Genomic DNA, 56420 nt, shown 5'->3' with positions numbered 1-56420 from the left:
GCTGGAATGCCTGGATCCGAACGGCATGACGCTGCGCGTGCAGGTGACCCAGCAGACCGACGTGGAGCTTAACGTCGAGCCAATAAACCAGTGGGGCGACACCCGCCGTATCGACACGCCCAGCCCGGTTTACGATCGCGCCCAGCCGATCAACGTGGGGCATGTGGTGTTCTTCGTGGAAGAGCTGGCGGCAGTGGAGAAATTCTACCGCGAGGTGCTCGGCTTCCAGGTCTCGGATCGCTATATCAACCGCGCCGTGTTCCTGCGCTGCGGGGCGCGTGGCGGCCATCACAACCTGTTCCTGCTGCAACTGCCGAACCGCAAGCGCGGCCTTAACCACGTGGCCTTCACCGTGCGCGACATCCACGAGGTGATCGGCGGCGGTATCGCGATGAATAAACATGACTGGAGCACCTTTATCGGGCCGGGCCGTCATCCGGTGTCGTCGGCGTACTTCTGGTACGTCAACAGCCCGACCGGCGGCGCGTTTGAGTATTACACCAACGACGACTACCTGACCGAAAACTGGCAGCCGCGCGAGCTGGAGCACTCCCTGGTCTCCTTTACCGAATGGGCGGTGGAGGGCGGGATTGACCACGACACGCGCCGTCAGCAGAAAAAGCCGGAGGCGGTATGACATCGCGCATTGTCATTATCGGCGGCGGCCAGGCGGGCGGCTGGGCGGCGAAAACCCTGCGTGACGAGGGCTTCGACGGCGAGATTTGCGTGGTGGCGGAAGAGGAATGGGATTTCTACGAGCGGCCGCCGCTGTCAAAAGCGTCTCTGCTGGAGCCGGACTCCGCGCTTCCGCGGCTGTTTAGCGAAGAAGCGCAGCAGGCGCTGAACCTGATCTGGTACCGCCCGCTGCGTGCTGAATCAGTCGATCGTGAAGAGAAAATCGTGCGTTTAAGCAACGGCGAATGTCTTAGTTACAACATCCTTTTAATCGCTACCGGCGGGCGGGCGCGCCTGCCTTCGCAGGCGTGGGCCAGCCATCCGCAGGTCTACACCCTGCGCCACTGGCAGGACGCGCAGCGCCTGAAAAGTCGCCTGTCGGAAAGTCACAAACTGGCGATTATCGGCGGCGGCTGGATTGGCCTTGAGATTGCCGCTTCCGCGCGGAAAAGCGGCGTGGCGGTCACCCTGTTCGAGCAGCAGCCTGCGCTCTGCATGCGCTCGGTGAGCGGCGAGGTGTCCCAGCGCCTGGAGGCCATCCACCGCGAGCAGGGGGTGGAGATCCGTACCGGTTGCGGCGCGCTGGAGCTGGAGGACGACGGCGGACTGCCGGTCATCCACTGCGACGGCAACCGTGAAACCTTTGATGCGGTCGTGGTCGGGATCGGCGTCGATCTCAATCTGGAGCTGGCGCTTGATGCGGGGCTGAAAACCGGGCGCGGGATCGTGGTGGATGCCCAGGGACGCACCTCGGATCCATTCATCTTTGCCGCTGGCGATGTGGCCCAGCACCATCACTACGGCCTGTGCATCCAGTCCTGGGCCTTCGCCCAGAATCAGGCAGTGGCGACGGCGAAAGCGGTGCTCAACCCCGATGCGCCAGGTTACGACGACGCGCCGTGGCTGTGGTCGGATCAATATCAGCACAATATTCAGATCCTCGGTATTCCGCAGCCGGAGAGTAAAACGATAGTGCGTGAAGATGCGCTGTTCTTCTCGCTGGATGAAAACGGGCGGCTGACGCAGCTGGTGGCGTTCAACGATGCGCGCACCGTCAAGCTGGCGAAGCGCTGGATGGCGGCGGGGCGGGATCTGTCGAACGTACCGCTTGCCGACCCGACATTTTCACTGATGTCACTGCGATAGCTAACCCGCACCCGTAGGGGGAGAGATGACCACACTAGAGACGAACACCGCGCCGGTTGAGGCGAGCGGTGAGGGGACCCGCACGCCCGAAAAAGCGGTGCGCTGGGCCATCCCGCTGTCGCTGCTGGCCTGCGTGCTGCTGGCGTTTTTCGACAAAATCAGCATCGCGGCGCTCTTTTCGGATACCCATTTCCAGCAGGCGATGGGCATTGATTTCGACACCACGCGCCTCGGCATATTGATGAGCGCCTTCCTGCTGAGCTACGGCTTTTCGTCGGTATTTTTGAGCGGTTTAGGCGACAAAATTGCGCCGCTGCGCCTGCTCACCGGGATGATGGCTGTGTGGTGCGTGCTGATGGTGGCGATGGGCTTTACCCATAACTACACGCTGATGATCGTCCTGCGCATCCTGCTGGGCGTGGCGGAAGGGCCGCTGTTCCCGCTGGCTTTCGCCATCGTGCGCCACAACTTCCCGCAGCATTTACAGGCGCGCGCCACCATGCTGTGGCTGCTGGGCACATCGGTAGGGGCGGCAATTGGCTTCCCGCTCTCCCTCTGGCTGCTGAACACCTTCGGCTGGCAGAGCACCTTCTTTGTCATGGCCATGCTTACCGTGCCGGTGCTTATCTTTGTGCGCATCGGCCTGCGCGGGATCCGTCTGGAGGCTAAACCCGGCACTTCGCAGGCGTCTCAGGACGAGCGGCGCGCGGCGCGGCGCGAGCTGTTCGTCAGCCCGCACTTCTGGATCATCTGCATCTTTAACATCGCGTTCCTGACCTACCTGTGGGGCATCAACGGCTGGCTGCCGGGCTACCTGATCAAAGGCAAAGGCATCCACCTGGAGCATGCAGGCTGGCTGTCGTCGATGCCGTTCATCGCCATGCTGGCGGGCGAGGTGATTGGCGCGTGGCTCTCGGACAGGGTCGATAAGCGCGCGGCGGCCTGCTTTATCTCGATGGCGGGGGCGGCGGTGGGGCTGGCGGCGGTGATGCACCTCGATACCCCGCTCGCCGTCATCGCGGCGATGAGCTTCAGCACCTTTATGTGGGGCACCGGCGCGCCCAACATTTTCGCCCTGCTGGCGAAGGCCACCCATCCCCGGGTGAGCGCCACGGCGGGCGGCATTTTCAACGGGCTGGGAAACTTTGCAGGCGCGCTGTCGCCGGCGGTGATGGGCGCGCTTATCGCCTTCACCCACAGCATGGATTCCGGGCTGATTTTTCTGGCGGTGATGGCGGCGGTGGGCTGCGTCCTGTTACTGCCGCTGCTGAGACGTTACTGAGGAGAGTGTCATGACTGATTCAACCGTAACCCACAAAACGGGCATCAAACCTGACCATCTGACGATGGAGGAGTGGGTCGAGTCGCGCATCGCGCGCTTCGAAGGCCGTAAATACGACTGGAACGCGCTGAAGTTCCAGGCCGATTTTGACCCGAAATACCGCCGGGCGCAGATGCGCTACATCGGCACCGGCGCAACCGGCGTGGCGAACGACACCAATACCGTGCAGGCGGACCATTTTACCTTCTCCACCATGGTACTGCCGTCGAAGTGCGAAGGGCCGCTGCACCTGCACGACGACGTGGAAGAGGTGTTCTTCATGCTCAAGGGGCAGATCACGCTGATGATCCAGGACGGCGACAACTACACCGAAACCGTGCTGCGCGAGCGTGACCTGATCTCCGTCCCGCCGGGCATCTATCGCGGCCTGTTTAACCACGGGGAAGAAGAGGCGCTGATGTGCGTCATGCTGGGAACCAACAAGCCGGAAATCCCGACCTATCCGTCCGACCATCCGCTCTCGAAAGTGAAGCGGAACTAAGGGGGCGCCATGACGGGTTTTCGTGAACAGGGAAGCGGCATTCCGCTGATGCTGCTACACGGGATCAGCTCTGGCGCTGCGTCCTGGCACAAGCAGATGGCGCTGAACGGTTTTCGCGTGCTGGCGTGGGACATGCCCGGTTATGGCGAAAGCCCGATGCTGGCCGTCGCGCGGGCAAACGCGGGGGATTACGCCGACGTGCTGGCGGCGATGCTGGATCGCGCCGGTGTCTGGCAGGCGGTGCTGGTGGGCCATTCCCTGGGGGCACTGGTCGCAAGTGCCTTTGCGGCGAAGTTCCCGGATCGCGTCATTCATCTTGTACTGGCCGACGCTGCGCAGGGCTACGGCAATGCCGCGCCGGAGCAGCGGGAGCAGGTCTGGCGCAACCGCGAGCAGCAGATGGCGTTGGGCGGCGAAATCCTCGCCCAGACCCGTGCCGCGAAGCTGCTGCGCCCCGGCGCGCGCGCGGAAGATATCGCCACCGTCGCGGCGGGCATGCGCACGCTGCGCCCGGAAGGCTACCTTGCCGCCGCGTGGTTGCTGGCGCATGACGACATTCACGGCTGGCTTAAACGATACTCCGGCACGTTTGAAGTCTGGTGCGGCGAGCAGGACGCGATAACGCAGCCCGAACTGGTGCAGGGGCTGGCGCTGCGCTACGGCATGCCGTTTACCACCATTCCGCAGGCCGGGCACGCCAGCTATCTCGATAACGACGTGTTTTTCAACCAACAGCTTTTACGCATTAACGAAGAGGTGCGCGATGAATGCACAAATTGACGGGCGCGTAGCGGTAGTCACCGGCGGTTCTTCTGGCATTGGCTTTGAAACGCTGCGCCTGCTGCTGGGTGAAGGGGCGAAAGTCGCCTTCTGCGGCCGTGACCCGGATCGGCTCGCCAGCGCCCATGCGACGCTGCAAAACGAATTCCCCCACGGGGAGATTTTTTCTTACCGCTGCGACGTGCTGAACGCCGACGAGGTTCAGGCCTTTGCGGATGCGGTGCAGGCGCGCTTTGGCGCGGCGGACCTGCTGATCAACAACGCCGGGCAGGGCTACGTGGCGCACTTCCATGACACCCCGCGCGAGGCGTGGCTGCACGAGGCAGAGCTGAAGCTGTTTGGCGTCATCAATCCGGTGCAGGGGTTTCAGCCGCTGCTGGAGCAGTCAGACATTGCCTCTATTACCTGCGTCAACTCCCTGCTGGCGCTACAGCCGGAGGAGCACATGATCGCCACCTCTGCCGCTCGTGCCGCGCTGCTGAACATGACGCTGACGCTCTCGAAAGAGCTGGTGGGTAAAGGCATTCGCGTCAATTCCATTTTGCTCGGCATGGTGGAGTCCGGGCAGTGGCTGCGCCGCTTTGAAAATCGGGCGGACAAAAGCCAGAGCTGGCCGGAGTGGACGGCGGATATCGCGCGCAAGCGCGGCATTCCAATGGCGCGCCTCGGCAGGCCGCAGGAGCCCGCGCAGGCGCTGCTGTTCCTCGCCTCGCCGCTGGCCTCGTTTACCACCGGCGCCGCGCTGGACGTTTCCGGCGGCTTCTGTCGCCATCTGTAAGGACGCATCATGAAAAAGGTAATGTTGATTGGTTTTGGTGCCATGGCGCAGGCGGTGATTGAGCGCCTGCCCGCCGGTGTGGCTATCGGCTGGATCGTGGCGCGCGCATCTCACCATGCCGCCATTCACGACCAGTTTGGCGATGCGGTCGAGGCGCTGACGTCGCCGATGGCGTGCGCGCAAACGCCGGATCTGGTGCTGGAATGCGCCAGCCAGCAGGCGGTGGCCCAGTACGGGGAAGAGATCCTGCGTCGCGGCTGGCATCTGGCCGTCATTTCCACCGGCGCGCTGGCGGACAGCGCGCTGGAGCAGCGTCTGCTCGCCGCGGGCGGAAAACTGACTCTGCTTTCCGGTGCAGTGGCCGGTATCGACGGGCTGGCGGCAGCGAAAGAGGGTGGGCTTGAGCGCGTCACCTATCAGTCGCGCAAAAGCCCGGCCAGCTGGCGCGGCAGCTATGCCGAGCAGCTTATCGATCTGAATGCGGTGTCAGAGGCAGAGGTCTTTTTTGAAGGCAGCGCCCGCGAGGCGGCGCGGCTGTTCCCGGCGAACGCCAACGTAGCGGCGACCGTGGCGCTCGGCGGCGTCGGGATGGATGACACCCGCGTGCAGCTGATGGTTGACCCGGCAACGAAACGTAACACCCACACGCTGCACGTCGAAGGGCTGTTTGGCGAATTCCATCTGGAGCTGAGCGGACTGCCGCTGGCGTCTAACCCTAAAACCTCCACCCTGGCGGCACTGAGCGCGGTGCGCGCCTGCCGCGAGCTGGCCCTGAGCTGAGGAGTGACGATGGACGATCTGAAGATTTTTATCGGCGGCCAGTGGCGACACGGCGGAGGTAACCCGATGCAGAGCCACTTCCCGGCAGACGGGTCGATCAATGCGACGCTGAACGCCGCCAGTCTGGATGACCTGGAGGAGGCGGTAGACGCCGGAGAGCGCGCCTGGCGCGATCCAGCCTGGCGTAACAGCCTTCCGCACGTGCGGGCGAAGATCCTGCACAAGGTGGCGGATCTTATTGAATCCCGTGTGGATGAACTGGCGCAGATGCAGAGCCGGGATAACGGCAAGCCGCTGGCGGAAGCGTGCGGGCTGGTGATGAGCGCGGCGGGAACGGCGCGCTACTTTGCCGCCGCCTGCGAGCTGCTGGAAGGGGAACTTCCGACACCGCGCCAGCCGGATCTGCTGACGCTGAGCCGCTACGAGCCCCTTGGCGTGGTAGCGGCCATCACGCCGTGGAACTCGCCGATTGCCAGCGAAATGCAGAAGGTCGCACCGGCGATTGCCGCCGGGAACGCGGTGATCCTCAAGCCCGCCGAAGCCACGCCGCTGATGGCGCTGGAGTTGGCGCGGATTTTTGAACAGGCCGGGCTGCCCGCCGGGCTGCTGAGCGTGCTGCCGGGCAAAGGCTCGGTGATTGGTGATGCGCTGGCGCGTCATCCTCGCGTGCGCAAAATTTCCTTTACCGGCGGAACCACTACGGGCCGTCATCTGGCGCACGTGGCGGCGGAAAAACTGATCCCGGCCTCGCTGGAGCTGGGCGGCAAATCGCCGACTATCGTGCTGGAGGATGCCGATATCGAACAGGCGGCGCGTGGGATCTGCTACGGCATTTTCAGCTCGGCGGGGCAGGCGTGCATCGCCGGATCGCGGCTGTTTATCCACGAGAGTATTTACGCCCCGCTGATGGCGAGGCTGCTGGAATTAACTCGCGGGCTGCGCGTCGGGCATCCGTTTACCGACGGCGTGCATGTAGGACCGCTGATCGGCGAGAAACATCGCCAGAGCGTGATCGAGTACGTCGAACTTGCGAAGCGGGAAGGGGGCCGCGTGCTGTGCGGCGGCGAGATCCCCGCCGATCCCGCTCTGGCAAACGGCAGCTTCTTCCAGCCAACCATTATCGAAGGGCTACACAACAGCGCCCGCGCATGTCAGGAAGAGATCTTCGGCCCGGTGCTGGTGGCGATGCCGTTTGGCGATGAAGCGGCGCTTATTCGCGAGGCGAACGACTCGGTTTACGGCCTGGCGGCGGGGATCTGGACGCGCGATACCGGGCGCGCCCTGCGTCTCAGCGAGCAGCTGGAGGCAGGCACGGTGTGGATCAACACCTACAAAGTTTTTGCGATTTCGACCCCGTTCGGGGGCTTTAAAGAGAGCGGTCTGGGCCGCGAGAAGGGTATCCAGGGGCTGAAAGCCTGGATGCAACAAAAGAGCATTTATCTGGCGACGGGTAACAGCGTCAACCACTGGTGCGACTGAGAAAGGGTGAGCAATGAGCGAAATGATAACCGTCGGCGACGCCATCGCCAGAACGCTGGAGCAGTATCAGGTTGAGGCCATCTACGGCGTCATCTCCATTCACAACCTGCCGATAGCGGATGCGGTTGGGCAGCGGGGTAATATCCGCTTTGTACCCGCGCGCGGTAAAGCCGGTTCCGTCACCATGGCCGATGCTCACGGGCGCTTTTCCGGCCTCGGCGTGGCGCTGACCAGCACCGGCGCGGGGGCCGGGAACGCGGTAGGCGCGCTGGTGGAAGCGATGAATGCCTGCACGCCGCTGCTGCATTTAACCGGGCAGGTAGAGAAAGCCTGGCTGGACGCCGACACCGGGTTTATCCATGAAACCCGCGATCAGCTGACCTTCCTGAAGGCCAGCTCAAAACGGGCGTACCGTATCAGCAATGCGAATCAGGCGATAGCCATTCTGCATAAAGCCATCCAGGACGCGCAGACCCCGCCGTGCGGACCGGTTTCGGTGGAAATCCCGATTGATATTCAGGGCGCCAAAATTCCGCTGTCGCTGGTAACCGCCCCGGTCAAACCGGCATCGGTTCCAGCCGTGGATACCGGGATGGTTGACGCGCTGTGGGCGCAACTCAAACAGGCGAAACAGCCGCTGCTGTGGCTGGGCGGCGGGGCGCTGGGAAGCGCTGAGGCGGTGAAAAAACTGGCGGATGCGGGCATCACCGTGATTTCCAGCACCCACGCGCGCGGCGTGCTGCCGGACGACCACCGCGCCAGCCTGCGGGCGTTCCACAACTCGCCGTCGGTGGAGGCGCTGATTGCGCAGTGTGATTTTACGCTGGTGGCCGGTTCACGTCTGCGCAGCAACGAAACCCGCTCCTGGACGCTTGAGCTGCCGTCCCCGCGCGTGCAGATTGATATCGACCCGGCGGCAGCCAGCCGTAACTACTTGATGGATAGCACGTTGATAGCCGATTGTTCAGCGCTGCTTGGCGCGCTGGCTAAAAAAGTGCAGGGCCGCGAGTGGGGCAACGCCCAGTGGGATATGCAGGTGCAGCAGGCGGTCGGGCAAGCTGAGCAGGGGCTGCGCGAGCAGTGCGGCGCCTATGCGAAGCTTAACGACGCCATAGAAAAAGCCTTGCCGAAAGACGGCCTGCTGGTGCGCGATATCACCGTGTCCGGCAGCCTGTGGGGTAGCCGCCTGTTCAGGGCTAACGGCCCGCTGCTGAACATTCACTCTCTCGCCGGGGCGATTGGTATGGGACTGCCGATGGCCATCGGCACCGCGATTGCCAACCCGCAGCGTAAGGTGGTGGGACTGGTGGGCGACGGCGGCCTGAGCCTCAATTTAGGCGAGCTGGCGACGCTGGCGCAGGAGAAAGCCAACGTGACGCTGCTCATCATGAACGACGGGGGCTACGGCGTAATGCGCGGTATTCAGGATAAATATTTTGGCGGGCGTCAGTATTATAACGCGCTGCATACACCGGACTTTACCCTGCTGGCGCAGGCGATTGGGCTACAGGCCTGGAGCGTTGAGCGGACTGAGGATTTTGATGCGGTGATGACGGAAGCGCTGGCGATGCCGGGGCCGTCGGTGGTAGAAGTGCGGATGGGGCAGATTGGCGCCCTGAAGTTTGCCGGGCCGCCACAGAAAACGCTGTACTGATTGAGCCTTGTTGCCCGGTAGCGCGGCGCGCACCGGGCCGAAGTTTTATTTAATTCCGTCTGCCGCCATGCGGTCACGGATATGCTGCGCGCGTTCAACGGAGGCCGGGTGATCGTCAAACATGGAGCTTTGACGGCCTTCCTCCAGTTTCGCCAGTTTTTCGAAGCTGGTGGCTAAACCCGATGGATTGATGCCGCGTTTGCGCAACAGATCGTAAGAGTAGTCATCCGCTTCCGACTCCTGACGCTGGGAGAACTGGGAGTTAACCAGTTTCTCACCCACGTCGCCTAGCTGCGACTGGGACAGGCTGCCGACAATGCCGCCCGCAGAGGCCGCCGCAGCACGCACGGCATTGGTGCCCAGCGCAACCTGCATCCCTTTCTTCACGTGACCGAGAGCAACGTGACCCATTTCATGGCCGATCACCGCTTCCACTTCGTTGTCGGTCATCATGTCCATCAGGCCGCTGTAAACGCGGATACAGCCGTTAGCCATCGCGAAGGCGTTGACGTCTTTCGCCATATACACCTTGTAGTTCACCGGCTGACCGTTAATGTTGTCGCCCAGCGCGGAAGCAATCTTGTTCAGACGCTGCGTGTAGGTGCTGTTTGCCGGGGCAAGCGTAGCTTTTCCATCCATATCCTTACAGGCCTCGTCGCTCAGCGCTTTCACCTGCGCATCGCTCAATGAGTAGGCCTGAAAAGCTTCTGCGCCTGAGGTCATCAGGCCGTTAGAATCCATATTCTGACAGCCGCTTAGCAGGAGCGTTGTTCCCACAGCCAGCCCAATTGCACGCATTTTCATGATGTTGCTTCCGTACTCGTTAATCTGAATTAATTCCGAAAAATGCACCGTCAACGAAGCCGGTGTCGGGCTAAGTATAAGGAATATCTACAGGGGCGGGCGAGTAGATTGCGCAACATGCGAGCATGATCCAGAGATTTCTTAAGCTGCAAAAGAATGGTCCATGTACATGCCCTGCGGCTTGGGTTACATTGTTGGCACTTTTTTCCGGCGTAGCCCAAAACGCGCTGTCGTCAAGGGCATGGCCTTTAACAGTCCGATCTGGAGTTAAAATGTCCTCACGTAAAGAGCTTGCTAATGCTATTCGTGCGCTGAGCATGGACGCAGTACAGAAAGCCAAATCCGGCCACCCGGGCGCCCCTATGGGCATGGCTGACATCGCCGAAGTCCTGTGGCGTGATTTCCTTAACCACAACCCGCAGAACCCGGCATGGGCAGACCGCGACCGTTTCGTGCTGTCTAACGGCCATGGCTCTATGCTGATCTACAGCCTGCTGCACCTCACTGGCTACGATCTGCCAATCGAAGAGCTGAAAAATTTCCGTCAGCTGCACTCCAAAACTCCAGGTCACCCGGAAGTGGGCTACACCGCTGGCGTTGAAACCACTACCGGTCCGCTGGGTCAGGGCATTGCGAATGCCGTGGGTATGGCGATTGCTGAGAAGACCCTGGCGGCACAGTTCAACCGTCCTGGCCACGACATCGTTGACCACTTCACCTATGCGTTCCTGGGCGACGGCTGCATGATGGAAGGCATTTCTCACGAAGTGTGCTCCCTGGCAGGCACCCTGAAGCTGGGTAAACTGGTTGCGTTCTACGACGACAACGGCATCTCCATCGACGGTCACGTTGAAGGCTGGTTCACTGACGACACCGCCGCACGTTTCGAAGCCTACGGCTGGCACGTTGTGCGCGGCGTTGATGGCCACGATGCTGACTCGATTAAACGTGCCGTAGAAGAAGCGCGCGCCGTGACCGACAAACCGTCCCTGCTGATGTGCAAAACCATCATCGGCTTCGGTTCTCCGAACAAAGCGGGCACTCACGACTCCCACGGCGCACCACTGGGCGACGCGGAAATCGCACTGACCCGTGAAGCGCTTGGCTGGAAACACCCTGCCTTCGAAATCCCATCTGAAATCTACGCGCAGTGGGATGCGAAAGAAGTGGGCCAGGCGAAAGAAGCAGCCTGGAACGAGAAGTTCGCGGCTTACGCGAAAGCCTTCCCACAGGAAGCGGCTGAATTCACCCGTCGTATGAAAGGCGACATGCCGTCTGACTTCGACGCGAAAGCGAACGAGTTCATTGCGAAGTTGCAGGCGAACCCGTCTAAAATCGCCAGCCGTAAAGCGTCTCAGAATGCGATCGAAGCGTTTGGTCCTCTGCTTCCAGAATTCCTCGGCGGCTCCGCTGACCTGGCGCCATCTAACCTGACCCTGTGGTCTGGCTCTAAGCCAATCAACGAAGACACTGCCGGTAACTACATCCATTATGGTGTACGTGAATTCGGTATGACCGCGATTGCCAACGGTATCGCTCTGCACGGTGGTTTCCTGCCGTACACCTCTACCTTCCTGATGTTCGTAGAATATGCACGTAACGCCGTGCGTATGGCTGCGCTGATGAAACAGCGTCAGGTGATGGTCTACACCCACGACTCCATCGGTCTGGGCGAAGATGGTCCAACTCACCAGCCGGTAGAGCAGGTGGCTTCCCTGCGCGTGACCCCGAACATGAGCACATGGCGTCCATGTGACCAGGTTGAATCTGCGGTGGCGTGGAAATACGGCGTTGAGCGTCAGGACGGCCCGACCGCGCTGATCCTCTCCCGTCAGAACCTGGCGCAGCAGGAGCGTACCCCAGAGCAGTTGGCAAACATCGCCCGCGGTGGTTACGTGCTGAAAGATTGCGCGGGCCAGCCTGAGCTGATCTTTATCGCGACCGGTTCTGAAGTTGAACTGGCCGTTGCCGCATGGGAAAAACTGACTGCTGAAGGCGTGAAAGCGCGTGTGGTTTCTATGCCATCTACCGATGCGTTCGACAAGCAGGATGCCGCGTACCGCGAATCCGTACTGCCTAAAGCGGTCTCCGCTCGCGTGGCAGTGGAAGCGGGTATCGCTGACTACTGGTTCAAATACGTTGGCCTGAACGGCGCTATCGTCGGTATGACCACGTTTGGTGAGTCTGCGCCGGCTGAACAGCTGTTTGAAGAGTTTGGCTTCACCGTTGAGAACGTTGTCGCTAAGGCGAAAGAACTGCTGTAATTGCCTTTTTGCCCGGTGGCGCTAACGCTTACCGGGCCTACAAATGGCATAAAATGTAGGCCGGGTAAGCGTTAGCGCCACCCGGCTTTTTTGTATGCACGATTCCTCAGACATGTAACTGCTCTGTAAATTATTCCACCGAAAATGTGATGCAAGTCATATAGCTCGCTTATTCATCTGGACAGAGATTCCTTTTATTCCCCGATTCGCTTATTCTTGCTGAAGCGTTTCAGTCGATTAAATGTTCGACAATTGACCAATCAATCGCAGTTTGTGACAGCAAGGATTCCCCTTCGGGCGTCGCTGGATTACTCTTTCAGCCACCTCAAACTCAGGGATAGCTTTGCAGGAGATCTATGACCGTACGCGTAGCGATTAATGGCTTCGGTCGCATCGGGCGCAACGTGGTTCGTGCTTTATATGAATCCGGGCGTCGTGCGGAAATCACCGTGGTGGCAATCAATGAACTGGCGGATGCTGCGGGCATGGCGCATTTGTTGAAATATGACACCAGCCACGGTCGCTTTGCCTGGGACGTTCGCCAGGAAAGGGAACAGCTGTTCGTCGGTGACGATGCCATCCGCGTGCTGCATGAGAACAGTATTGAAGAGCTGCCCTGGCGCGAACTGGGTGTGGATGTGGTGCTGGACTGTACCGGCGTGTACGGTAACCGTGAACATGGCGAAGCGCATCTGAATGCTGGCGCGAAAAAAGTGCTGTTCTCCCATCCCGGCAGTCACGACCTCGACGCCACCGTCGTGTTTGGTGTTAACCAGCACGAGCTGCAGGCTGAACACCGCATTGTCTCCAACGCCTCCTGTACCACCAACTGCATTATTCCGGTCATTAAACTGTTAGACGATGCGTATGGCATTGAATCCGGTACCGTGACCACGATTCACTCCGCCATGCACGATCAGCAGGTTATCGACGCCTACCATCCGGATTTACGACGCACTCGCGCGGCGAGCCAGTCCATCATTCCGGTGGATACGAAACTGGCTGCCGGGATCACGCGTATTTTCCCGCAGTTTAACGACCGTTTCGAAGCGATTGCCGTGCGCGTCCCGACGATAAACGTCACCGCAATCGATCTTAGCGTGACGGTGAAAAAACCGGTAAAAGCCTGTGAAGTCAACCTGTTGCTGCAAAAAGCGGCACAGGGAGCATTTCATGGTATAGTTGACTATACGGAATTACCGTTGGTCTCAGTAGATTTTAACCACGACCCGCACAGCGCCATCGTGGATGGCACGCAGACGCGAGTCAGTGGTGCGCACCTCATCAAGACGCTGGTCTGGTGTGATAACGAATGGGGCTTTGCTAACCGAATGCTCGACACCACGTTAGCCATGGCCGCAAAAGGTTTCAGGTAGAGCGCACCTTGCGCTTGCAAAACTTTAAGAATCAACGAGAGGATTCACCATGTCTGTAATTAAGATGACCGATCTGGATCTGGCAGGTAAACGCGTTTTCATCCGTGCCGATCTGAACGTACCGGTTAAAGATGGCAAAGTGACCAGCGACGCGCGTATCCGTGCATCTCTGCCAACCATTGAACTGGCTCTGAAGCAGGGCGCTAAAGTGATGGTCACCTCCCACCTGGGCCGTCCAACTGAAGGCGAGTACAACGAAGAGTTCTCTCTGCTGCCGGTTGTTAATTACCTGAAAGACAAACTGTCCAGCCCGGTTCGCCTGGTGAAAGATTACCTGGACGGCGTGGAAGTTGCCGAAGGTGAGCTGGTTGTTCTGGAAAACGTTCGCTTCAACAAAGGCGAAAAGAAAGACGACGAAACCCTGTCCAAAAAATACGCTGCGCTGTGCGACGTATTCGTGATGGATGCATTCGGTACGGCTCACCGTGCGCAGGCTTCTACCCACGGTATCGGTAAATTCGCAGACGTCGCCTGTGCAGGTCCACTGCTGGCTGACGAACTGGAAGCTCTGGGTAAAGCACTGAAAGAACCTGCTCGTCCGATGGTCGCTATCGTTGGTGGTTCTAAAGTTTCTACCAAACTGACCGTTCTGGATTCTCTGTCCAAAATTGCTGACCAGCTGATCGTTGGCGGTGGTATCGCGAACACCTTCGTTGCTGCGCAAGGCCACAACGTGGGTAAATCCCTTTACGAAGCGGATCTGGTTGACGAAGCCAAACGTCTGCTGAGCACCTGTGATATCCCGGTTCCAACTGACGTTCGCGTGGCGACCGAGTTCTCCGAAACTGCTACCGCAACCCTTAAATCTGTTAATGACATCAAAGATGAAGAGCAGATTCTGGACCTGGGCGACGTTTCTGCACAGAAACTGGCTGAAATTCTGAAAAACGCAAAAACTATCCTGTGGAACGGTCCTGTCGGCGTGTTCGAATTCCCGAACTTCCGCAAAGGGACTGAAATCGTGGCTAACGCTATCGCAGACAGCGAAGCGTTCTCTATCGCAGGCGGTGGTGACACCCTGGCAGCTATCGACCTGTTCGGTATCGCTGACAAGATCTCCTACATCTCCACTGGTGGCGGCGCATTCCTCGAATTCGTGGAAGGCAAAGTCCTGCCAGCAGTAGCAATGCTCGAAGAGCGCGCTAAGAAGTAAGCCATTCAGGGGCAGGGAAACCTGCCCAATTTTCAGCGCGCTTATCAGAGCTCGCACCTTTTCTAACGGCCGAAGATACAGGACTAAGCAACATGTCTAAAATTTTTGATTTCGTAAAACCTGGCGTTATCACTGGTGATGACGTACAGAAAGTGTTCCAGGTAGCTAAAGAAAACAACTTCGCTCTGCCAGCAGTTAACTGCGTAGGTACCGACTCCATCAACGCCGTACTGGAAACCGCTGCAAAAGTTAAAGCACCGGTTATCGTTCAGTTCTCTAACGGCGGCGCTGCGTTTATCGCAGGTAAAGGCGTGAAAACTGACGTTCCTCAGGGCGCTGCTATCCTGGGTGCTATCTCTGGCGCACATCATGTTCACCAGATGGCTGAGCACTACGGTGTTCCGGTTATCCTGCACACTGACCACTGCGCGAAAAAACTGCTGCCATGGATCGACGGTCTGCTGGACGCAGGTGAAAAACACTTCGCAGCAACCGGTAAGCCACTGTTCTCTTCTCACATGATCGACCTGTCCGAAGAGTCTCTGGAAGAAAACATCGAGATCTGCTCTAAGTACCTGGCGCGTATGTCCAAAATGGGCATGACCCTGGAAATCGAACTGGGTTGCACCGGCGGTGAAGAAGACGGTGTGGACAACAGCCACATGGACGCTTCTGCTCTGTACACTCAGCCAGAAGACGTTGATTACGCTTACACCGAGCTGAGCAAAATCAGCCCACGCTTCACCATCGCAGCATCCTTCGGTAACGTGCACGGCGTGTACAAGCCAGGTAACGTGGTTCTGACCCCGACCATCCTGCGTGATTCTCAGGAATATGTGTCTAAGAAACACAACCTGCCGCACAACAGCCTGAACTTCGTCTTCCACGGCGGTTCCGGTTCTTCTGCTCAGGAAATCAAAGATTCCGTAAGCTACGGCGTAGTGAAAATGAACATCGATACCGACACCCAGTGGGCAACCTGGGACGGTATCCTGCAATACTACAAAACCAACGAAGCTTACCTGCAAGGTCAGCTGGGCAACCCGAAAGGCGAAGACCAGCCGAACAAGAAATACTACGATCCACGCGTATGGCTGCGCGCTGCCCAGACTTCTATGATTACTCGTCTGGAGCAGGCTTTCAAAGAACTGAACGCGGTTGACGTTCTGTAATTTGAACTGCTGACAGCACATCAGAAGGCCCGCAAATGCGGGCCTTTTTTTATGCTTTTTCAATATCCTGCAATACCTGATTTTGTGATCTGTTTGGCATTACCCGCTCTTTTTGTTTACCCTTTACTGACCTGCCTGTCCCCTTAAGGGATAGATTTTGTGTTTTGGTTTAGCAAAAGGAAGAATAAATGGAACAACTTGATGTTGTAGACAGCATCAATCACGCGGGTAACTGGCTGGTGCGCAACCAGGCGCTACTGCTGAGCTACGCTGTGAATATTGTTGCCGCTATTGCCATCATCATTGTCGGGATGATCGTGGCGCGTATCGTATCGAACGCGGTCAACCGGGTGATGGTTGCACGACACATTGACGCCACGGTCGCCGATTTCCTCTCCGCGCTGGTGCGTTACGGCATCATCGCCTTTACGCTGATTGCGGCGCTGGGGCGTGTCGGCGTGCAGACGGCATCCGTCATCGCTGTGCTCGGTGCTGCCGGTCTGGCCATTGGTCTGGCATTACAGGGTTCGCTGTCGAACCTGGCGGCGGGCGTACTGCTGGTAACCTTCCGTCCGTTCCGTTCCGGTGAATACGTGGATTTAGGCGGGATCGCGGGTACCGTGTTGCAGGTACAGATTTTCTCTACCACTCTGCGTACTGTCGACGGTCGTATTGTGGTGGTACCGAACGGGAAAATCATTGCCGGCAATATCATTAACTTCTCCCGCGAGCCGGTGCGTCGTAACGAGCTGATCATCAGCGTGGCGTACGATTCCGATATCGATCAGGTGAAGTCTCTGATTACCAACATCATTGCTTCAGATGACCGTATTCTGAAGGACCGCGAGCAGACCGTTCGTCTGAATGAACTGGGCGCATCATCCATTAATTTTGTGGTGCGCATCTGGAGCAAAAGCAGCGATCTGCAAAACGTATACTGGGATGTGCTGGAGCGCATTAAGCGTGACTTCGATGCTAACGGCATCAGCTTCCCGTACCCGCAGATGGACGTAAACGTCAAAAAAGTCAAAGAAGCAGAGTAACGTCTCCGTAGGCCCGGTAAGCGTCAGCGACACCGGGCTTTTCTTTTATTAGCCCCGCTAATCCCCAATTAATATTATCCATTTCCTCTAATGTCGTTCCCGCAGTATAGTCTGCCCCAGGACAACTCTGCGAGAATTACGTTATGTTATCTTACTATTTTCAAGGGCTTGCGTTAGGTGCGGCCATGATCCTTCCCCTTGGTCCACAAAATGCGTTCGTGATGAATCAGGGCATCCGCCGTCAGTACCATCTGATGATTGCCTTGCTGTGCGCGGTGAGCGATCTGCTGTTGATTTGCGCCGGGATTTTTGGCGGCAGCGCCCTGTTGATGCAGTCGCCGTGGCTGCTGGCACTGGTTACCTGGGGCGGCGTAGCGTTTCTGCTGTGGTACGGGTTTGGCGCCCTGAAAACGGCCATGAGCAGCAATCTTGAGCTGGCGAGCGCCGAAGTGATGAAGCAAGGGCGCTGGAAGATTATCGTCACCATGCTCGCCGTGACATGGCTTAACCCGCACGTTTATCTTGATACGTTCGTGGTGCTCGGCAGCCTGGGTGGACAGCTGGACGTTGAGCCCAAACGCTGGTTTGCGCTCGGTACGGTCAGCGCCTCCTTCCTCTGGTTCTTTGGTCTTGCGATCCTGGCGGCATGGCTGGCACCACGACTGCGTACCGCCAAAGCGCAGCGCATTATCAATACCCTGGTGGGGCTGGTGATGTGGTTTATTGCCTTCCAGCTGGCGAAAGAGGGCATTCATCACGTACAGGGATTGTTCAACTAAGCGTTGTCTTATGGACATCTGAACAAGACCCGCTAAGCTTGCTGGCATGAGCCCTGTTAACAGGGCACTCTTCGCAACATGGAGGAATGACAGTGAAGTTTAAGGTGATGGCCCTGGCGGCATTAGTAAGTTTAGGTGCGGTGTCGGTGCAGGCGAATGAACTGCCAAACGGCCCGCACATTGTCACTTCAGGTACGGCAAGCGTGGATGCGGTACCGGATGTTGCAACCCTGGCAATTGAAGTGAACGTGGCGGCGAAAGATGCTGCTTCCGCCAAGAAACAGGCAGACGATCGTGTTGCGCAATACCTCTCTTTCCTGGAACAGAACGGTGTCGCGAAAAAAGACATCAGCTCTGCGAACCTGCGTACTCAACCGGATTACGATTACCAGAACGGCAAAAGCATCCTGAAAGGCTATCGCGCCGTGCGTACTGTAGAAGTGACCGTGCGCCAGCTTGATAAGCTCAACGGATTGCTGGATGGTGCGCTGAAGGCTGGGCTGAACGAAATTCGTTCCGTCTCGCTGGGCGTTGCGCAACCGGAGAAGTATAAAGACGAAGCGCGTAAAGCGGCGATTGATGATGCCATTCATCAGGCGCAGCAGCTGGCATCCGGCTTCAAGAGCAAGCTCGGTCCGGTTTACAGCGTGCGTTACCACGTCTCAAACTACCAGCCAAGCCCGATGGTGCGGATGATGAAAGCGGATGCCGCGCCGGTTTCTGCTCAGGAAACCTACGAGCAGCCAACCATTCAGTTCGACGATCAGGTTGATGTGGTGTTCCAGCTGGAGCCGACTGAAAAGCCAGCTCAGTAACCCGTAGGCCGGGTAAGGCGAAGCCGCCACCCGGCTTGTTTTTCAATCCTGTCTTAACACCTTATGCCCAAACGCCAGCAGCGCGTCGGTGACGTTGCGCATCATGCGGCTTTCCGGCGCAAAACGGTGCCAGTACAACATCCGGCGCTGATACAGCCCCGGAGTTAAATCAATCAGCTCACCGCTTTTCAACTCTTTCTCAATCTGCAGATGCGGGATCATGCAGCAGGTGGTTCCCTGACGTGCAAGCTGCACGAAGGCTTCGGACGAGTTAACGATATGACACGGCACGCTGCCCGGCGGCAGATCGAAGTTTTGCTGCAGGAAGGCCTGATGCATATCGTCCAGATGGTCGAACGCGACGGCAGGCGCTTTCAGCAGCGCGGCGCGGGTCACACCGTTCGGGAAATAGCGCTCGGCAAAGGCTTTTGAACCGACGAAGAGGTAATCCAGCGCGCCCAACTGATCCACCAGACAGCTTGGCAGCGCCTGAGGCTGAATACTGACGGCACCAACCACTTCGCCGCGACGCAGGCGTTCCTGGGTGCGGGTTTCATCTTCAACCTGGAGATTCAGGCGGATAGGGGAGTCGGCCAGCACCGGCGCAAGGGCCGGCAGCAGCCAGGTTGCCAGACTGTCGGCGTTCACCGCCAGCGACAGCAGCAGCGGCGTGGAGCCGGTCTGTTCATCGCCCAGCCACTCATCTTCCAGCAGTTCAACCTGACGTAGCAGGGCGAGGAGCTTTTGTCCTTGCTCCGTTGGACGCGGCGGTACGGTACGCACCAGCAGCGGCTGCCCGAACATGTTTTCAAGCTGTTTGATACGCTGTGATACGGCGGACTGGGTGATACACAGCTTTTGCGCCGCGCGCTCAAAACCGCGTTCACGAATAACTGCATCAAGTGCCTGTAGTGTTCTGTAGTCCGGACGTTTCATTGCTCTGGCTGACTCCTTAATTTTGCTTAATCTGCACTATGACACAATTTTCCCTTCGTGGCAGACGAAATCCATTCGACGTGTTCTATAATGCGCCCTGAGTTTTCACACCACAGGCAAAACGATCATGACGCAGGATGAACTGAAAAAAGCAGTAGGATGGGCCGCTCTCCAGTACGTACAGCCGGGTACCATTGTCGGTGTTGGTACGGGATCGACGGCGGCGCACTTTATCGATGCGCTGGGCACGATGAAGGGGCAAATCGAGGGCGCGGTTTCGAGCTCCGATGCTTCCACGGAAAAGCTGAAAAGCCTCGGCATCACTGTTTTCGACCTCAACGAAGTGGACCGTCTGGGCATTTACGTTGATGGCGCGGATGAAATCAACGGCCACATGCAGATGATCAAAGGCGGTGGCGCGGCGCTGACCCGTGAAAAAATCATTGCCTCCGTGGCGGATAAGTTCATCTGCATCGCGGACGCCTCCAAGCAGGTCGACATTCTGGGGAGTTTCCCGCTGCCGGTCGAAGTGATCCCGATGGCGCGCAGTGCCGTGGCACGTCAACTGGTGAAGCTGGGTGGTCGTCCGGAATACCGTCAGGGTGTGGTGACCGACAACGGCAACGTGATCCTCGACGTTCACGGCCTTGAGATCCTCGATGCCATTGCGCTGGAAAATGCGATCAACGGCATTCCGGGCGTCGTTACCGTAGGGTTATTTGCCAACCGTGGCGCGGACGTGGCGCTGATCGGCACGGCTGACGGTGTAAAAACCATCGTAAAATGATCTGACGGGGGGAGCGCTCCCCCCGCTAAAAAATTTTGAAAAGCTAAATTCGGTGACTTGTGTCACGTTTTTCCGCCTCTTTTGCCGATCCTGCCGCGTTTGTAAATTTCCATAGCATTTTCCTCTGTCATTTTGCTCTGTATGACTTTTCTTCAGAGTGCCGACGCAAACGTTCATATTGCTGCAATAGTTTTTTTTGATATGTTGGCTGCACGGGATTTATATCCAGCACAACATCAGTTCAGATAAAAACAGGGTCGGGTAAATGGCAAAGGTATCACTGGAGAAAGACAAGATTAAATTCCTGCTGGTTGAAGGCGTGCACCAGAAAGCGCTCGATAGCCTTCGCGCTGCAGGTTACACCAACATCGAATTTCACAAAGGCGCGCTGGATACTGAAGAGCTGAAAGCGTCCATCCGTGATGCCCATTTCATTGGCCTGCGATCCCGTACCCAACTGACTGAAGACGTTATTGCTGCGGCGGAAAAGCTGGTGGCGATTGGCTGTTTCTGTATCGGTACCAACCAGGTTGATCTGAATGCCGCCGCAAAACGCGGTATCCCGGTTTTTAACGCCCCGTTCTCCAACACCCGTTCCGTGGCGGAGCTGGTGATTGGCGAGCTGCTGCTACTCCTTCGCGGTATTCCGGAAGCTAACGCCAAAGCGCACCGCGGCGTGTGGAATAAACTGGCCGCGGGCTCCTACGAAGCGCGTGGTAAAAAACTCGGGATTATTGGTTACGGCCACATCGGTACGCAGCTCGGTATTCTGGCGGAATCCCTTGGCATGCACGTGTTTTTCTACGATATCGAAAACAAACTGCCGCTGGGTAACGCGACGCAGGTGCAGCATCTTTCTGACCTGCTGAACATGAGCGACGTGGTCAGCCTGCACGTGCCGGAAAATGCGTCCACCAAAAACATGATGGGAGCGGAAGAGCTGGCGCTGATGAAGCCGGGCTCACTGCTGATCAACGCCGCGCGCGGTACAGTAGTCGATATTCCTGCGCTGTGCGATGCGCTGAAGCGTAAGCATCTGGCGGGTGCGGCGATTGACGTGTTTCCGACGGAACCGGCCACCAACAGCGATCCGTTCACCTCTCCACTGTGCGAGTTCGACAACGTGATCCTGACGCCGCACATCGGCGGTTCTACTCAGGAAGCGCAGGAGAATATCGGCCTGGAAGTGGCGGGCAAGCTGAGCAAATATTCCGACAACGGTTCAACGCTCTCTGCGGTGAACTTCCCGGAAGTGTCTCTGCCGCTACACGGCGGGCGTCGTCTGCTGCACATTCACGAAAACCGTCCGGGCGTGCTGACTGCTATCAACCAGATCTTTGCCGAACAGGGCGTCAACATTGCCGCGCAGTATCTGCAAACGAACGCGCAGATGGGTTATGTGGTGATTGATATTGAAGCGGATGAAGACATTGCCGAGAAAGCTTTGCAGAGCATGAAGGCCATTCCGGGGACGATTCGCGCGCGTCTGCTGTACTGATAGTGCGGTCTGTGGTGTCGGGTGGCGCTTACGCTTACCCGACCTGCAATGTTCGTGCGGTCTGTGTGTCGGGTGGCGCTTACGCTTACCCGACCTACAATGTTCGTGCGGTCTGTGTGTCGGGTGGCGCTTACGCTTACCCGACCTACAAGGTTCGAGGATTTATGTAGGCCGGGTAAGGCGTAGCCGCCACCCGGCTTTGTTCTACCAGGTCCAGGTTTTACTTGGCGTCACCACCGCCGGCAACGGCACATCCCATTTCTCCACGGGTAATGCCTCCACGCCCTGACAATCATGCGCATAGCCCACCGGCTGCAACCCGTACTGCTGCCAGTTTTGTAGCGTTCTGTCGTAAAAACCACCGCCCATTCCCAGGCGCTGTCCCTGCTCGTCAAATGCCACCAGCGGCGTAATCAGCACATCCAGTTCAGATAGCGGCAGCACATCGCGCACGTCGAGTTTGGGTTCGGTGATTTTCAGACGATTCACCACCAGCTCGCTGTGCGGATGGTAGTGCAGAAACAGCAGATTGCCCCGGCTAAAGGGATGCAGCACCGGCAGATAAACTTTTTTCCCGGCGCGCCAGAGCTGGTCGATAAGCGGTTGGGTATCCAGCTCACCATCAAACGAAAGAAACAAGGCGACGGTGTTTGCCATCACCACAGGCGGATAGGCCATCATACGGGCGGCGGCCTGCTGGGCAAACTGTGCCTGTTGTTCGGCGCTTAAGGCACGACGACGCTGGCGAATGAGCTGACGGATATCCTGGCGTGAAGCAGAAACTTCAGGGAATTGAGTCATGGTTGTTGGTAGAAGAAGAGAGAGGGAATCTCCGAGATGCCGCCGCAGGCTGTAACCCTTGAACCCTTGGTTCAAGGTGAATGTGTCGTCATAGTTTTAAGGCTTCTCGGACGGACCGAGCATGCTCACCAACCATGGAGCGCCACATTCTTGTGGTATGAAATATCGGCTCAGGGGACTGGCCCGCTTGCAAACATCTCAGAGAAATTTTGTCTTCACAGTTACTCTACCATAGTCAACTGAGAAGTGTTATTCAAACTTTGGTCCCGGTCTTTCAGGACTGCGACCTTGATCAAGCAATGCCTGTTCAATGGTCTGCTGGAGCATTTTAATGCGCTGCTCCATGCTTGCCGCGTAATCGCGGGTCTTCGCTTTTTCCTGAGTCAGTTCATAGCTGATGTTCAACGCGGCGATGAAAACCAGCTGCTCAGTATTTGTGACTCTAGTGCGTTCTTTTAGATCTTGCAACCGCTGATTCAAATCGTCCGCAGCCTGATTCAAAGCATCCCTTTGTTCAGGCGGACAATTCACTCGCAGTGAACGGCCAAAAATCTGGAGATCGACGGGTTGTGCAGACATGCCACCTTCCTGCTGATTGACTGCGCTGCCTTCGCTTACTGCCCCGGGGGCTGCGAAGGGGCGACACTATAGCTACCCTGATGTGAAGATACAAGCCCTTTTCTGGTATCACCAGGGTCCAAAGTGGTAGCATATCATGAATATCCTCCCTTTGATGACGAATGCGTATGTCTATACAGAACGAAATGCCTGGTTACAAGGATTTAAACCAGTTACTGAACCAGCAGGGAGTCGGTCTAACCCCTGCCGAAATGCACGGTCTGATCAGCGGCATACTGTGCGGCGGAAACAGCGACAGCTCATGGCTGCCGCTGATCCACGACCTCACCAACGAAGGGCTGGCATTTGGCCACGAACTGGCGGAAGCGCTGCGTAAAATGCACGCCACAACCAGCGATTCCCTGGAAGACGATGGCTTTCTTTTTCAGCTTTATCTGCCTGAAGGCGACGATGTCAGCGTCTTCGATCGCGCTGATGCGCTCGCGGGTTGGGTAAACCACTATCTGCTTGGCCTGGGCGTAACCCAGCCTAAACTGGATAAAGTGACCGGCGAAGCGGGTGAAGCGATCGACGATCTGCGTAACATCGCCCAGCTCGGCTACGATGAAGACGAAGACCAGGAAGAGCTGGAGATGTCTCTCGAAGAGATCATCGAGTACGTGCGCGTGGCGTCTCTGCTGTGCCACGACAACTTTACGCGCTCGCAGCCGACCGCGCCGGAAGTTCGCAAGCCAACATTACACTAAGAAAAATAACGCACAGGAGGGTGTCATGGTTATCTCCAGTCAAGAGTATTCTCGCCGTCGTCAGGCGCTGCTGGCAAAAATGCAGCCGGGAAGCGCTGCCCTGATTTTCGCCGCGCCGGAAGTGACGCGCAGCGCCGACAGCGAATACCCCTATCGCCAGAGCAGTGATTTCTGGTACTTCACCGGGTTTAACGAGCCGGAAGCGGTACTGGTGCTGATTAAAAGCAATGACACCCACAACCACAGCGTGATTTTCAACCGCGTTCGCGATCTGACTGCGGAAATCTGGTTTGGTCGCCGCTTAGGGCAGGAGGCGGCGCCGGGAAAACTGGGCGTGGATCGCGCGCTGGCCTACAGCGAAATCAACCAGCAGCTCTATCAACTGCTCAACGGCCTGGACGTGCTCTATCACGCACAGGGTGAATACGCCTATGCGGATGAGATTGTTTTCACTGCGCTGGATAAGCTACGTAAAGGCTCACGTCAGAATTTGTCTGCACCCGCAACCCTGACAGACTGGCGACCGGTGGTGCATGAGATGCGCCTGTTTAAGTCTGAAGAAGAGCTGAATGTGATGCGCCGCGCGGGCGAAATCAGCGCCCTGGCGCATACCCGTGCCATGGAAAAGTGCCGTCCCGGTATGTTCGAGTACCAGCTTGAAGGGGAAATTCACCATGAATTTAACCGTCACGGCGCGCGCTTCCCGTCCTATAACACCATCGTAGGCGGCGGGGAAAACGGCTGCATTCTGCACTACACCGAAAACGAAAGTGAACTGCGCGACGGCGATCTGGTGCTGATTGACGCCGGCTGTGAATATCAGGGTTACGCGGGTGACATCACCCGTACCTTCCCGGTGAACGGTAAATTCACCCCAGCGCAGCGTGAAATCTATGACATCGTGCTTGAGTCTCTGGAGACCGCGCTGACGCTGTTCCGCCCTGGCACCTCCATTCAGGAGGTTACGGGCGAGGTGGTGCGCATCATGATTACCGGGCTGGTGAAGCTTGGCATTCTGAAAGGCGATGTGGACACCCTTATAACCGAAAACGCCCATCGCCCGTACTTTATGCATGGCCTGAGCCACTGGCTGGGGCTGGATGTGCATGACGTGGGGGCATACGGTCCGGAACGTTCGCGCGTGCTGGAGCCTGGCATGGTGCTGACCGTTGAGCCGGGGCTGTACATCGCGCCGGATGCCGACGTGCCGGAACAGTACCGCGGGATCGGCATTCGTATTGAAGATGACATCGTCATCACCGAAACCGGTAACGAAAACCTGACCGCGACCGTGGTGAAAAAAGCCGACGACATCGAGGCGCTGATGGCGGCGGCACGCGGATGAGCGTAATCATTGTTGGCGGAGGCATGACCGGCGCTACTCTGGCGTTGGCTATTTCGCAGTTAACCCAGGGCCAGCTTCCGGTGCATCTGGTTGAGGCGGTCGCGCCGCAGGCGACCGATCATCCCGGTTTCGACGCCCGCGCTATCGCGCTGGCGCAGGGAACCTGTCAGCAGCTTGCGCGTATTGGGATCTGGCAGGCGATAGCGGATTGCGCAACGGCGATCGGCACCGTTCACGTCAGCGATCGCGGGCACGCCGGGTTTGTGACGCTGGATGCCCACGATTACCGGATCGAGGCGCTGGGGCAGGTTGTCGAGCTGCATGACGTAGGGCTGCGGCTGTTCCGTCTTTTACAGGACGCGCCTGGCGTCACGCTGCACTGTCCGGCGCGCGTCGCCAGCTTTAGCCGCCGTGACGAAGCCGTCAGCGTGACGCTGGACAACGGCACCACGCTGGAGGGGGAACTGCTGGTGGCGGCGGATGGTTCACGCTCCGCGATCGCCACGCAGTGCGGCGTCGAATTGCGCTCTGAACCCTATGGGCAGGTGGCGGTCATCGCTAACGTCTCTACGGCTGGCACGCATAACGGCAGGGCATTTGAGCGCTTCACTGAGCACGGCCCGCTGGCCATGCTGCCGATGTCGAACGGGCGCTGCTCGCTGGTGTGGTGCCATGCGCAGGACCGGGCCGATGAGGTTCTCTCCTGGTCCGACGAACGTTTTAGTTCCGAGCTGCAAAAAGCCTTCGGCTGGCGGCTTGGGCGTATCACCCAGGCCGGAAAACGCGTGGCCTATCCGCTCGCGCTGACGACCGCATCGCAGACTGTCTCCCATCGCGTCGCTCTGGTCGGCAACGCCGCGCAGACGCTGCACCCCATCGCCGGGCAAGGCTTTAACCTTGGCCTGCGCGACGTGATGAGCCTGGCTGAGCTACTGGCGCAGACGTGGAGCGAACAACAGGATTGTGGCGCATACTCAGTGCTTAGCCATTACCAGAAACGACGTCAGGCGGACAAAGCGGCGACCATTGGCGTTACCGACGGTTTAGTCCACCTGTTTGCCAATCGCTGGGCACCGCTGGTTGCGGGTCGCAACCTTGGGCTGATGGCGATGGAACTGTTCATTCCGGCACGTGACGTGCTGGCGCAGCGGACCCTGGGTTGGGTCGCGCGTTAAGGAGTAATCACCGTGCAAAATGTTGATGTCGCCATTGTCGGCGGCGGAATGGTAGGACTGGCGCTGGCCTGTGGTTTACAGGGCAGCGGCCTGCGCGTGGCGGTGCTTGAGCAAAACGCGCCGCAGCCCGTGGCGCAGGATGCACCGCCGGAGCTGCGCGTCTCGGCGATCAATGCCGCCAGCGAAAAGCTACTGACGCACCTTGGCGTCTGGTCTGAAATCGTGGCGCTGCGTGCCAGCTGTTACCATGGCATGGAAGTGTGGGATAAAGACAGCTTCGGCCATATCGCGTTTGACGATGAAAGCATGGGCTACAGCCACCTTGGGCACATCGTTGAAAACGCGGTGATCCACCACGCGCTGTGGCAAAAAGCGCAGCAGTGCAGCGACGTCACGCTGATCGCACCGGCGAAACTTCAGCAGGTGGCGTGGGGCGAAAACGACGCGTTTATCACTCTTGAAAGCGGCGACATGCTGACCGCGCGGCTGGTAGTGGGTGCCGACGGCGCCAATTCCTGGCTGCGTAACAAAGCGGATATTCCGCTGACCTTCTGGGATTACCGTCATCACGCCCTGGTTGCCACAATCCGCACCGAAGAGCCGCATGGCGGCGTGGCGCGCCAGATTTTCCACAATGATGGCATTCTGGCCTTCCTGCCGCTTGCCGATCCGCATCTCTGCTCCATCGTCTGGTCTTTAGAGCCGGAGAAAGCGCAGCAGATGCAGGAGGCGACGCCGGACGCCTTTAATCAGGCGCTATGCGTGGCGTTTGATAACCGTCTGGGCCTGTGCACGCTTGAAAGCGAACGCCAGGCGTTTCCGTTAACCGGTCGCTACGCGCGTCAGTTTGCGGCGCACCGTCTGGCGTTGGTGGGGGATGCGGCGCATACGATTCATCCGCTGGCCGGGCAGGGGGTGAACCTCGGCTTTATGGACGCGGCCGAGCTGGTTGAAGAGCTGCGTCGTCTGCATCGGGAAGGTAAAGATATTGGTCAGCATCTGTATCTGCGTCGCTACGAGCGCAGCCGCAAACACAGTGCGGCGATGATGCTGGCGGGTATGCAGGGCTTCCGCGAGCTATTTGCCGGAGCGAACCCGGCGAAAAAACTGCTGCGCGATATCGGCCTCAAACTGGCCGACACCCTTCCCGGCGTCAAACCGCAGCTTCTTCGTCAGGCAATGGGCCTTAACGATCTTCCCGACTGGTTACGTTAATCTCGATCCCCGTCACACTTTATTTTCCCGGCCTTCGCGCCGGGGAAATCTCCTCGTTTGAAATAATCTAATTTCACGTCATTTTTCGCATTAGAAAATCTAATCTTACTATTTTTATGTTACGGAAATTCGGCCCGTTTTTCCGCACGAAATATCACCATCTGCTAAATCCTGTTAGCTCGATGTTAATTTTATGCGGGTTTAATCGCATTTTACCAGTGAATAACTCTGTAGGCTTTTCAGCGATTTTTGGTCATAAGCTAATGTGATGACCCGTTTTACCTTATGGTTAACCGCCGGTTTCGGTGGTAAGTTCAGGTAAAAGAGAACGTTTGCGTCGGCCCCCGATCGCGAGGTCGACACCGGGTTTCACGGTGAATTTTTCAACGAGGAAAAGATGGCTCAACAGACTCCTTTGTACGAACAGCACGTGTTATGCGGCGCCCGCATGGTGGACTTCCACGGCTGGATGATGCCGCTGCACTACGGCTCGCAGATTGATGAGCACCACGCGGTGCGCACCGATGCCGGTATGTTCGACGTGTCTCATATGACGATTGTCGACCTGCGCGGAAGCCGCACCCGGGAGTTTTTGCGTTATCTGTTGGCAAACGACGTCGCCAAACTAAAAACGCCGGGCAAAGCGCTCTATACCGGCATGCTTAATGCCTCTGGCGGCGTGATTGACGACCTCATCGTCTACTACTTCACCGAAGATTTCTTCCGCCTCGTTGTAAACTCCGCCACCCGCGAAAAAGACCTCTCCTGGATTTCCCAACACGCTGAACCTTACGCCATCGACATCACCGTTCGTGACGATCTGTCGCTGATTGCGGTGCAGGGGCCAAACGCCCAGGCGAAAGCCGCGTCTCTGTTCAGCGACGAGCAGCGCAAAGCAACCGAAGGCATGAAGCCGTTCTTCGGCGTGCAGGCGGGGGATCTGTTTATCGCCACCACCGGCTACACCGGTGAAGCGGGCTACGAAATTGCAATGCCAAACGAAAAGGCCGCCGATTTCTGGCGTGCGCTGGTGGAGGCGGGTGTGAAGCCTGCGGGCCTAGGCGCGCGCGATACGCTGCGTCTGGAAGCGGGGATGAACCTCTACGGTCAGGAGATGGACGAAGGCGTCTCACCGCTGGCGGCCAACATGGGCTGGACCATCGCGTGGGAACCGGCTGACCGTGATTTTATTGGCCGTGAAGCGCTGGAGATGCAGCGCGAGAAGGGCACTGAACAGCTGGTTGGCCTGGTGATGAAAGAAAAAGGCGTTCTGCGCGGCGAGCTGCCGGTGCGCTTCACCGATGCCGATGGCAATCATCGCGAAGGCGTGATCACCAGCGGAACGTTCTCCCCGACGCTCGGCTACAGTATTGCACTGGCACGCGTGCCAGCGGGGATTGGCGAAACGGCGGTGGTGCAGATCCGCAACCGCGAAATGCCGGTCAACGTGACCAAACCGATTTTTGTTCGCGCCGGTAAGCCGGTCGCCTAACTATTTTTATCAGGAGAACTTCAATGAGCAATGTGCCAGCAGAACTGAAATACAGCAAAGAACACGAGTGGCTGCGCAAAGAGGCGGACGGCACTTACACCGTTGGGATCACCGAGCACGCGCAGGAACTGCTGGGCGACATGGTGTTTGTTGACCTGCCGGAAGTGGGCGCAACCGTGAGCGCAGGCGACGACTGTGCGGTGGCGGAATCCGTTAAAGCGGCCTCTGACATCTACGCTCCGGTGAGCGGTGAAATTGTTGCCGTGAACGACGCGCTGAGCGACTCCCCGGAGCTGGTGAACAGCGAGCCTTATGAAGGCGGCTGGATCTTTAAGATCAAAGCCAGCGACGAAGCGCAGGTTGCCGCGCTGCTGGATGCGACCGCGTACGAAGCACTACTGGAAGACGAATAACGTTGTGCCGGATGGCGCTGCGCTTATCCGGCCTACAGATCTACGTAGGCCCGGTAAGCGTTAGCGCCACCGGGCAACAGCGTTACAGATAATTACGATTCACTGCACGTTTCAGGAACCATCGCTCATGACACAGACTTTAAGCCAGCTTGAAAACCGTGGCGCCTTCATTGAACGTCACATTGGGCCGGATGCTCAGCAACAGCAGGAGATGCTGAAGACAGTTGGCGCGGATTCATTAAACGCACTGATCGGCCAGATCGTGCCAAAAGACATCCAGCTTGCCACACCGCCGCAGGTAGGCGAGTCCACGACGGAGTTCGCCGCGCTGGCGGAGCTGAAGGCCATCGCCGGCCTTAACAAGCGCTATAAGTCTTACATCGGCATGGGCTACACCAACGTGCAGTTACCGCCGGTGATCCTGCGTAACATGCTGGAAAACCCGGGCTGGTACACCGCTTACACCCCGTATCAGCCAGAAGTCTCCCAGGGCCGTCTGGAAGCGCTGCTGAACTTCCAGCAGGTGACGCTGGATCTGACCGGTATGGATATCGCCTCTGCCTCGCTGCTGGATGAAGCCACTGCCGCCGCTGAAGCGATGGCGATGGCGAAGCGCGTGAGCAAGCTGAAAAACGCCAACCGCTTCTTCGTCGCGGCGGACGTGCATCCCCAGACGCTGGACGTGGTGCGCACCCGTGCGGAAACCTTCGGCTTTGAGGTGATTGTCGACGACGCTGACAAAGTGCTGGATCACCAGGACGTCTTCGGCGTGCTGTTACAGCAGGTGGGCACCACCGGGGAAGTGCATGATTACAGCGCGCTGATCGCCGAGCTCAAATCCCGTAAGGTTATTGTTAGCGTCGCCGCTGATTTTATGGCGCTGGTGCTGCTGACGGCGCCAGGTAAACAGGGCGCGGATATTGTCTTCGGCTCAGCGCAACGCTTCGGCGTGCCGATGGGCTACGGCGGCCCGCACGCGGCGTTCTTTGGCGCGAAAGATGAATTTAAACGTTCCATGCCAGGCCGTATTATCGGCGTATCGAAAGATGCCGCCGGTAACACCGCGCTGCGCATGGCGATGCAGACCCGCGAGCAGCATATCCGCCGCGAGAAAGCGAACTCCAACATCTGTACCTCGCAGGTGCTGCTGGCTAACATTGCCAGCTTATACGCGGTGTTCCACGGTCCGGCAGGTCTGAAACGCATTGCCAGCCGCATCCACCGTCTGGCCGATATCCTGGCCTGCGGTCTGCAACAGAAAGGTCTCAGACTGCGTCATGAGCACTACTTCGACACCCTGTGCGTCGAGGTGGCAGACAAAGCGGCCGTGCTGGCGCGCGCCGAGGCAGCACAAATCAACCTGCGCAGCGACATTCACAATGCGGTCGGCATTACGCTGGACGAAAGCACCACCCGTGACGATATCCTGACCCTGTTCAACGTATTGCTGGGTGACGCACAGGGTCTGGACGTTGATACGCTCGACAAAGAGGTTGCGCTCGACAGCCGCTCCATTCAGGAAAGCATGCTGCGCGACGACGCGATCCTGACTCACCCGGTGTTCAACCGCTATCACAGCGAAACCGAGATGATGCGTTACATGCACTCTCTGGAACGTAAAGATCTGGCGCTGAACCAGGCGATGATCCCGCTGGGCTCCTGCACCATGAAGCTGAACGCCGCGGCTGAGATGATCCCAATCACCTGGCCTGAATTCTCCGAGCTGCACCCGTTCTGCCCGGCTGAGCAGGCGGAAGGTTATCACATGATGATCAACCAGCTCTCCGACTGGCTGGTGAAGCTGACCGGGTACGACGCGCTCTGCATGCAGCCGAACTCCGGTGCGCAGGGTGAATACGCCGGTCTGCTGGCGATCCGTCACTATCACGAAAGCCGCAACGAAGGCCACCGCGATATCTGTCTGATCCCAAGCTCTGCCCACGGCACCAACCCGGCCTCTGCCCAGATGGCAGGGATGGAAGTGGTGGTCGTGGCGTGCGACAAAAACGGCAACATCGATCTGGCCGACCTGCGCGCCAAAGCAGAGCAGGCAGGCGACAAACTCTCCTGCATCATGGTGACCTACCCGTCCACCCACGGCGTGTACGAAGAAACGATCCGTGAAGTGTGTGAAGTGGTGCATCAGTTCGGCGGCCAGGTTTACCTCGACGGCGCGAACATGAACGCCCAGGTGGGCATTACCTCTCCGGGCTTTATTGGCGCGGACGTGTCGCACCTCAACCTGCATAAAACGTTCTGTATTCCGCACGGCGGCGGCGGCCCGGGCATGGGCCCAATCGGCGTCAAAGCGCACCTGGCACCGTTTGTGCCAGGCCATAGCGTGGTGCAGATTGAAGGCATGCTGACCCGTCAGGGCGCGGTCTCCGCGGCACCGTTCGGCAGCGCCTCTATCCTGCCAATCAGCTGGATGTACATCCGCATGATGGGCGCGGAAGGGCTGAAGCAAGCCAGCCAGGTGGCGATCCTCAACGCCAACTACATCGCAACGCGTCTGAAGGACGCCTATCCGGTGCTCTATACCGGTCGCGACGGTCGCGTGGCGCACGAATGCATCCTCGATATTCGTCCTCTGAAAGAAGAGACGGGCATCAGCGAGCTGGATATCGCCAAGCGTCTGATCGACTACGGCTTCCACGCGCCAACCATGTCGTTCCCGGTAGCGGGTACGCTGATGGTTGAGCCGACCGAGTCTGAAAGCAAGGTGGAGCTGGATCGCTTTATCGACGCCATGCTGGCGATCCGCAGCGAAATCGACCGCGTGAAAGGCGGGGAATGGACGCTGGAAGATAACCCCCTGGTTAACGCGCCACATACCCAGAACGAACTGGTGGCAGAGTGGAACCACGGTTATACCCGCGAGCTGGCTGTCTTCCCGGCAGGTGTAGCAAACAAATACTGGCCAACCGTGAAACGTCTTGATGATGTTTACGGCGACCGTAACCTGTTCTGCTCCTGCGTGCCGATGAGCGAATACCAGTAACGTTGTTCCTGTAGTAACGTAGGCCGGGTAAGGCGAAGCCGCCACCCGGCTTTTTTATTTGGAGAACAGAATGGCAATTGCATTGGTCACCGGCGCCAGCCGGGGTATTGGTAAAGCCACCGCGCTACAGCTGGCAAGCGAAGGCTACACCGTTGCGGTGAATTTTCATCACAACATCAAAGCCGCGACAGAGGTCATTAATCAGATCGTGGACGCGGGCGGTAAGGCCTTTGCCGTGCGCGCGGATATCAGCGATGAATCGCAGGTGATGGCGATGTTCGACAGCATCGATCGCGAAGGTGAGCCGCTCGCCGCGCTGGTGAACAACGCCGGGATTTTGTTTGAACAATCCTCCATCGAAAACCTCTCCGCTGAACGTATTAACCGCGTGCTGTCCACCAACGTCACTGGCTATTTTCTCTGCTGCCGTGAGGCGGTGAAGCGCATGTCGCATAAACACGGCGGCAAGGGCGGCGCGATTGTGAATGTCTCCTCGGCGGCCTCACGACTGGGCGCACCGGGGGAGTATGTGGATTATGCTGCCTCCAAAGGGGCCGTGGATTCCCTGACAACCGGCCTCGCGCTGGAGGTGGCGGCGCAGGGTATTCGCGTTAACTGCGTGCGGCCAGGCCTGATTTATACCGATATTCACGCCTCCGGCGGCGAGCCGGGGCGTGTGGATCGGGTGAAGTCGCTGTTACCGATGCAGCGTGGCGGTCAGCCGGAGGAGGTCGCCCAGGCCATTACCTGGCTGCTGAGCGACAAAGCCTCCTATGTCACCGGTAGCTTCCTGGAGCTGGCTGGCGGGAAGTAACGCTACGACGCCAGCCACAGCCGCAGGCGCATTCCCCAGCCGCTGGTCCAGCCGGTGGTGATCGACTTCACTTCACCGTGAGAGATCACCACAAGCGTTGGCGTCACCTGAACGTCCCACTGACGCGCCAGTTCTCCGCTGGCGTCGTTGACCGTGGGCATCATCGCCTTCTTCTTCCTCATCCATGTTTCGAGCGTCGCGTTATCGCCTGAGCGCAGCGCAACCGACATCACGTTACCCCCGTCCGCGGCAATCGCCGCCACCGACGGCGTGGTGTAGCGGCAGACGCCGCACCATGTCGCCCAGACGTAGACCAGCAGCGGTCGCTCCTTACTCATGGCCATAAGATCGACGGGCTGACCGTCGAGGGTGTGCAGTGCCGTCGCGGAGAAATTCTGCGGCAGCGCGGGCTGGCGGAAATAGTCCACCGCCAGGCTCACGGCTACGCCAATCAGCAGCCACACGGCCAGCTCGCGCAGCAGGCGCGGAAGCTTACTTGCCACGGGCGTTTGCCAGCTGTTCTTTGACCAGCCCCTCCAGATCGTCATACGGGATTGCGCCCGCCACCATCTGGTCACCGATGATGGTCGCCGGGGTGCCCTGAATATTCAGCACCTGCGCCAGGATCAGGTTCATCTTTACGCTGTCCATAGTTTTATCATCGGTTTTGATGCTGTCCGTCCCGGTCTTCACCTGCGCGGCGGCGATGCTGGCGTCATCGTGATAGCCCTTTTTCATCATCAGCCGCTGGTGTAGTGCCCAGAATTGATCCGGCGCCTGCTGCCACGTTGAGAGCGCCGCTTTCGCGGCATTTACCGAGCTTTGTCCCTTGAACGGCAGCAGTTTGATGATGAGCTGCACGTCGGGATTATCGTGCACGATTTTCTCCAGCATTGGGTCGAACTGCTTGCAATACGGGCAGTTGTAGTCTGTGAAGGAGACGATGGTGAGCTTCGGCGATGTCGCGCCGGTTCGCGGGCTGTTGGGGTCGTTAAACAGCAGTTTTGCCAGCTGGTCGTTGGAAGCGTCATCTGACGGTGCGGCGAAACCGAACGTTGATAACGACAGCAGAAGTAAGGCAACGAAGGTTCTCATGTTATTTTCCTTTTGCATCGGACAGGGTGCTCAGCACCGCTTCGCGGCTTAACAACGCAGGCAGCACGTGGCCCTGCGGTAATCCCGGTCCGTAGATCTGGTTAAACGGCACGGCGGCGCTGCCGCGCGTGGTTAAAAACTGGCTGATGGTATCTGAGGGGCGGCTCCAGTCGCCGCGCAGGGCGACAACGTCCGGGGCGGAGAGCGCGACCTGCACGTCGTCGCGCAGCAGTACGTTGTATTTATTGGCTTTACAGGTCACGCACCAGTCGGCGGTCACGTCGACGAACACCCGTTTGTTCTCCGCCAGCGCGCGGACAATGGCCTGCTCGCTGAGCGGCTGCCAGTGAATACGATCGCGGCGGGAGCCCTCGCCGCCGGAGCCGGAAACAAACGCGACTACCCCGGCCACCAGTACAGCTAATACCCCGGCGCGCAGTGCCGTTTGCCAGCGGTAGCGCCAGGCGGTGACCAGCAGCAGCGCAAGGATCAGTAGCACGCCCAGCGTAATGACCGGCAGGCTGCCAATGTGCACCGTCAGCAGGCTCAGCAGCCACAGCGATGAGCCGAGCATCATCATCCCCAGCACTACGCGTACAACGTTCATCCAGCGCCCCGGACGCGGCAACCGCTGGGCCAGCCCCGGCCAGGCCGCCACCAGCAGCCACGGCAGGCTCATGCCGATACCCATCGCCAGGAAGATCCCCCACAGCAGGGGAAGCGGTGCCGCCAGCGCGACCGAGACCGCCGTCCCCAGGAACGGCGCGGTGCAGGGTGTCGCCAGCAGCGTGGCAAACGCGCCTTGCCAGAAATGACCCGCAAGCCCGTTGCCGCCGCGCGTGGCGAGGAAGGTGCTGGCGCCGGAAGGGAGACGGATTTCAAACAACCCCAGCAGGCTGGCGCTGAAGAGCACCATTACCAGCGCCATCGCGGCAATAAACCACGGGTTCTGGAACTGGATCCCCCAGCCGAGCGCCTGATTGCCTAAACGTAATACCGTCATCATCAGCGCCAGTGCGAGGAACGAGATCACGATCCCGGCTACCGATGCAAGAAACTGTCGGCGTACCTGACCCCGCGCCTGCCGTTCGGTTTGCATCAGCGTGCCCAGCTTCATGGCCAGCACGGGCAGTACGCAGGGCATGACGTTAAGGATCAGACCACCAGCCAGCGCCATCAGCAGCACCCAGCCTAACGGGAGCGTCGGCGCGGCGTTCCCCGGCTGAATGCTCAGGCTGGACTCCTGCGCCTGCCCGCTATCGGCCAGAACCAGCGACAGGGTTTTGCCGCTGAGGTTGGGCGCGGCCTCGCCCCAGCTGTCCGTCACGGGCACGGTGGCGACCAGCGAATCACCGCGCATGGTGAGGGCCGGTTTGCCGAAATCAACATCATCCATACCGTCGATAAACAGCGACGGCGCCTGCCAGCCTGCGTCACGCTGCGCCGTTACGGTCAGCTTGCCGGGGGCATAGGTGGCGTTAAGCGTTGAGGTCAACCCGCCGCTGAGGGGAAGGGTGCCCATGGCCCGACTGAAATCGTAATCAAAACTGGCGCCTGCGGATGCGGTCATGTTCAGTGAAAACGGGTAGTCGGTAAGAATACAGACGTTGCTACAGGTGGAGAGAGTCAGCACGCCGCTCAGGATCGTCGGGACGTCGCCCCGCAGAGTGAGGGGAAAGCTGACATCGCCGTGATAGCCCTGCGTGGTGATGCCCGCGACGTCGAAACGCTGCGGCACAGGCCAGCGCCAGATCGCCTCGACGGGCTGATGCCATTTAATCGCGGGTGCGACGCCGCCTTCGCCCGGCGAGCGCCAGTAGGTTTTCCAGCCTTTTTGCAGGGCGACGTCCAGCAGCAGGCGGGTTTCGCCAGTGCTTTCAGGTTGCGCACGCAGCCTGACGCTGGCGTGCTGATTATCGGCGGCGCGCAGCCAGCCGCTGTCGGCAGCCTGGCTGAGGGGCAGCCATAGCCAAAGCAGGCAGACCAGCAGTCGCCTGAATACAGTAAACATAAATTTTCTCCGTAAATGATGAATTAACCTGAAGTAACAGGCGAAGGCTCATTCACGGAAGACGCATAATCGCAGATGCACCCTTAACCGGGGCGGGGAGATAACGCGGGGAGGCCACTGCCGTTCGCGGCGCGGTGGACTGGCTGCCAGCAACGCAAGCAGCAGGGTGACGGCAATCAGGGCGCCTTCAAACAAAACAGGCGGGACCGACATCAGCGACTTGGCGCTTAGCTCACACGGGGTTACCGGTGCGTCGGCACTCTCCTGCCCCTGCTGAACAGACTGGCTCGTGGCGGTGACGTTCATGACAAGCGCGTGCATCCCGGCCATCCGCTGGGCGGTACATATCAGCACCACCAGACAGGCCAGGGCTACAAGCAGGATAGCGTTGCGTTGTCGCTTAATCATGTTCGCCTCAAATATTCAGGATGCCTATATTATCGGGCGAACATATTTTGGCAACGCAAAAGCTGTAAAGAAGTGTCTGGAAGATAAGCAGTTTGCCCTCTCCGCTTGCAGAGAGGGCAAGCCATTACAGCGTTTCGCCGTTGCTGGCAATGACGGTTTTATACCACTCAAAGCTCTTCTTACGGGAGCGGGACATGTCACCGGTGCCGTCGTCGTGCTTGTTGACGTAGATAAAGCCGTAGCGCTTGCTGTACTGGCCGGTGGTGAAGGAGACGCAGTCGATGCAGCCCCACGGAGTGTAGCCCATCAGATCCACGCCGTCGTACGTCACGGCCTTCATCATCTCTTCCACGTGGGCGCGCAGGTAGTCGATGCGGTAGTCATCGTTGATGCTGCCGTCCTCTTCCACCTTGTCGTAGGCGCCGAAACCATTTTCCACGATAAACAGTGGCTTCTGGTAGCGCTCGTACAGTTCACACAGCGAATAACGCAGGCCCACAGGGTCAATCTGCCAGCCCCAGTCGGACGCCTTGACGTGTGGGTTCGGCACGCTGCCCTCGAAGCCGGAAATGGCATCACCGGTGCCGCCTTCCGCTTTGACCGCGTTGGTCATGTAGTAGCTGAAACCTAAGTAATCGCAGGTGCCTTCACGCAGGATCTGCTCGTCGCCTGCTTCCATTTTGATGGAGAAGCCACGGCGTTCCCACTCGTTCAGCACGTAAGACGGGTAGTAGCCGCGTAGCTGTACGTCGGTAAAGACGTAGCGCTCGCGCATGGATTCCTGAGCGAACATCACATCTTCTGGCTTGCAGGAGTACGGATAGAGCGCCACCATCGCCAGCATGCAGCCGACTTTCATCTCCGGGTTAATGCGGCGGGCGGCTTTCACCGCCAGCGCGCTGGCCACGAACTGGTGGTGCAGCACCTGGTACATGGTCTCTTCCGGGTTGTCGTGCTCGGTATAGACCACGCCAGAGCAGCAGTAGCCGAACAGTGGCGCACGCCAGTTGCGCTGGTTGTTGATTTCGTTGAAGGTCATCCAGTATTTGACCTTATTTTTGTAGCGCTCAAATACCACTTCCGAGAAGCGTACAAAGAAATCGACTACTTTACGGTTGGTCCATCCGCCGTATTCCTGAACAAGGTGCAGCGGCATTTCAAAGTGGGAGAGGGTGATCACCGGCTCGATGTTGTACTTCAGCAGTTCATCGAACATGTCGTCGTAAAACTTCAGCCCCTCTTCGTTTGGCTGAGTTTCGTCGCCTTTCGGGAAGATGCGCGTCCAGGCGATAGAGGTACGGAAACATTTGAAGCCCATCTCGGCAAACAGCTTGATGTCTTCTTTGTAATGGCCGTAAAAGTCGACGGCTTCGTGGTTCGGGTAATATTTGCCTTCAATCACTTCCTGCGTGATTTCACGCGGAACGCCGTGTGCGCCGCCGGTGAGCACGTCGCAAATGCTTGGCCCTTTGCCGCCTTTGTTCCAGCCGCCTTCAACCTGGTGCGCCGCCACCGCGCCGCCCCATAAAAAATCTTTCGGTAAAGTGAGTTTTTTCATCTTTGCTATTCTCAATTCAGGACTTATTGATTTCGAGTCTAGCAAAGCGGAAATAAATGTCACGATATAACATTTTGCGGGAATTGTAATTTGTCACATCAAAAAAACAGGATGTTTTATTCTGTTAATTTCTTCGCCAGTTTCCGGCCTAATGATTCAAGAATATAGATGACGGGAATTTGGGTGGTTATATCGTAAACGCCGCCTATGCGCGTTTGGGGGACATGCCAGGAGAGATTAAAGTCCGCCAGTTTCGCGAGACGAGAATGTTCGTGGCTGGTGACAGAGAGTACCTTGCAGCGATGCAGGCTGAACTGGCTGGCGAAGCGCAGGATTTCCTCGGTTTCTCCGGAGACGGAAAGTACAATGGCCAGTGCATTTTTAGCCATATCGTTAGTGACCGGGAAATAAGGATCGTCGATATGGTTGCTGAATTTCCCGATATTTGAAAAGAAACGTGCGCCATATTTTGCCAGCGATCCGGACGTGCCTGCGCCAACAAAAATAATTCGTTCAGATGATAAAATAATATCGACGGCTTTATCTAATAACGCATCGAACTCTTCGTTATTTACGCTTTTAAAGAAGCTGATAATTTCACTGGCACCAAAATTCGCCTGCTGCGGCTCGTTCTGCTCCAGATAGAGTTTAAAGCGCACCCGAAATTCCGAGTAGCCTTCGCAGTTGAGCTTTCGGCAGAAGCGCAGGATAGTAGTGGTAGAGACTCCCGCCGCATCCGCCAGCTCGCGGATGGTCATGTACATCACTTTGTCACGGTTCTTAATGACATAGTTGTAGACCATCATTTCCAGATTGTTGAGGCTGGCAATGGCGGAATGGCTGAACATACTCACAATGGCTAAACTCGCTGTCGGACACTATCCCTGAAGCATACCATGATGACGAAGGGTGAGAGACGGATTTATCGCCTTGATTACTCAGGTGTTAATGAAATCATTTACACCTGTGCGGTGGATTTATTTTGCATTATACTGATTTGTAAGGATAAATCTTGATTATGGATTTATTTTAGCTAACAGGTGTTCACTGGAATCATTCTCAGTTAGCATAGACTGGCGATGAATAATCATCTTTTGTTTTCCCGGAGTTAAGTATGGTGAGCAGACCATTAATCGCACAGGGATATTCGCTGGCTGAGGAAGTAGCCAACAGTATAAGCCATGGCATTGGCCTGGTGTTTGGGATTGTCGGCTTAGTATTGCTGCTGGTGCAGGCGGTAGATACCAACGCCAGCGCGATGGCCATTACCAGCTACAGCCTGTATGGCGGGAGTATGATCCTGCTTTTCCTTGCCTCAACGCTGTATCACGCTATTCCGCATCAACGGGCGAAGATATGGCTCAAGAAATTTGACCACTGCGCAATCTATCTTCTCATTGCAGGCACTTACACGCCATTTTTGCTGGTGGGGCTCAACTCACCGCTGTCGCGTGGCCTGATGATTGTAATCTGGAGCCTGGCGCTGCTGGGGATCCTGTTCAAGCTGACCATCGCGCACCGGTTCAAAGTATTGTCGCTGGTCACCTATCTGACAATGGGCTGGCTGTCGCTGATTGTGGTGTATCAGTTAGCCATTAAGCTGGCGGTGGGGGGCGTGACGCTTCTGGCGGTGGGCGGAGTGATCTACTCGCTGGGCGTGATTTTCTACGTCTGCAAGCGTATCCCGTACAACCATGCCATCTGGCACGGCTTTGTGCTGGGCGGCAGCGTGTGCCACTTTCTGGCAATTTATCTGTATGTTGGTCAGGTGTAGTTTTTTTGTAAGGTGCGGTCTGATGCCCTCACCCCGACCCTCTCCCGGTGGGCTGAGGGTTCCCCACAAATTAATGCGAGCACTGAGCAATCCCCTCGCCCCTCCGGGGAGAGGGTTAGGGTGAGGGGAACATACGGCGGTGGTGGTCATTCCGTTCACTTTATGTTCCTTGCTACTCTGTCACGACATGACCGGTGAACGTGCCAGGGTGGCTCAGTCGCCACCACCCTGGCGACCCGGGCTTCCGGCGGAAAATCGCCGCTTCGCGGTGCCTTCGGCTTATTCCTTCCGGCTTATCGGGGACGGGCGGAGGTAACATCCCTGTAAAGCCCGCCCTCTCGGCGCATCCCTGCGCCTCGCCCCGGCCTACAGGAAACGCCTCAGCGATTTACAGCCGGACCGAGGCATCGCTGAAAGCCCTCAGTTATTCTGAGGCAACGTTATCGCTTTTGCTTTCAAATTACTGGGGATCCCTCAGCCCACAGGGAGAGGGAGAATATCAACACCGGGCGATACAGCATCAATCTTCCAGTGAATACGGCAGCGGCTCAATGCTGAGCGTGTTTGCATCGTCCCGCACGCGGAACACGCTGTCGGGCTCCATATCATTATTCATGACAACCTGCACCAGCAGGCGGCCATCATCGAGCTGGACGGCGGCTAACACGGTGCCGGTACGGCGCCAGTTTTCGCCCATCTTCATCTCGAGATCTTCACCCGCTTCCGGCACACGGCTGGCGTGACCAGCCAGCGTCCACAGGGCGCGTTTGTTCGCGCCGCGGAATTTCGCACGCGCCACCATTTCCTGTCCGGTGTAGCAGCCCTTCTTAAAGCTGATACCACCCAGCGCCTGGATGTTTGTCGCCTGCGGGATAAACTGCGCGCTGTTTGCCGCGTCAATAACTGGCAGGCCCGCTTCGATGTTCAGCGCCAGCCACTGCTGGCTGTTGTTGAGCTGTGCTTCACCGCGCAGGGCGTCAGTGACGCGTTCCGCCGTTGCTTCGTCGGTTACCAGCAGGAAGCGCTCCGCAGGGTGTTCGAACCACAGAATGGAGGTTTCTCCCTCGCTGATCAGCTGTTTTCCGGCATCCGGTAGCTCGGCAAACAGGTTTTTCAGCGCTGCACGCGCCTGGAAACCCGCTACCCCCAGCAGAATGTGTTCATCGTCCGGGGCGATGGTGACTTTAGAAAAGACCGCGTATTTTTTCAGCTCTTTAAGCTGGGCGTCACGCAGGCTGCGACGCTCAATGAAGGCGAATCCGTCCTGACGGCGGAACAGACGCAGGTTGCTCCACATTTTTCCTTTTGGATCGCAATGCGCGGCCAGCAGATGCTGGTGCTCAGTCAACTGCGCCACGTCCGCCGTGACCTGGCCTTGCAGGTATTTTTCGCTGTCCGCACCGGTCAGTGTCGCCAGTGCCCAGTCATCAAGAGTAATCAGCGTCAGCGGCAGACGCGCAGAGGCGGCGGGCTGGCGAGGAGAAAATGGTGTAAATGCCATAGTGATGTCCTGAATTGCTTAACGCTTTGATAATACCTAATGGTAAAAGAGACTGTATTCAATGCAAGCGCTTTCAGCAGGCCATTCGTGCCATTACGCGGTTATGCGTGGCGCTACGCAAAATAGTGTAATCCGCTGTCTTTATAAGGATTATTCAGGAAGCCTGCTCGAGGTTCGCAATATTCCAGTAAAGAAACGGTCAAAAACACGTTACACTAGCAGGTGTTCCCGAAGAGCAATAATGAATACCGAACGGGATACCGACTGTGCCAAACGTAATGCAGGAAACAGAACATGGATATTAACAACAAGGCCCGTATTCACTGGGCGTGCCGTCGCGGCATGCGTGAACTTGATATCTCCATCATGCCTTTCTTCGAGTATGAGTACGACAGCTTAAGCGATGACGATAAGCGCCTGTTTGTCCGTCTGCTTGAGTCCGACGATCCGGATTTATTCAACTGGCTGATGAATCACGGCAAGCCCGCCGACACCGAGTTGCAACGGATGGTGCAATTAATTCAAACACGGAATCAGGAACGTGGTCCTGTGGCAATCTGATCTTCGCGTCTCGTGGCGCTCACAGTGGATGTCCTTACTGCTCCACGGTCTGGTCGCGGCAATGGTGTTATTGGTGCCGTGGCCGCTAAGCTATACCCCTCTGTGGCTGCTTTTGCTGTCGTTTGTAGTGTTTGACAGCGTGCGCAGCCAGCGTCGAATCAACGCCCGTCAGGGTGAAATTAAGCTGCTGATGGATTCTCGCCTGCGCTGGCAGGGAAAAGAGTGGGAAATGATAGGGACGCCGTGGATGCTCAACACCGGGATGATGCTACGGCTGCGTCGGGTCGAGGACAATCGTCGCCAGCACCTGTGGCTGGCAGCAGACAGTATGGATCCTGCGGAGTGGCGAGATCTGCGCCGGTTGATCGTGCAACAGCCGACGCAGGAGTAAATCAGCTGAACTGCTCGGCCATCTCACCCAGAATCTGCTCGCACCAGTTCTGGAGGCGCTCGTCGCTAAGATCGTACTGGTTGGTTTCATCCAGCGCGAGCCCGACAAACAGCTGACCGTCGGCAATAATCGGTTTTTGACTGGTGAACTCATAGCCTTCCGTAGGCCAGTAGCCGATAAAGGTCGCGCCCTTTGGCGCCAGTTTGTCGTGCAGCATGCCGAGTGCGTCAAGGAACCACTCCCCGTAGCCCAACTGGTCGCCCATGCCGTACATCGCAATGATTTTGCCTTCAAAATTGACTGAATCGAGCTGATCCCAGATCGCTTCCCAGTCTTCCTGAATCTCACCAAAGTCCCAGGTAGGGATACCCAGAATCAGCACATCGTACTGCTCCATCAAGGCAACCGCGTCATCTTTCAGGTTATGCAACGTCACCAGTTCCGGGCCAATAATGTCGCGAATTTTCTCCGCCGCCATTTCGGTGTAGCAGGTGCTGGAACCATAGAACAGACCAATATTCATCGCGTAACTATCTCAATTCTTGCTATGACTTTGCGCGTAGTGTACCAGAAACCGATGGCAATCAGGCATAATGGCCAGATTGCAGAACCATAGGGGTTGATGTGGAAAAGGATCTCGCACTCATCGAACAGTTTCTCGACGCGCTGTGGCTGGAGAAAAACCTCGCTGACAATACGCTCAGCGCCTATCGTCGGGATCTCACTCTGCTGGTCGAGTGGCTGGCGCACCGGGGGCTGACGCTTGAAAGCGCACAAAGCGATGACCTGCAAGGGTTACTGGCTGAGCGGATGGAAGGGGGGTACAAAGCCACCAGCTCCGCACGTCTGCTGAGCGCCATGCGCCGCCTGTTCCAGCACCTTTACCGCGAGAAGATCCGCGCGGATGATCCCAGCGCACTGCTGGCATCGCCTAAACTACCTCAGCGGCTGCCAAAAGATCTCAGCGAAGCGCAAGTTGAGAGATTATTACAGTCGCCCGCAGTTGACCTTCCGCTGGAGTTACGCGATAAAGCCATGCTTGAACTATTGTATGCCACGGGCTTGCGCGTTTCTGAGCTGGTGGGCCTGACGATGAGCGATATCAGCCTGCGTCAGGGCGTGGTGCGCGTTATCGGTAAAGGGAACAAAGAACGGCTGGTGCCGCTGGGTGAAGAGGCAGTCTACTGGCTGGAGACGTATCTGGAACACGGGCGTCCGTGGCTGCTGAACGGCGTCTCCATAGATGTATTATTCCCGAGCCAGCGCGCGCAGCAGATGACGCGACAAACGTTCTGGCATCGCATTAAACATTACGCCACACTGGCGGGTATTGACAGTGAGAAGCTGTCGCCGCACGTTTTGCGTCACGCCTTCGCGACGCATCTGTTAAACCACGGCGCGGATTTACGCGTGGTGCAGATGTTGCTTGGACACAGCGATCTTTCAACGACGCAAATATACACCCATGTCGCGACGGAACGCCTGCGGCAGCTACACCAACAGCACCACCCTCGCGCGTGAGTGCCGACGAATTGTTACAGGATCATATATGAAAAAGTCTTTAGCGCTGTTCACCCTGCTGGCAGCTTCGGTTTCCGGTTTTGCCCATGCGGATGATGCCGCCATTAAACAGTCTCTGACGAAACTCGGCGTCGCCAGCAGCGAGATCCAGCCAGCGCCGGTGGCTGGCATGAAAACGGTGCTGACCAACAGCGGCGTGCTGTACGTGACCGAAGACGGAAAGCACATCATTCAGGGGCCAATGTACGACGTGAGCGGTGCGCAGCCGGTGAACGTCACCAACCAGCTACTGATGAAAAACCTGAATGCGCTCGAAAAAGAGATGATTGTCTACAAAGCGGCGCAGGAAAAGCACGTCATTACCGTCTTCACCGACATCACCTGCGGCTACTGCCACAAGCTGCATGAAGAGATGAAAGACTACAACGCGCTGGGCATTACCGTGCGTTACCTGGCCTTCCCACGCGCTGGCGTGCAGAGTCAGCCTGAGCAGGATATGAAAGCGATCTGGTGTGCGAAAGACCGCAACAAGGCCTTTGATGATGCGATGAACGGTAAAGGCGTGAAGCCCGCCTCCTGCGATATCGACATCGCTAACCACTACGCGCTGGGCGTACAGTTTGGCGTGAGCGGTACGCCAGCCATTGTGCTGAGCAACGGCTATGTGGTGCCGGGCTACCAGGGGCCAAAAGAGATGAAAGCGTTCCTCGACGAACACCAGAAACAGACGGGTGGTAAATAATTCGCGTGAAAGCCCCGATAAAACTGCGCCGCCGCGATGCGGTTGAAACCGCGGATTTACCAGATACGCTTCCGCTGCTGTTAAAGCGGTTGTACGCCAGCCGTGGCGTGCGTACGGCAAGCGATCTTGAGCGCAGCGTTAAAGGCATGCTGCCCTGGCAAGCGCTGAGTGGCATCGAAAAAGCGACTGAAATGCTCTACGACGCGTTCCGTGACGGGACGCGGATTGTCGTGGTGGGCGATTTCGATGCCGACGGCGCAACCAGTACCGCGCTGAGCGTACTCAGCCTGCGTGCGCTGGGCTGCGATAACGTGGCTTACCTGGTGCCGAACCGGTTTGAAGACGGCTACGGCCTCAGCCCGGAAGTGGTCGATCAGGCCCATGCCCGTGGTGCACAGATGATCATGACCGTGGATAACGGGATCTCTTCTCATGCGGGGGTCGATCATGCCCATGCGCTGGGGATCCCGGTACTGGTCACCGATCACCACCTGCCAGGAGAAACCCTGCCAGACGCCGAAGCCATCATTAACCCGAACCTGCGCGACTGCGATTTCCCGTCGAAATCGCTGGCCGGAGTAGGGGTGGCGTTTTATCTGATGCTGGCGTTACGCACGTTGCTGCGTGATAAGGGCTGGTTCGAATCGCGCGGGATTGCCGTGCCGAACCTCGCGGAGTATCTCGATCTGGTGGCGCTGGGAACCGTGGCGGACGTGGTGCCGCTCGATACCAATAACCGTATTCTCACCTGGCAGGGCTTGAGCCGCATTCGGGCGGGCAAATGCCGTCCGGGGATCAAGGCGCTGCTGGAAATTGCCAACCGCGATCCGCTGAAGCTTGCGGCAAGCGATTTGGGTTTTGCCCTCGGCCCGCGCCTGAACGCGGCGGGGCGGCTGGACGATATGTCGGTTGGCGTTGCGCTGCTCCTGTGCGACAACATCGGCGAAGCGCGCGTGCTGGCCAGTGAGCTGGACGCACTCAACCAGACCCGTAAAGAGATTGAGCAGGGGATGCAGGCCGAAGCGCTGACCCTGTGTGAAAAGCTGGAGCGCAGCGGCGATAACCTGCCGGGCGGGCTGGCGATGTATCACCCCGAATGGCACCAGGGCGTGGTGGGCATTCTGGCGTCGCGTATTAAAGAGCGTTTCCACCGCCCGGTGATCGCGTTCGCCCCCGCCGGGGACGGCACGCTGAAAGGCTCCGGTCGTTCCATTCAGGGGCTGCATATGCGCGATGCGCTGGAGCGTCTGGATACGCTGCATCCGGGGTTGATGATTAAGTTCGGCGGTCACGCGATGGCGGCAGGCCTGTCGCTGGAAGAGGCGAAGTTCGACGAGTTCCAGCGTCTGTTTGGCGAACTGGTCACCGAGTGGATCGATCCGTCTCTGTTGCAGGGTGAAGTGGTTTCTGACGGCGAGCTTTCTCCGGCTGAAATGACCATGGAGGTGGCGCAGATGCTGCGCGATGCCGGCCCGTGGGGGCAGATGTTCCCGGAGCCGCTTTTCGACGGACGTTTTCGTTTGCTGCAACAGCGCATCGTGGGCGAACGCCATCTCAAAGTGATGGTGGAACCGGTCGGCGGCGGGCCGCTGCTCGACGGCATCGCCTTTAACGTTGATACCTCCATCTGGCCGGACAACGGCGTGCGCGAGGTTGAGCTGGCCTATAAGCTGGATATTAACGAGTTCCGCGGTAACCGCACCCTTCAGATCATCATCGACAATATCTGGCCAATTTAGCGTCAGTAATCTCTATAAAAAAGGGCGTGGATTCGGTACAATCCCGCTCTTATCACCGCATTTTGACAAGCTCATAAAAGAAAACAGACCATGTTTGAAATTAATCCGGTAAAAAACCGCATTCAGGACCTCACGGAGCGCTCTGACGTTCTTAGGGGGTATCTTTGACTACGATGCCAAGAAAGAGCGTCTCGAAGAAGTAAACGCCGAGCTGGAACAGCCGGACGTCTGGAACGAACCTGAACGCGCGCAGGCGCTGGGTAAAGAACGTTCCTCCCTCGAAGCCATCGTAGATACGCTGGATCAAATGGCGCAGGGTCTGGAAGATGTTTCTGGGCTGCTGGAGCTGGCTGTCGAAGCCGACGACGAAGAAACCTTTAACGAAGCCGTGGCAGAGCTCAACGTGCTGGAAGAGAAGCTGGCGCAGCTGGAATTCCGTCGCATGTTCTCCGGCGAATACGACAGCGCTGACTGCTATCTCGATATTCAGGCAGGCTCTGGCGGTACCGAAGCGCAGGACTGGGCCAGCATGCTGATGCGTATGTATCTGCGCTGGGCAGAAGCGCGCGGTTTCAAAACCGAGATTATCGAAGAGTCCGAAGGTGAAGTGGCGGGTATCAAGTCCGTCACCATTAAGATTATTGGCGATTACGCCTACGGCTGGCTGCGTACTGAAACCGGCGTTCACCGCCTGGTGCGTAAGAGCCCGTTCGATTCCGGTGGCCGTCGCCACACCTCCTTCAGCTCCGCGTTTGTCTACCCGGAAGTGGATGAAGATATCGATATCGACATCAACCCGGCTGACCTGCGCATCGACGTGTACCGCGCATCCGGCGCGGGCGGTCAGCACGTTAACCGTACGGAATCTGCGGTGCGTATTACCCACATTCCAACCGGGCTGGTAACACAGTGCCAGAACGACCGTTCCCAGCATAAGAACAAAGACCAGGCCATGAAGCAGATGAAAGCGAAGCTTTATGAGCTGGAGATGCAGAAGAAAAATGCTGAGAAGCAGGCGATGGAAGACAACAAGTCCGACATCGGCTGGGGCAGCCAGATCCGTTCTTACGTCCTTGATGACTCCCGCATCAAAGACCTGCGTACCGGGGTTGAAACCCGTAACACGCAGGCGGTGCTGGACGGCAGCCTGGATCAATTTATCGAAGCAAGTTTGAAAGCTGGGTTATGAGGAACCAACATGTCTGAACAACAATCACAGGGCGCTGACGCGGTAGTCGATCTTAATAACGAACTGAAAACCCGCCGCGAGAAGCTTGCAGCGCTGCGCGAGCAGGGCGTGCCGTTCCCGAACGATTTTCGTCGTGACCACACCTCAGACCAACTGCACGCAGACTTCGACGGTAAAGAGAACGAAGAGCTTGAAGCGCTGAACGTTGAAGTGTCCGTGGCGGGCCGCATGATGACCCGTCGTATCATGGGTAAAGCCTCCTTCGTGACCTTACAGGACGTTGGCGGCCGCATTCAGCTGTATGTCTCTCGTGACGACCTGCCGGAAGGCATCTATAACGAGCAGTTCAAGAAGTGGGACCTGGGCGACATCCTGGGCGCTAAAGGTAAACTGTTCAAAACCAAGACCGGTGAACTGTCTATCCACTGCACCGAGCTGCGTCTGCTGACCAAAGCCCTGCGCCCGCTGCCGGACAAGTTCCACGGTTTGCAGGATCAGGAAGCGCGCTATCGTCAGCGCTACCTGGATCTCATCTCTAATGATGAATCCCGTAAGACCTTCAAAATTCGCTCCCAGATCATGGCCGGTATTCGCCAGTTCATGGTTAACCGCGACTTTATGGAAGTAGAAACCCCGATGATGCAGGTGATCCCAGGCGGTGCCTCTGCCCGTCCGTTCATCACCCATCACAACGCCCTGGACCTGGACATGTACCTGCGTATCGCGCCGGAACTGTACCTGAAGCGTCTGGTGGTCGGTGGTTTCGACCGCGTGTTCGAGATCAACCGTAACTTCCGTAACGAAGGTATTTCCGTACGTCATAACCCAGAGTTCACCATGATGGAACTCTATATGGCGTATGCGGATTACAAAGATCTGATCGAGCTGACCGAATCCCTGTTCCGCACCCTGGCGCAGGATATTCTGGGCACCACGCAGGTCCCTTACGGTGAAGAAGTGTTCGACTTCGGCAAGCCGTTCGAAAAACTGACCATGCGCGAAGCGATCAAGAAATACCGTCCGGAAACCAACATGGCGGATCTGGACAATTTCGACTCTGCGAAAGCGATCGCTGAAAGCATCGGTATTAAGGTTGAGAAGAGCTGGGGTCTGGGCCGTATCGTGACCGAGATCTTCGAAGAAGTGGCCGAAGCGCACCTGATTCAGCCGACCTTCATCACCGAATACCCGGCGGAAGTGTCTCCGCTGGCGCGTCGTAATGACGAGAACCCGGAAATCACTGACCGCTTCGAATTCTTCATCGGTGGCCGCGAAATCGGTAACGGCTTTAGCGAGCTGAACGATGCAGAAGATCAGGCGCAGCGTTTCCAGGATCAGGTTAACGCGAAAGCGGCAGGCGACGACGAAGCGATGTTCTTCGACGAAGACTACGTAACCGCGCTGGAACACGGCCTGCCGCCGACGGCTGGCCTGGGTATTGGTATCGACCGTATGGTGATGCTGTTCACCAACAGCCACACCATCCGCGACGTGATCCTGTTCCCGGCGATGCGTCCGGTGAAATAAGCCGTTAAGACGTAAAAAAAGCCCCGTGCGTTTATCGCCGGGGCTTTTTTATTGCGCCGCAAAAGCGCTGAGTTTTTCGCGCGCAGTGTTCGCTTCCTGCACCATCCACGGACTAAATGCCCACGGTGTGGCGTCCAGCGCGCGGAAGAGCGCGTCCAGCTCCACCCACTGATACTCCATCACTTCGTCGCTATTGATTGCGAGGGTATTCGTTACGCGGGCGGCATAGACCGGGCAGATTTCGTTTTCAACGATCCCTGAAGGGTCGGCTTCACGGTAGCGGAACTCCGGGGCAACGGGAGTGATGTCTATGATTTCGGCGCCGACTTCAAAGCGGCAGCGGCGGATAATCGCCTGCTCTGTCGCTTCGTCGGCCTGTGGATGTCCGCAAACGGAGTTGGTCCACACGCCGGGCCAGGCTTTTTTACTTAAGGCGCGCCGGGTAATCAGACATTCTCCGTTAGCGTTAAACAGCCATGAAGAGAAGGCCAGGTGAAGCGGGGTGTGTGACGTGTGCGCGGCGTACTTCTCCTGAGTGCCAATCACCTTTCCCTGGTCATTTACCAAAATAACGTGTTCTTGAATACTCATTGATGCTCCAGTGCCATAATGCTTAATGGTTCAGCACCATCAGCGGAATTATTATACTGCATTCTTATGCAAACGGTTTGGCCCACAGAGCGGAAAAGGGCATGACCCGCATCAGTTTGGGCTGCTATCATAGTGCGCCATTCACGCTGACCGAGGAGCTGTTTTGTTTGCAGGAAGCCTGACGAGAAACCCGATCATTGCCGTTTTCTGCCTGACGCTGACGCTACTTGTAGCAGGATGCTCGGGGAGTAAATCTTCGGATATGGGCAGTTATTCCGGTGCCGTCTATACCGTTAAGCGCGGGGACACGCTCTACCGCATCTCACGTGCCACGGGGACCAGCGTGAAGGAGCTGGCGCGCCTGAATAATATCTCTCCACCGTATACCATTGAGATAGGGCAAAAGCTCAAGGTTAACGGCGGTTCCTCCTCAGGGAATAAGTCCTCAACGCGTAAAACAGCCAAAGTGACGCCATCCTATCAGGTGCCTAAATCATCCTGGCCGCCGGTCGGTCAGCGCTGCTGGATCTGGCCTGCAAGCGGAAAAGTGGTTGCGCCGTACTCGCTCTCGGAAGGGGGCAATAAAGGTATTGATATCGCTGCCGCACGCGGCACGCCGGTTTACGCTTCAGGGGCCGGGAAGGTGGTCTATGTCGGTAACCAGCTTCGTGGATACGGTAACCTGATCATGATTAAGCATGGTGAGGACTACATTACGGCATATGCGCATAACGACACGATGTTGGTGAATAATGGCCAGAACGTGAAGGCGGGGCAGAAGATTGCGACCATGGGCAGTACCGGGACGGATACGGTGAAGCTGCATTTCCAGATCCGCTATAAGGCCACGGCCATCGATCCGCAGCGTTATCTTCCGGTGCAGGGCAGTAAACCGAAGTGCTAAGTGATTATTTAATCGCCACTTAGTGGGGTAAAGGCTTGTATGAAGAGGCGTAAGGTCTATAATGCCTTACGCACCTCAAAGCGGGCGTAGTTCAATGGTAGAACGAGAGCTTCCCAAGCTCTATACGAGGGTTCGATTCCCTTCGCCCGCTCCAGAATCTCCCCAGGTGGAACCGTTCGAAAAACTCCGGTTCTTTCAGCATGTTACGCAGTAGTGCTTACTAACATGCTTAGGCGTTCTACCATAGTTCACTACTTTGAGACTTGTCACGAATGGTTACTCGGTGAAATGAGAGTGTAGCTAATCGTCGGCGGTGGTTTCAAGTTCTTACCGCGATAGTCCAACAATGAACGCAAAGCCTACACCAGGCAGCGACGGATCGCACTTCTCATAACCTTACAGTGAAGCGCATTTTTTGCCGATGCTCCCACATGCCACACGTCGAGATGACGTTGCAGGGAATAAACAGGTTTATGGTGGTGTTCGTACCTGCACACGAAATGCAGGCTCTGCCAGCGGTTCGGCCTCGCTCCTTCGGGTACATGGTCATCCTGATAAACTTCACTGTCTGACATACCCTGATGTTGTCGCCTAACGGCTCCGCGCGTTGTCTTACCACCAACGGGCTTATTGGCTGCTATTCCCTTAATTTAAGTATGGTACTATGTAGGGAAAATCTTAAAAGAAGGGTGGTTTATGGGCTGGTCTTCGTTGGTTAAGATAACCATTGGTACATTTCTATTAGCTGGGTTGTCGTTCTCTACATACGCGAAGAACTGCAAGAAAGGTATACCATGCGGTAATTCGTGCATTGCGGTTGGAAAAACGTGCAGGATTGGATCAAGCACCTCTTCTGCGTATAAAAATTATTCTTACTCTTACCCATCATCTTCTTTTCATAGTTCAACCCCTTACTCCTCTTCACATTCCCCATCAGCGAAGGTTGAGGGAAAAAACACAGCTTCAACTGCGAAAACCTATCTCTGTCAGTACGCTATTGCAGCAGTACAGAATGGTAGAATAGGTGCTTTACGTGTGCTGGGTAGTGCAGAGGTAACGTTGTATGTCGATAGCTTCAAAGCTAACCGTTTAAACGGTACATACCTGCTCTCACCAAAGCTGAAAACTAACGGTAAGTTGATGATGGCAGATGATAAAAGCAAAGTGTATGCCTATGATTCGTCGCTGATGAACTTTGCAATTAGTGACCGCATCGCAAGAAGCACTGAGCAATGGGATAATTGTAAACTGGTTCACAATTAATAAACTCAATTCGTGGGGATGGAATGAAAAAATTACTAATGGCTTTCGTGATTCTAACTTTACCTCTGCTCTCATTCGCTAAGGGTATTGGTTATGGAAATACTAAATGGGACATGAATCCGTCAGAAGTTGTTGCGGCTCAGGGCAATGGCGCACATTTGATCTCACCAGAGAAGTATAAGGATAATTTTGGGAAAGTGCGGATTGATAATGTATCGATCGGTAGCGGTCTTTATACTGTCACATTCCTTTTTAATAGCGCAGATCGTCTTGTACAAACGAATGTAGCCAGTAATGAGAAAAAAAATGAAGGTATCGCTGCGAGTCAATTTGGCACATTGAGTCAATTGTTAACTCAGAAGTATGGGAAACCTGAGTTTTCAGATTCAGATAAAGCAACCTGGAAACTTCCTGACACTACGGTTGAGTTAAGTAAGATGGTCATTTCTGGGATCATGGCCCAAACAGTTGTTCGTTACATTCCAAACAGTAGGGTGGCAAGCGATACTTCTAATCTTTAAGCCCTTACGCAACGAACGCACCTAATACCATAAATACAAAGGGGGCATCAGCCCCCTCGTATCATTCCTGTAAAGCCCGTAGCCACATCATAAGCAAATGAAGCTGGCTTCCTGTCATGGCAGGAATTCGGACGGTTTTACCGTTGCTTACGTTGCACAGCGCGAGCGCTAACGCCATAATGTGCTGATTCGGCATCTCTGACTCTCCGTTGGGATTGTTGAATACGGCGGGGGCTGTCTTCCGGCAAGTTGCCAGCCTTCGCCACTTCTTCATTTACAGCTTTTCTAAGATTGGTTGGTAACAGGTGACGCTGTATCGTCGTCCCTGCAAACTTCACTACCTGCGTATAAACGCACACCGTAGCCCCACACCATAGAAAGCTGGTGATCGGCTCTTCTTCCTTTTTCACTCTTCTGAATCCTCAGTGTTGAATGTCTTTGCATACGGGCATAGCGTTTTTCCGTTCTCTGTCTGTTCCTCCTGTGGATTGGTCATCGTAATTTGTCCAGCAGTTGCCAGGGCTGGCAATAGTGCCAGCGTCAGCAGTGAGAGCACAAGTAAGCGTTCCATGTTGATCACCATTCTAACGAAAACTCCTCTGTTAAATCGTCCTGCACATCCTGACCATACCCGATGTAATACATGGTTGAGCGCGGATCTGTCTGACCCAGGAAATGGGCGATTGTCTCTATAGCCACCCCATTTTCGAATAAAATTCGGCCACGGCTTTTACGTGGTGTATGGCAGCCCACGTTAGAGAATCCTGCTCTACGTCCCATCTTCCCAAATTCAGTGAATACCGTGTTACGAGTTACGGCGTTGCCTCTGCTACGTAATGTGGCTGCACTGAAAATGTAATCTGTAGCTACAGGCATCTTCGCTTGCTCTGCCTTGCGTTGCGCCACCACAGACAGCATCGCGGCTGTCACCTTTGGCCTTACTACGTTTCCCGTTTTCTCCTGCTTCACCTTGAGGTGAGATTGCCCCTCTACATCTTCAAACTTAAGTTTGAGGACGTCAGAGATACGCAAGCCCGATTCATACATAAACACCCACAAGCAATAAAACAGGTTGGTGGTGGTGTTGCGCTGTAGCTCTGCCGCCACTGCCTTAACTTCATCTGCACTCTTTAGCGCCTGGCTAATGCCTTTCATCTTTACCCTCCTCATGTTCGTTTCGTTGAAAACATCATTGATCATAAATTGATCATTTTCAAGATGTTGCACGATACGTTTGTTTATGAAGAGCACGAAATGATCAAAAGGTATGCGCGGTTGCTTGAGTTGCTTAACGGCGTGATCAAGGCCGCCCCAATTCTGCTGTCCGTCAGCACCGAATATCTGTAACTGATTGAAAAATAACAATAAATGTAATTTCATAAATGATTCATGAAACGGTGGTTATGTCAAGAAATTTATTTTCGATGGTGGGGTGTTACCCCTGTTCGCACGGTGAAGTGATGGAAAAGTGTACTGATTTAATAGAATCAATGAGTTACAGAATACACTTTACTAATGTGTATCGAAGCGGGGCGATATTGCACGATAGATGATAATAATTCTCACCTGAGTTGATTGCATCAAGAAATGATTAGAATGCTAATGAATTGGCGGGTTTCGGCATGAAAAAAGAAACATCGTTTCAATTTAGAAAACTCGTTCAGCACATTGCACCTATCATGAAAGTGCTCATTGTGGACAATGATCGCTGTGAGCCGCACGGCGCAAGGCTTTCGTATAAGTGATGAAAGATACTTTGAAAGTGAGAAAGGCGCTCAGAGAGCGTTACTGGTGGATTATTTGGAATAGATTAAGCATCGCTTTACCTGGGGTTTAGCGGGTATTTAGAATGTAATTAGCGTGGGATTTTTCCGGCGCTATGGAGGCGAGTATTCGCGATTAACACGCAATCATGAGTGAAACGAGGGATGTAGGGTTAATTCTCCATAAAGTGGACTGTACAATTTGGTATGCGCTGATCACGCGCATGGAGGATAGCTATACAGGAAAGTGACTTCTACAGAAAAGTATTGTTGAGAAGAGATTTTTCCTGTATAGAAACTTGTCATGTTCGCTTCACTCACTGACACAAACCAACTACTAACTACCCTTAATTAAATTAAGGTTATTAATTATCTCTCTTATGTTCTCGTATTCCTCGAACATACATCATTGTGCAGGATGATCATGAGCAGATACCTTTTCATGCGACATTCACCCGCTGATCGCTGGTTCATTGTGAGCCTACGATCTCAACACATCAAAATTATGTAAAAGGGCTTATCATTAAAATGATGTGTTAACAGGTTCATTGTGCGATGTAGCGTAGCTACAAGATCGGCTCACTCGCATGAAGAGCCGGAAATGATGCCAATCGTAGAAGCGTCCTCTCCGGTTGGCAAAACTACCATAAAAACTTGTTGACTTCCACTAACTAATGTTGCTATAAAGCACATTATGTCATTGACATTTAGCAAGGCATTGAAATAGATCAATAAATGTCTTGACAAAACGTTCGTTTGTATGTTATAGTTAGGTATGTTCTGAAGAAACAGAACAACAATTCACTCTACAGATTTCCTTTTAAGCCTCCTCCTGGGCATTCGGTGAGGGGGCTTTTCTGCGTCTGTAGCTCACCGACAAGGTGAGTCCCCACAATGAATAAGGAGACAATCTTCTATGAAGTATTTCAGCAGTGACCAGGTGTTTTATGAACTGGTGAGTGGTAAAGCCACAAGAGATTTAATCTACGCATCTATGTACGTAGCCAGAAAACGAAAGTATTTCGAACGTGAACAGATGTTTAAAGAAGCACTATCCCGTTTTGATGAATTTAAGAAGGATTCCAAAGAATGAAGATTAACTTCACCCCTGAAACTTACGAGGCTTTGATCAATCGGGCTAATCGTGAAAATAAAGCCGCCGCCGCACTGGTGAGCGAATTAATAACAACAATCCTTAACAAAGAGGAAACAAATGAACCAAAGAAGAAAAGTAATAACCTACGTTGATGCAATTTGCGGATCTGGAAAGTCCACCACGTTACAGCACTACATCAAATCAAGTTTATTAACAAACTCCGAAGCAATTCCCCCTCGTTATCTTCTCGTGATGCCAACACATGAATTATGTGGACAGGTGAGGGAAGAACTAAAAGACAGACGGGTGAAGAGTTTCCATGTGGACACCGAAACAGAAGCGGTAAGACACCTAATTTCCACCTTGGAATACGATTTCCAGCATTCGGTTATTATCTGTACACATCAATGTTTCATTCATTACTGCTATCGTGCAGCGCTTGAAACGGAACTTCAAAACCTTCTCCGTAATTTCAGTATCTTTGTTGATGAAATCCCTGATGCAATGTTTGGCGCTTACATCAAAGTGCAGCATACCAAACGGACGGAACAAAATTTCCCATTCCTGGATTGGCTGGAAGAGCGGGACGGATTGTTATTCCTGAGTGAGGATAAGCGTGAAGATTTCTACGACTATTGGCACGAAACAGAGGCGAATGGTGCTGAGTTAAAGCGCCTGCTCTGGGCGATTATGCAGGGTGCTGGACTTCTCTACGAAGAGAATAAACACCTGTTTGCCTTCACTGAGTCTCCAATTATCAGATCTGTAGAATGGGCTGAACAACTCACACTTTTAGGTGCTGGCTCTTCTCGAAGTTTGTTTACCTGGGCTGCTGAACATCTGGCGAAATACGAAGTTGAGGAAGCTGGTGAAGATTTACAG

At 56.4% G+C, this 56420-nt stretch carries 56 protein-coding genes, 1 tRNA gene and 1 other RNA gene (2 of these 58 running past the window's edge); 41 read left to right on the top strand and 17 right to left on the bottom strand.

Annotation, left to right across the window (positions count from 1 at the left end):
- The 9 genes in view from ACQG0S_RS18185 to ACQG0S_RS18145 are tightly spaced (at most 25 nt apart) and all read left to right on the top strand, a layout consistent with a single transcriptional unit that may run on beyond the window.
- On the top strand, nucleotides 1-637 hold the 3' portion of the coding sequence (locus tag ACQG0S_RS18185) for a VOC family protein (protein ID WP_048966716.1). Its footprint begins 290 nt before the window's first position; the window shows 637 of its 927 coding nt (coding positions 291-927); its start codon lies off the left edge, out of view; the stop codon is at nucleotides 635-637.
- Nucleotides 634-1821 (top strand): NAD(P)/FAD-dependent oxidoreductase, encoded by a 1188-nt coding sequence (locus tag ACQG0S_RS18180; RefSeq protein ID WP_048966715.1) that lies wholly within the window; start codon nucleotides 634-636, stop codon nucleotides 1819-1821. Before ACQG0S_RS18185 ends, ACQG0S_RS18180 begins: the two co-directional genes overlap by 4 nt.
- 25 nt (nucleotides 1822-1846) lie before the next feature.
- Nucleotides 1847-3103, top strand: coding sequence for an MFS transporter (locus tag ACQG0S_RS18175; protein WP_426750666.1), 1257 nt, complete (start codon nucleotides 1847-1849; stop codon nucleotides 3101-3103).
- Nucleotides 3104-3113: 10 nt separating this feature from the next.
- Nucleotides 3114-3644: a cupin domain-containing protein gene (locus ACQG0S_RS18170; RefSeq protein ID WP_022649339.1), complete on the top strand. Its 531-nt coding sequence runs from the start codon at nucleotides 3114-3116 to the stop codon at nucleotides 3642-3644.
- Between the two features lie 9 nt (nucleotides 3645-3653).
- Entirely contained in the window at nucleotides 3654-4424 is a 771-nt protein-coding gene (locus tag ACQG0S_RS18165) for an alpha/beta fold hydrolase (protein WP_048966714.1), read from the top strand.
- A complete protein-coding gene (locus ACQG0S_RS18160; RefSeq protein ID WP_045623025.1) occupies nucleotides 4408-5202 on the top strand; it encodes an SDR family oxidoreductase in 795 nt (264 codons plus the stop codon). The genes ACQG0S_RS18165 and ACQG0S_RS18160 overlap by 17 nt, the downstream gene beginning before the upstream one ends.
- A gap of 9 nt (nucleotides 5203-5211) precedes the next feature.
- Nucleotides 5212-5982 (top strand): aspartate dehydrogenase, encoded by a 771-nt coding sequence (locus tag ACQG0S_RS18155; RefSeq protein ID WP_032626138.1) that lies wholly within the window; start codon nucleotides 5212-5214, stop codon nucleotides 5980-5982.
- 9 nt (nucleotides 5983-5991) lie between these two features.
- On the top strand, nucleotides 5992-7461 hold the full coding sequence (locus ACQG0S_RS18150; RefSeq protein WP_022649335.1) for an aldehyde dehydrogenase: 1470 nt from the start codon (nucleotides 5992-5994) through the stop codon (nucleotides 7459-7461).
- A 13-nt stretch (nucleotides 7462-7474) separates the two neighbouring features.
- Nucleotides 7475-9115 carry a thiamine pyrophosphate-binding protein gene (locus ACQG0S_RS18145; protein WP_426750663.1) on the top strand — a complete coding sequence of 547 codons (1641 nt, stop codon included), beginning with the start codon at nucleotides 7475-7477 and terminating at the stop codon, nucleotides 9113-9115.
- Between the two features lie 45 nt (nucleotides 9116-9160).
- Here the strand turns inward: ACQG0S_RS18145 and ACQG0S_RS18140 are convergent, their stop codons facing one another.
- Entirely contained in the window at nucleotides 9161-9919 is a 759-nt protein-coding gene (locus ACQG0S_RS18140; RefSeq protein ID WP_003860073.1) for a M48 family metallopeptidase, read from the bottom strand.
- Between the two features lie 272 nt (nucleotides 9920-10191).
- Here ACQG0S_RS18140 and tkt point away from each other — a divergent pair, with 272 nt between their 5' ends.
- The 7 genes from tkt (at nucleotide 10192) to ACQG0S_RS18105 (ending at nucleotide 18581) form a co-directional block, all read left to right on the top strand.
- Nucleotides 10192-12183 carry a transketolase gene (gene tkt, locus ACQG0S_RS18135; protein WP_041908344.1) on the top strand — a complete coding sequence of 664 codons (1992 nt, stop codon included), beginning with the start codon at nucleotides 10192-10194 and terminating at the stop codon, nucleotides 12181-12183.
- A 356-nt stretch (nucleotides 12184-12539) separates the two neighbouring features.
- Nucleotides 12540-13559: an erythrose-4-phosphate dehydrogenase gene (gene epd, locus ACQG0S_RS18130; RefSeq protein WP_022649326.1), complete on the top strand. Its 1020-nt coding sequence runs from the start codon at nucleotides 12540-12542 to the stop codon at nucleotides 13557-13559.
- A gap of 49 nt (nucleotides 13560-13608) precedes the next feature.
- A complete protein-coding gene (gene pgk, locus ACQG0S_RS18125; RefSeq protein WP_015571809.1) occupies nucleotides 13609-14772 on the top strand; it encodes a phosphoglycerate kinase in 1164 nt (387 codons plus the stop codon).
- A gap of 92 nt (nucleotides 14773-14864) precedes the next feature.
- Nucleotides 14865-15944, top strand: coding sequence for a class II fructose-bisphosphate aldolase (gene fbaA / locus ACQG0S_RS18120; RefSeq protein WP_017692704.1), 1080 nt, complete (start codon nucleotides 14865-14867; stop codon nucleotides 15942-15944).
- Nucleotides 15945-16132: 188 nt separating this feature from the next.
- Nucleotides 16133-16987 (top strand): small-conductance mechanosensitive channel MscS, encoded by an 855-nt coding sequence (locus ACQG0S_RS18115; RefSeq protein ID WP_022649325.1) that lies wholly within the window; start codon nucleotides 16133-16135, stop codon nucleotides 16985-16987.
- Between the two features lie 143 nt (nucleotides 16988-17130).
- Nucleotides 17131-17766 (top strand): arginine exporter ArgO, encoded by a 636-nt coding sequence (gene argO, locus ACQG0S_RS18110; RefSeq protein WP_003860085.1) that lies wholly within the window; start codon nucleotides 17131-17133, stop codon nucleotides 17764-17766.
- A 92-nt stretch (nucleotides 17767-17858) separates the two neighbouring features.
- Nucleotides 17859-18581 carry an oxidative stress defense protein gene (locus ACQG0S_RS18105; RefSeq protein WP_022649323.1) on the top strand — a complete coding sequence of 241 codons (723 nt, stop codon included), beginning with the start codon at nucleotides 17859-17861 and terminating at the stop codon, nucleotides 18579-18581.
- A gap of 42 nt (nucleotides 18582-18623) precedes the next feature.
- Here the strand turns inward: ACQG0S_RS18105 and argP are convergent, their stop codons facing one another.
- Nucleotides 18624-19517 (bottom strand): DNA-binding transcriptional regulator ArgP, encoded by an 894-nt coding sequence (gene argP / locus ACQG0S_RS18100; protein WP_003860089.1) that lies wholly within the window; start codon nucleotides 19515-19517, stop codon nucleotides 18624-18626.
- A gap of 127 nt (nucleotides 19518-19644) precedes the next feature.
- On the opposite strand from argP, the gene rpiA reads away from it, so the two are divergent.
- Nucleotides 19645-20304 (top strand): ribose-5-phosphate isomerase RpiA, encoded by a 660-nt coding sequence (gene rpiA / locus ACQG0S_RS18095; RefSeq protein ID WP_022649322.1) that lies wholly within the window; start codon nucleotides 19645-19647, stop codon nucleotides 20302-20304.
- A gap of 265 nt (nucleotides 20305-20569) precedes the next feature.
- Complete coding sequence (serA, locus tag ACQG0S_RS18090) at nucleotides 20570-21802, top strand: phosphoglycerate dehydrogenase (protein WP_022649321.1); 1233 nt, start codon at nucleotides 20570-20572, stop codon at nucleotides 21800-21802.
- A gap of 204 nt (nucleotides 21803-22006) precedes the next feature.
- Here serA and ACQG0S_RS18085 read toward each other — a convergent pair whose 3' ends face one another.
- The 3 genes from ACQG0S_RS18085 to zapA form a co-directional block, all read right to left on the bottom strand.
- Entirely contained in the window at nucleotides 22007-22603 is a 597-nt protein-coding gene (locus ACQG0S_RS18085; RefSeq protein WP_022649320.1) for a 5-formyltetrahydrofolate cyclo-ligase, read from the bottom strand.
- Nucleotides 22604-22627: 24 nt separating this feature from the next.
- A non-coding RNA gene (ssrS, locus tag ACQG0S_RS18080) (6S RNA) lies at nucleotides 22628-22811 on the bottom strand.
- Nucleotides 22812-22852: 41 nt separating this feature from the next.
- Complete coding sequence (zapA, locus tag ACQG0S_RS18075; protein ID WP_003860096.1) at nucleotides 22853-23182, bottom strand: cell division protein ZapA; 330 nt, start codon at nucleotides 23180-23182, stop codon at nucleotides 22853-22855.
- 167 nt (nucleotides 23183-23349) lie between these two features.
- Here zapA and ACQG0S_RS18070 point away from each other — a divergent pair, with 167 nt between their 5' ends.
- The 8 genes from ACQG0S_RS18070 to ACQG0S_RS18035 all read left to right on the top strand — a co-directional run bounded on the left by ACQG0S_RS18070 (nucleotide 23350) and on the right by ACQG0S_RS18035 (nucleotide 33383).
- Complete coding sequence (locus ACQG0S_RS18070; protein ID WP_074142809.1) at nucleotides 23350-23928, top strand: YecA family protein; 579 nt, start codon at nucleotides 23350-23352, stop codon at nucleotides 23926-23928.
- Nucleotides 23929-23959: 31 nt separating this feature from the next.
- Entirely contained in the window at nucleotides 23960-25273 is a 1314-nt protein-coding gene (pepP, locus tag ACQG0S_RS18065) for a Xaa-Pro aminopeptidase (RefSeq protein ID WP_100248979.1), read from the top strand.
- On the top strand, nucleotides 25270-26448 hold the full coding sequence (gene ubiH / locus ACQG0S_RS18060) for a 2-octaprenyl-6-methoxyphenyl hydroxylase (RefSeq protein WP_048966711.1): 1179 nt from the start codon (nucleotides 25270-25272) through the stop codon (nucleotides 26446-26448). Before pepP ends, ubiH begins: the two co-directional genes overlap by 4 nt.
- A 12-nt stretch (nucleotides 26449-26460) precedes the next feature.
- On the top strand, nucleotides 26461-27663 hold the full coding sequence (ubiI, locus tag ACQG0S_RS18055) for an FAD-dependent 2-octaprenylphenol hydroxylase (RefSeq protein WP_022649317.1): 1203 nt from the start codon (nucleotides 26461-26463) through the stop codon (nucleotides 27661-27663).
- Between the two features lie 397 nt (nucleotides 27664-28060).
- Nucleotides 28061-29155, top strand: coding sequence for a glycine cleavage system aminomethyltransferase GcvT (gene gcvT, locus ACQG0S_RS18050; RefSeq protein ID WP_003860107.1), 1095 nt, complete (start codon nucleotides 28061-28063; stop codon nucleotides 29153-29155).
- A 23-nt stretch (nucleotides 29156-29178) separates the two neighbouring features.
- On the top strand, nucleotides 29179-29568 hold the full coding sequence (gcvH, locus tag ACQG0S_RS18045) for a glycine cleavage system protein GcvH (protein ID WP_006811885.1): 390 nt from the start codon (nucleotides 29179-29181) through the stop codon (nucleotides 29566-29568).
- A 127-nt stretch (nucleotides 29569-29695) separates the two neighbouring features.
- A complete protein-coding gene (gene gcvP / locus ACQG0S_RS18040) occupies nucleotides 29696-32569 on the top strand; it encodes an aminomethyl-transferring glycine dehydrogenase (RefSeq protein WP_045308801.1) in 2874 nt (957 codons plus the stop codon).
- A 70-nt stretch (nucleotides 32570-32639) separates the two neighbouring features.
- Complete coding sequence (locus tag ACQG0S_RS18035; RefSeq protein ID WP_022649314.1) at nucleotides 32640-33383, top strand: SDR family oxidoreductase; 744 nt, start codon at nucleotides 32640-32642, stop codon at nucleotides 33381-33383.
- Nucleotides 33384-33385: 2 nt separating this feature from the next.
- Here the strand turns inward: ACQG0S_RS18035 and ACQG0S_RS18030 are convergent, their stop codons facing one another.
- The 6 genes from ACQG0S_RS18030 to ACQG0S_RS18005 form a co-directional block, all read right to left on the bottom strand.
- Nucleotides 33386-33886 carry a protein disulfide oxidoreductase gene (locus ACQG0S_RS18030; RefSeq protein WP_048966710.1) on the bottom strand — a complete coding sequence of 167 codons (501 nt, stop codon included), beginning with the start codon at nucleotides 33884-33886 and terminating at the stop codon, nucleotides 33386-33388.
- Nucleotides 33876-34478 (bottom strand): DsbA family protein, encoded by a 603-nt coding sequence (locus tag ACQG0S_RS18025; protein ID WP_023298545.1) that lies wholly within the window; start codon nucleotides 34476-34478, stop codon nucleotides 33876-33878. The genes ACQG0S_RS18030 and ACQG0S_RS18025 overlap by 11 nt, the downstream gene beginning before the upstream one ends.
- Before the next feature lies 1 nt (nucleotide 34479).
- Complete coding sequence (locus ACQG0S_RS18020) at nucleotides 34480-36489, bottom strand: protein-disulfide reductase DsbD family protein (RefSeq protein WP_048966709.1); 2010 nt, start codon at nucleotides 36487-36489, stop codon at nucleotides 34480-34482.
- Nucleotides 36490-36537: 48 nt separating this feature from the next.
- Nucleotides 36538-36897: a hypothetical protein gene (locus ACQG0S_RS18015; RefSeq protein ID WP_022649310.1), complete on the bottom strand. Its 360-nt coding sequence runs from the start codon at nucleotides 36895-36897 to the stop codon at nucleotides 36538-36540.
- A gap of 124 nt (nucleotides 36898-37021) precedes the next feature.
- A complete protein-coding gene (gene bglA / locus ACQG0S_RS18010) occupies nucleotides 37022-38455 on the bottom strand; it encodes a 6-phospho-beta-glucosidase BglA (RefSeq protein WP_023306887.1) in 1434 nt (477 codons plus the stop codon).
- Between the two features lie 116 nt (nucleotides 38456-38571).
- Entirely contained in the window at nucleotides 38572-39303 is a 732-nt protein-coding gene (locus ACQG0S_RS18005) for a MurR/RpiR family transcriptional regulator (protein WP_022649308.1), read from the bottom strand.
- Between the two features lie 266 nt (nucleotides 39304-39569).
- Between ACQG0S_RS18005 and trhA the strand changes: the two genes are divergently transcribed.
- Entirely contained in the window at nucleotides 39570-40229 is a 660-nt protein-coding gene (gene trhA / locus ACQG0S_RS18000) for a PAQR family membrane homeostasis protein TrhA (RefSeq protein WP_022649307.1), read from the top strand.
- A 520-nt stretch (nucleotides 40230-40749) separates the two neighbouring features.
- Here trhA and ygfZ read toward each other — a convergent pair.
- Entirely contained in the window at nucleotides 40750-41730 is a 981-nt protein-coding gene (gene ygfZ / locus ACQG0S_RS17995; protein WP_048965618.1) for a tRNA-modifying protein YgfZ, read from the bottom strand.
- A gap of 294 nt (nucleotides 41731-42024) precedes the next feature.
- On the opposite strand from ygfZ, the gene sdhE reads away from it, so the two are divergent.
- The gene (sdhE, locus tag ACQG0S_RS17990) at nucleotides 42025-42291 is read left to right on the top strand and encodes an FAD assembly factor SdhE (RefSeq protein WP_003863437.1); all 267 of its coding nucleotides are present in this window, start codon (nucleotides 42025-42027) and stop codon (nucleotides 42289-42291) included.
- Nucleotides 42272-42682 carry a protein YgfX gene (locus tag ACQG0S_RS17985; protein WP_022649305.1) on the top strand — a complete coding sequence of 137 codons (411 nt, stop codon included), beginning with the start codon at nucleotides 42272-42274 and terminating at the stop codon, nucleotides 42680-42682. The genes sdhE and ACQG0S_RS17985 overlap by 20 nt, the downstream gene beginning before the upstream one ends.
- Nucleotide 42683: 1 nt before the next feature.
- Here the strand turns inward: ACQG0S_RS17985 and fldB are convergent, their stop codons facing one another.
- Complete coding sequence (gene fldB, locus ACQG0S_RS17980; RefSeq protein WP_023306886.1) at nucleotides 42684-43205, bottom strand: flavodoxin FldB; 522 nt, start codon at nucleotides 43203-43205, stop codon at nucleotides 42684-42686.
- A gap of 101 nt (nucleotides 43206-43306) precedes the next feature.
- On the opposite strand from fldB, the gene xerD reads away from it, so the two are divergent.
- The 5 genes from xerD (at nucleotide 43307) to lysS (ending at nucleotide 49400) form a co-directional block, all read left to right on the top strand.
- Entirely contained in the window at nucleotides 43307-44203 is an 897-nt protein-coding gene (gene xerD, locus ACQG0S_RS17975) for a site-specific tyrosine recombinase XerD (protein ID WP_048965619.1), read from the top strand.
- Between the two features lie 28 nt (nucleotides 44204-44231).
- Complete coding sequence (gene dsbC, locus ACQG0S_RS17970; protein WP_022649304.1) at nucleotides 44232-44945, top strand: bifunctional protein-disulfide isomerase/oxidoreductase DsbC; 714 nt, start codon at nucleotides 44232-44234, stop codon at nucleotides 44943-44945.
- 5 nt (nucleotides 44946-44950) lie between these two features.
- Nucleotides 44951-46684, top strand: a complete 1734-nt coding sequence (gene recJ, locus ACQG0S_RS17965) for a single-stranded-DNA-specific exonuclease RecJ (protein ID WP_048965620.1) — start codon at nucleotides 44951-44953, stop codon at nucleotides 46682-46684.
- A gap of 90 nt (nucleotides 46685-46774) precedes the next feature.
- Nucleotides 46775-47873, top strand: a protein-coding gene (gene prfB, locus ACQG0S_RS17960) for a peptide chain release factor 2 (protein WP_115438011.1) whose coding sequence is annotated in 2 segments (ribosomal slippage) — nucleotides 46775-46849 and nucleotides 46851-47873 — 1098 coding nt in all. Because the reading frame shifts where the segments join, the coding sequence is not laid out codon by codon here.
- 9 nt (nucleotides 47874-47882) lie between these two features.
- The gene (lysS, locus tag ACQG0S_RS17955) at nucleotides 47883-49400 is read left to right on the top strand and encodes a lysine--tRNA ligase (RefSeq protein ID WP_022649302.1); all 1518 of its coding nucleotides are present in this window, start codon (nucleotides 47883-47885) and stop codon (nucleotides 49398-49400) included.
- 48 nt (nucleotides 49401-49448) lie between these two features.
- Here the strand turns inward: lysS and idi are convergent, their stop codons facing one another.
- Nucleotides 49449-49991 (bottom strand): isopentenyl-diphosphate Delta-isomerase, encoded by a 543-nt coding sequence (gene idi / locus ACQG0S_RS17950; RefSeq protein WP_032676492.1) that lies wholly within the window; start codon nucleotides 49989-49991, stop codon nucleotides 49449-49451.
- 163 nt (nucleotides 49992-50154) lie between these two features.
- On the opposite strand from idi, the gene actS reads away from it, so the two are divergent.
- The 4 genes from actS to ACQG0S_RS17930 all read left to right on the top strand — a co-directional run bounded on the left by actS (nucleotide 50155) and on the right by ACQG0S_RS17930 (nucleotide 52679).
- On the top strand, nucleotides 50155-50895 hold the full coding sequence (actS, locus tag ACQG0S_RS17945; protein ID WP_048965622.1) for an amidase activator ActS: 741 nt from the start codon (nucleotides 50155-50157) through the stop codon (nucleotides 50893-50895).
- An 80-nt stretch (nucleotides 50896-50975) separates the two neighbouring features.
- Nucleotides 50976-51049, top strand: a tRNA-Gly gene (locus tag ACQG0S_RS17940).
- Nucleotides 51050-51591: 542 nt separating this feature from the next.
- Nucleotides 51592-52158, top strand: a complete 567-nt coding sequence (locus tag ACQG0S_RS17935) for a hypothetical protein (RefSeq protein WP_080396957.1) — start codon at nucleotides 51592-51594, stop codon at nucleotides 52156-52158.
- 23 nt (nucleotides 52159-52181) lie between these two features.
- The gene (locus ACQG0S_RS17930) at nucleotides 52182-52679 is read left to right on the top strand and encodes a hypothetical protein (protein WP_057059866.1); all 498 of its coding nucleotides are present in this window, start codon (nucleotides 52182-52184) and stop codon (nucleotides 52677-52679) included.
- A gap of 137 nt (nucleotides 52680-52816) precedes the next feature.
- On the opposite strand, the gene ACQG0S_RS17925 is transcribed toward ACQG0S_RS17930, so the two are convergent.
- From ACQG0S_RS17925 to ACQG0S_RS17915, 3 genes are read right to left on the bottom strand one after another with little or no spacing between them, the layout of a single operon-like run.
- The gene (locus tag ACQG0S_RS17925) at nucleotides 52817-53089 is read right to left on the bottom strand and encodes a hypothetical protein (protein ID WP_154819299.1); all 273 of its coding nucleotides are present in this window, start codon (nucleotides 53087-53089) and stop codon (nucleotides 52817-52819) included.
- Nucleotides 53086-53250 carry a hypothetical protein gene (locus tag ACQG0S_RS17920; RefSeq protein WP_162270935.1) on the bottom strand — a complete coding sequence of 55 codons (165 nt, stop codon included), beginning with the start codon at nucleotides 53248-53250 and terminating at the stop codon, nucleotides 53086-53088. The genes ACQG0S_RS17925 and ACQG0S_RS17920 overlap by 4 nt, the downstream gene beginning before the upstream one ends.
- A gap of 5 nt (nucleotides 53251-53255) precedes the next feature.
- Complete coding sequence (locus ACQG0S_RS17915) at nucleotides 53256-53834, bottom strand: tyrosine-type recombinase/integrase (protein WP_057059868.1); 579 nt, start codon at nucleotides 53832-53834, stop codon at nucleotides 53256-53258.
- Nucleotides 53835-55358: 1524 nt separating this feature from the next.
- Here ACQG0S_RS17915 and ACQG0S_RS17910 point away from each other — a divergent pair.
- The 3 genes in view from ACQG0S_RS17910 to ACQG0S_RS17900 are tightly spaced (each overlapping or abutting the next) and all read left to right on the top strand, a layout consistent with a single transcriptional unit that may run on beyond the window.
- Nucleotides 55359-55535: a hypothetical protein gene (locus ACQG0S_RS17910; RefSeq protein ID WP_013098603.1), complete on the top strand. Its 177-nt coding sequence runs from the start codon at nucleotides 55359-55361 to the stop codon at nucleotides 55533-55535.
- On the top strand, nucleotides 55532-55690 hold the full coding sequence (locus tag ACQG0S_RS17905) for a hypothetical protein (protein WP_023303154.1): 159 nt from the start codon (nucleotides 55532-55534) through the stop codon (nucleotides 55688-55690). The genes ACQG0S_RS17910 and ACQG0S_RS17905 overlap by 4 nt, the downstream gene beginning before the upstream one ends.
- Nucleotides 55656-56420 carry the 5' portion of a hypothetical protein gene (locus ACQG0S_RS17900; RefSeq protein WP_023303155.1) on the top strand. It continues 684 nt past the right edge of the window, so 765 of the gene's 1449 nt are visible here — the first part of the coding sequence; its start codon is at nucleotides 55656-55658; its stop codon lies beyond the right edge, outside the window. Before ACQG0S_RS17905 ends, ACQG0S_RS17900 begins: the two co-directional genes overlap by 35 nt.

Source organism: Enterobacter cloacae complex sp. 418I7, from assembly GCF_050030705.1.
In the GTDB taxonomy this organism is placed as follows: Bacteria; Pseudomonadota; Gammaproteobacteria; order Enterobacterales; family Enterobacteriaceae; genus Enterobacter; species Enterobacter intestinihominis.
Note: the sequence above shows the minus strand (reverse complement) of the source record. Positions and strands in the feature narration are given on the sequence as shown.

Coding starts and splice junctions, on each gene's coding strand:
- ACQG0S_RS18145 (WP_426750663.1), top strand. CDS start 7,475: ATGAGCGAAATGATAACCGTCGGCGACGCCATCGCCAGAACGCTGGAG.
- gcvH (WP_006811885.1), top strand. CDS start 29,179: ATGAGCAATGTGCCAGCAGAACTGAAATACAGCAAAGAACACGAGTGG.
- ACQG0S_RS17930 (WP_057059866.1), top strand. CDS start 52,182: ATGAAAAAATTACTAATGGCTTTCGTGATTCTAACTTTACCTCTGCTC.
- ACQG0S_RS18140 (WP_003860073.1), bottom strand. CDS start 9,919: ATGAAAATGCGTGCAATTGGGCTGGCTGTGGGAACAACGCTCCTGCTA.
- ACQG0S_RS17920 (WP_162270935.1), bottom strand. CDS start 53,250: ATGGAACGCTTACTTGTGCTCTCACTGCTGACGCTGGCACTATTGCCA.
- bglA (WP_023306887.1), bottom strand. CDS start 38,455: ATGAAAAAACTCACTTTACCGAAAGATTTTTTATGGGGCGGCGCGGTG.
- ACQG0S_RS18160 (WP_045623025.1), top strand. CDS start 4,408: ATGAATGCACAAATTGACGGGCGCGTAGCGGTAGTCACCGGCGGTTCT.
- lysS (WP_022649302.1), top strand. CDS start 47,883: ATGTCTGAACAACAATCACAGGGCGCTGACGCGGTAGTCGATCTTAAT.
- ACQG0S_RS18025 (WP_023298545.1), bottom strand. CDS start 34,478: ATGAGAACCTTCGTTGCCTTACTTCTGCTGTCGTTATCAACGTTCGGT.
- argP (WP_003860089.1), bottom strand. CDS start 19,517: ATGAAACGTCCGGACTACAGAACACTACAGGCACTTGATGCAGTTATT.
- serA (WP_022649321.1), top strand. CDS start 20,570: ATGGCAAAGGTATCACTGGAGAAAGACAAGATTAAATTCCTGCTGGTT.
- epd (WP_022649326.1), top strand. CDS start 12,540: ATGACCGTACGCGTAGCGATTAATGGCTTCGGTCGCATCGGGCGCAAC.
- trhA (WP_022649307.1), top strand. CDS start 39,570: ATGGTGAGCAGACCATTAATCGCACAGGGATATTCGCTGGCTGAGGAA.
- ACQG0S_RS17935 (WP_080396957.1), top strand. CDS start 51,592: ATGGGCTGGTCTTCGTTGGTTAAGATAACCATTGGTACATTTCTATTA.
- ACQG0S_RS18115 (WP_022649325.1), top strand. CDS start 16,133: ATGGAACAACTTGATGTTGTAGACAGCATCAATCACGCGGGTAACTGG.
- ACQG0S_RS18015 (WP_022649310.1), bottom strand. CDS start 36,897: ATGATTAAGCGACAACGCAACGCTATCCTGCTTGTAGCCCTGGCCTGT.
- dsbC (WP_022649304.1), top strand. CDS start 44,232: ATGAAAAAGTCTTTAGCGCTGTTCACCCTGCTGGCAGCTTCGGTTTCC.
- fbaA (WP_017692704.1), top strand. CDS start 14,865: ATGTCTAAAATTTTTGATTTCGTAAAACCTGGCGTTATCACTGGTGAT.
- gcvP (WP_045308801.1), top strand. CDS start 29,696: ATGACACAGACTTTAAGCCAGCTTGAAAACCGTGGCGCCTTCATTGAA.
- ubiH (WP_048966711.1), top strand. CDS start 25,270: ATGAGCGTAATCATTGTTGGCGGAGGCATGACCGGCGCTACTCTGGCG.
- ACQG0S_RS18150 (WP_022649335.1), top strand. CDS start 5,992: ATGGACGATCTGAAGATTTTTATCGGCGGCCAGTGGCGACACGGCGGA.
- argO (WP_003860085.1), top strand. CDS start 17,131: ATGTTATCTTACTATTTTCAAGGGCTTGCGTTAGGTGCGGCCATGATC.
- idi (WP_032676492.1), bottom strand. CDS start 49,991: ATGAGTATTCAAGAACACGTTATTTTGGTAAATGACCAGGGAAAGGTG.
- ACQG0S_RS18070 (WP_074142809.1), top strand. CDS start 23,350: ATGTCTATACAGAACGAAATGCCTGGTTACAAGGATTTAAACCAGTTA.
- rpiA (WP_022649322.1), top strand. CDS start 19,645: ATGACGCAGGATGAACTGAAAAAAGCAGTAGGATGGGCCGCTCTCCAG.
- zapA (WP_003860096.1), bottom strand. CDS start 23,182: ATGTCTGCACAACCCGTCGATCTCCAGATTTTTGGCCGTTCACTGCGA.
- ACQG0S_RS18175 (WP_426750666.1), top strand. CDS start 1,847: ATGACCACACTAGAGACGAACACCGCGCCGGTTGAGGCGAGCGGTGAG.
- ACQG0S_RS17915 (WP_057059868.1), bottom strand. CDS start 53,834: ATGAAAGGCATTAGCCAGGCGCTAAAGAGTGCAGATGAAGTTAAGGCA.
- ACQG0S_RS17910 (WP_013098603.1), top strand. CDS start 55,359: ATGAAGTATTTCAGCAGTGACCAGGTGTTTTATGAACTGGTGAGTGGT.
- ACQG0S_RS18180 (WP_048966715.1), top strand. CDS start 634: ATGACATCGCGCATTGTCATTATCGGCGGCGGCCAGGCGGGCGGCTGG.
- ACQG0S_RS18085 (WP_022649320.1), bottom strand. CDS start 22,603: ATGACTCAATTCCCTGAAGTTTCTGCTTCACGCCAGGATATCCGTCAG.
- ACQG0S_RS18005 (WP_022649308.1), bottom strand. CDS start 39,303: ATGTTCAGCCATTCCGCCATTGCCAGCCTCAACAATCTGGAAATGATG.
- ACQG0S_RS18165 (WP_048966714.1), top strand. CDS start 3,654: ATGACGGGTTTTCGTGAACAGGGAAGCGGCATTCCGCTGATGCTGCTA.
- tkt (WP_041908344.1), top strand. CDS start 10,192: ATGTCCTCACGTAAAGAGCTTGCTAATGCTATTCGTGCGCTGAGCATG.
- ygfZ (WP_048965618.1), bottom strand. CDS start 41,730: ATGGCATTTACACCATTTTCTCCTCGCCAGCCCGCCGCCTCTGCGCGT.
- ACQG0S_RS18035 (WP_022649314.1), top strand. CDS start 32,640: ATGGCAATTGCATTGGTCACCGGCGCCAGCCGGGGTATTGGTAAAGCC.
- ACQG0S_RS18020 (WP_048966709.1), bottom strand. CDS start 36,489: ATGTTTACTGTATTCAGGCGACTGCTGGTCTGCCTGCTTTGGCTATGG.
- fldB (WP_023306886.1), bottom strand. CDS start 43,205: ATGAATATTGGTCTGTTCTATGGTTCCAGCACCTGCTACACCGAAATG.
- pgk (WP_015571809.1), top strand. CDS start 13,609: ATGTCTGTAATTAAGATGACCGATCTGGATCTGGCAGGTAAACGCGTT.
- ACQG0S_RS18155 (WP_032626138.1), top strand. CDS start 5,212: ATGAAAAAGGTAATGTTGATTGGTTTTGGTGCCATGGCGCAGGCGGTG.
- gcvT (WP_003860107.1), top strand. CDS start 28,061: ATGGCTCAACAGACTCCTTTGTACGAACAGCACGTGTTATGCGGCGCC.
- ACQG0S_RS18170 (WP_022649339.1), top strand. CDS start 3,114: ATGACTGATTCAACCGTAACCCACAAAACGGGCATCAAACCTGACCAT.
- sdhE (WP_003863437.1), top strand. CDS start 42,025: ATGGATATTAACAACAAGGCCCGTATTCACTGGGCGTGCCGTCGCGGC.
- ACQG0S_RS17905 (WP_023303154.1), top strand. CDS start 55,532: ATGAAGATTAACTTCACCCCTGAAACTTACGAGGCTTTGATCAATCGG.